Genomic DNA, 57,289 nt, shown 5'->3' on the forward strand with positions numbered 1-57,289 from the left:
AGATCCCCACGAGCACTCTCGGGTAACCTCGCCGTCGGTCACCGCCGAAGGCGCGCAGCGGCGCCTGCGGTGCCACCGCCCAATCGCCACCCGGCGAGCCGGGAACCCAGGTACCCGGGGTGAATCCGCGCGAGCGGTAGGGGCCACTTCCGCCCCGAACCCGTCAGCTAACCCGGTCGGCGGTCGACGGAAGGGAACACTGTGACGGCACCCCTACGCCGCTGGTTGACACCTGTGGTGGCCGTGATCGCCGCGCTCACCGTGCTCGCCGGGCCCGCCCCGGTGTACGCGGCGCCGACACCGAACACCCCGTCCGGGCACGAGGACGACGATCCTCCGCTGCTCAACGACCTCATCGAGACGACCAACCGCAACTACTCGGCCGCCAAGGCGAAGCTGGACAAGTCCAAGAAGCGCCAGGTGGAGCTGACCCGCGAGGTGAAGCGGGCCCAGGACGAGTTGGACGCGCTGGCGCCGCAGGTCGGCGAGATCGCGGCCCAGTCGTACCGGACCGGGCGGATCGGCGCCGTGGCCATGCTCCTGGGGAGCGACTCGCCGGACTCCTTCGTGGAGCGGGCCACCGGTCTCGACGAGCTCAACATGATCAACTCGGAGAAGCTGGCCCGGATCAACGCGGTGAAGAGCCGCGCCGAGCTCGCCAAGCTGGCGATCGACACCGAGGTACGCGAGCAGCAGAAGCAGACGGCCATCATGGCCAAGCAGAAGCGTGAGGCGGAGAAGGCCCTGGCCCTGGTCGGCGGGAAGGGCTTCACCGGCGGCCTGGTGTCGGCCACGTCCCCCGTGGCGCGGGTCGGTCCCGGCCGGGACGCCGACGGCGACTGGAAACCGGAGTCGTGCAGCGAGAACGACCCCACGACCTCCGGGTGCATCACCCCCCGCACGCTGCACGCGTACAAGGAGGTCAAGCGGGCCGGCTTCAACCGGTTCGTCGGCTGCTACCGACCGGGTGGGCCCTGGGAGCACCCGAAGGGCCGCGCCTGCGACTGGTCGCTGCAGAAGAGCGGCTTCTCGCCGTGGCACAACAACGACACGCGGATGTACGGCAACAACCTCGCCGCGTTCCTCATCCGCAACGCGGACCGGCTCGGCATCTACTACGTGATCTGGAACCGGCAGATCTGGTTCCCGGCGACCGGCTGGAAGTCGTACAGCGGGCCGTCCAACCACACCGACCACGTACACATGTCGCTGCTGTAGCGACCACGCGAGAAAGGGCCGTCCCGCAGGTCGCGGGGCGGCCCTTTTCGCGTACGCGTCGAAAGGCCGCTCAGGCGGCCGGGACCGGGCCGACGGCCGCGACCTGGTGGACGGCGCCGGCCGCGAGCCGGTACGACATGCCGACCACGGCGCACCGCCCGGCCGCGACCTCGGCGGCCAGCACGGTTGAGTTGTCCAGCAGAGCCTCGACGGTCTGTGCGATGTGGATGTCGACTATCGCGTTGATGTCGTCGTCCACGCCCTCGGCCGCCGCGCGGCGCAGGCTCGGCACCACGGCGTCCACCACCGCGCCGAGGTGCCCCGGCGGGGGCGTGCCGGTGGCGTCCGCCTCCCGCGCCGCCTGCACCGCACCGCAGGAGTCGTGCCCGAGCACGACCACCAGCGGCGTACCCAGCACGCTCACCGCGTACTCGACGCTGCCCAGCACCTCCGGGCCCGTGGTGTGCCCGGCCGTGCGGACCACGAAGAGGTCACCGAGCCCACGGTCGAAGATGATCTCGGCGGCGAGGCGCGAGTCGGAGCAGCCGACGATCACCGCGAACGGGTGCTGGCCGTCGGCGACCACGGCCCGGTGGCCGGCGTCCTGGTTGGGGTGGTGGGGAGCACCGGTCACGAAGCGGCGGTTGCCGGCGACCAGTTCCGCGAGCGCCTGTTCCGGCCTGGGCGGCACCGCGCCGGCCTCCAAGCCTGGTCTGCCCGCGCCCGGGTACACCCCGGCCGGTCCCGTTCCGCTCATCCCGCACCTCGATCCCCACACGGTCGCCCTGGGTGCCCGCGGCCACGGTCGCAGGCCGTGGTCAACGGTCACACCCGCCGCAAGGTACGTCAAGGGATACGTGATTTGGATTTCAGGTATTCCAGGACCGGTAACGATGGCGGTGGCGGTGGTGTGCGGGCAGGTTCCGGCCGGAGGCGACGGAACGGGCACGGACCGGTCGCGGGCCCTACGATGGCGGCCATGGCGACGACGGAGAGCGGGTACGGAGGCCCCCGGAACTGGACGTTCCTCACGAACCACGGACACGTGCTGCTCGCCATCGCCCGCAACCCCACCGCTCGGCTACGCGACGTGGCCGAGGAGGTCGGCGTCACCGAGCGCGCCGCGCAGGCGATCGTGAACGACCTGGAGACCGGCGGCTACCTCAGCCGTACGCGGGTGGGCCGGCGCAACCAGTACACGATCAACCCGACCGGCCGCTTCCGCCATCCCGCCGAGGCCGACCAGGAGGTCGGCGCCCTGCTGGCCCTGTTCACCGAATCTCCCCCGCGATCTTGCACTTAGTGCCCCGGCGAACGGGACATTAGCCGCAGAACAGGGGCCGAAACTGCAAGATCGCGGAGGGGGTGGCGTGGGCACGGCACTCGTGTCCGCGCCGTGGGCGCGACGGCGGTAGTCTCACGGCGTGCGCGAGAGCTTGCGGCTGGACGGGAGCGGAGCGGCCCGTCGCACCGGACGCGGCGTCCGGATGGTCCTCTGTGGAGTCGTCACCGTCCTGCTCGCCACCGTCACCGTTCCACCGTCACCGGCCGCGGCGGCCCCGACCTGCGGCCCGCAGGGCCAGGCAGCACCGACCGAGATGTCGTGGGCGCTGAAGCGGTTGGAACCCTCGTCGGTCTGGCCGCTCTCCCGCGGCTCCGGCGTGACCGTCGCCGTGGTCGACTCCGGCGTCTCGGCCACCCACCCGCTGCTCAAGGGCCAGGTGCGCGAGGGCGCCGACTTCAACAACCTGCCGTCCAACCAGGGCCAGTGCGACCTGGTGGGGCACGGCACCACCGTTGCCGGCATCATCGCCGGGCGGGCCGACACCAACGTCCCCTTCACGGGCATCGCCCCGCAGGCCCGGATCCTGCCGATCCGGGTGCTCGCCGAGCAGCGCGCGCCCGACGACGAGGCCCTGCCCGCCGAGATCGCCAAGGCCATCCGCTGGGCGGTCGACCACGGCGCCGACGTCATCAACCTGTCGCTGGTGACCCTGCCCCGGCCGGAACTGGCCGCCGCCGTCGAGTACGCCCTCAGCAAGCGGGTCGTCCTCGTGGCCGCCGCCGGCAACCTGCAGAAGGACCAGCAGAACTACATGGCCTACCCCGCCGCGTACCCGGGTGTGATCGCGGTGGCCGGGATGAACGAGCAGGGCGAGCACGTCGGCACCTCGGTCAGCGGCAACTACGTCGACATCGCGGGCCCCGGCCTCAACCTCATCGGCCCGGCGCCGGGCGGCTCGGGCTACCTCCCGCAGCCCGAGGGCGGGACGAGTTTCGCGGCCGCGTACGTCTCGGGGGTCGTGGCGCTCGTCCGCGCCGCGCACCCGGACCTCACCCCGCAGCAGATCTCCGAGCGGCTCACCAGGACGGCGGACAACCCGCCGGAGGGCCACAACGCCCAGGTCGGGTACGGGATGGTGAACCCCTACCGGGCCGTGACGACGGTGCTCGGCACCCGCAGCGGCCCGCCGCCCCCCGCCATGCCCGCGCCCACCGCGCCAGAGGACCCCCTGGACTGGCAGCGGGCCGTGGCCGTCTGGGTGGCGGTCGTCGGCGCGCTGCTCGCCGCCATGCTGCTCGCCGTGAAGCCGATCGTGACCCGGGGCCGGCGGCGCGGCTGGCGCCCCGGACGCCGGCCGTCCAACGTGGACTCTGCGGTCACGGGCTGACCCGCGGGCATCACGCTCGTCGTCGACCTGTCGGCAGGGCCGTGGAAACGGCGAGCGCCGCCCGACCGCGCAGGTCGGACGGCGCTCGGGTCGACCGGTCAGCGCAGGATGCCGGGGGTGCCGCCCTCGTCGGCGCCCCAGACGTCCTCGTCCTCCTCCAGCCAGGTGTTGCGGGCGCTCTCCTCCTCGCCGTAGCCGGCGCCGTGGCCGCCGCCCATGCCGGCGATCCCGCCGCCCCGGGCACCCGCGCCCCGCGCACCCGGACCGCCCTTGCCGCCGGCGCCGCGGCCGGCACCCGCACCGGCGCCGCCGGCCATGCCGGGCATCATGCCCGCGCCGGGACGGCCACCCATGCCACGGCCACCGCCACGGGCGCCCCCGGCGCCGGCACCGGCCATGCCACCGCCCATCATGGGCGGCATGCCGGGGCTCACGGCACGGCCCAGCGCACCACCACCCGGGATCGCCCCGGCGCCGCCGCCCAGACCACCGCCACCCAGGCCGCCACCGGAGCCGAGGCCGGAGGTGCCGAGCCCGCCCGAGCCGAGACCGGGCATCGTCCCCGTGCCACCGCCGGCGCCGGCCAGGCCGGTGCCGTAGTCGCCGGGAAGCCCACCAGTGCTCGGGTAGCCGCCGGCTCCGCCGCCGGACCCGACACCGCCCGTGCTCGGGTAGTTGTTGGACAGATCGGGGTGGGCGCCCGAGCCGATGCCCGGAGGCTTGGCGGTCTCCGGGAGCCCCTCGGGCTTCACGGTCGGCATGTCGCCGACGCCGGGAGTCTTCGGCATCTTGTCGCCGAGGTTCGGCACCGAGCCGATGTTGCCCTTGTTGCCGCCGCCGGTGTCCAGGTTGGGCACCTCGGGCGTCGTGTTGTCCTGGCCGTAGGTCGACGTCCGCCCGGGGGCCTCCATCGTCCGGTCCCGGAAGTGGCCGTTGACCTCGTCGTAGACCTTACGGGCCTCGCCCTCCTTGTCGGAGAACCAGCCGGTCACCCAGTCACCGAGCTTGCCCAGCTGCTCGACGGGCCAACTGCCCATCAGGTCGGCCTTGACCTTCGTCTCGAACATGCCGATGCCCAGGGTGATCTCGCCGTTCCGCGCGGCCAGCACGTCACCCACGCAGGCCGCCGGGATCGGCATCTCGTTCTGCGCCGACTCCAACTGCCGGGCCGCCGTCTCCAACGTGGTGACGATGCTGACCTTGCCCCGGCCCGGCTTGTCGATGTCGTCCTGGAGGTTGCCGGCCTGCTTGGCGAGGCCCTCGATGTGCGACTTGAACGCCTCGTACGCCGGGCCCTTCCAGACCGCGCCGAGGTCCTTCACGTTCTTCTCGAGGCTTTCCTTGACCTCACCGAGGTTCTTGACCAGTTCCTTCCAGCCGAGAGCGGCGCTCTGGACGTCGGCCGGCCGGCCGGCCACCAGCACCTCCCGGGCCATTTCCTCCCAGCTCTTGTCGCCCATCTCCCCGTCTCCCCGCTCTACTGGTCGCCGTTGCCACGCGCGGCGTTGGCGAAGGCCTGCTGCATCTCCTGTGCCGTCATGGCGTTGGCGCCCTCGGCGTCCTCGTAGTTGCGCTTGACCGTACGCAGGGCGTCCGCCGCGTCGTACAGGCTCTCGGAAAGGCTGCGCAACCCGCTCTCGGTGCTCGTGTAGAGCTGGCCGTGCGCCTTGGCCAGCTCACCGGCGTAGAAGAAGCCGCCGAGCGTGCCCTGGCCGGCCACACCCTGGTCGCCGCCGAGCTTGTCCTTGATCTCGACCATGTCGTAGGAGAGCCGGTGGAGGTAGTTCGCGTGCGTCTCCAGCCAGTCGATGGCGGAGTCGAGCGTGCCCGCGTCCCACTCGGTCTTCACGCCCTCCTCGCCCGAGCCGGCCACCAGGCCGCTGGGCGTCTCGGCCTGGTCGACACCGGTCTTGTCGTAGCTGATCCCCCGGATGTCCCCGGCGAAGGGCATGGTCGGGTTGATCGGCATGTTGACCGGCATCCGGACTTCCACCCGGTCGTTCTCGTCGCTCATCGCTGTCCTCCCCTGACGCGGCTGAACGCTCTGGTCACTGGCGCGGTTGCGGGTCCGTCGGCGGTGTTCCCGGCGGCGTGGGCGGCACCGGACCCGGTGGGCCCGGCTGGTGCGGCGGCCCGTACGGCGGCGCGGTCACGGGCGGGCCACCCGGTGCGGGTGGGTACGGGTGCTGGCCCGGCGCCGGCGGGTACGGATGCTGCCCCGGCGCCGCGGTCGGATAGGGCTGCGGCCCGGGCGGCGGCCGGAACCCGCCGTGCGGCGGGTGGGGCTGGTACGTCCCCGGCGGCGGGTACACGCCCGGGACGGGTTGGCCCGGCCGCTGGACGCCGGGCGGCGCCCCGGCCCGCGCCCGGCGACGGGAGCGACGGTTCACCACGAGGAGAATCACGACGACCGCCACCGCCACGAGCACGGCCAGCAGACAGAGCACGATCTGGATGCCGGCGTTGTCGGCCAGCCCGATCGACACGGCCGGCCCGTCGTCGTCCTTCCCCTCAGCCTCACCGGTCGGCGCGCCCGGGCTCGCCGACGCGCCGGCGGCTGCGGCCAGCGGGTTCGCCTGCACGGCCGGCACGGACCGGGTGAGCGCCGCCATCACGTCGACCGAGCCGAAGCCGTACTCCGGGTCGCGGCCCTTGGGGCCCCGGTCCCGTGCGGTGGCCACCAGGCGGTTCACCACGTTGGCGGCGTCCAGGTCCGGATAGCGGGCGCGGATCAGCGCGGCGATGCCGGAGACGATGGCCGACGAGTTGCTCGTGCCGTCGGAGACGAGGTAGCCGTTCGGGGAGGCGGCGGACGGTGCGGGGGCGATGATGTCCTCGCCGGGCGCGGAGATGGCCATCGCCGGGCCCGTCACGGTGCCGTCCCAGAGCCCGCCGGACCGGGTCGCGCCACCCACGGCGAGGACGCCGGGGACGCTGGCCGGCACGGGGATCTCGCGGTAGCCGCTGTCCCGGTTGCCGGTGGAGGCGACCACCACCACGTTCTTGCCCAGCGCGTACCGGACCGCTTCGACCATCTCCGGGTCGTCGCCGTGGGCGCCGAGCGACAGGTTGATTACGTCGGCACCGCTGTCCACCGCCCAGCGGACCCCGGTCGGCGCCTCCCGCAGGCCGCCGTCGCCGAGGCCGATGGGAAGGATCTTCGCCTCGGGGGCGATGCCCAGCGCGTGCATGTCGCCACCGCCCCGGCCGGCGATGATGCCGGCCATTCCGGTGCCGTGGCCGGCCTCCCGGTCCGGGTCCGTCCGGCCGTCGGCGGCGGCGCCCGCCCCGAAGCCGCGCCCGCGCAGCACCTGCCCCCGCAGGTCGGGGTGACCGGCGTCGACACCGCTGTCGATCACCGCGACGGTGACCCCGCGCCCCTTCGTGAGCCGGTGCGCCTCAGGGATCTTGAGGGCGTCGAGGTGCCACTGGAGGTCGCGTACCGTGTCGGCGGCGCGGGCCGGAGCCGGCGCCACCACGGGGCCGACACCGACCGCGGCCACCAGCGCGAACACGGCGCAGGCCGACCGGGTGACGGATCGGAGACGCTTCCGGGCAGACATGGCTTCCCCCAGGACCGGTGTGGATTCGCAACGCACCGCGGCTCCGGTCCGGTCGAACCGGACCGGAGCCGCGCGAACTCTGGATCAGCCGCGACCCGGGCGGCCGCCCCCACCCCAGACCTGGGAGTTGCTCATCTCGGTCGAGACGTAGTTCTCGCGGGCGATGCCGACCGCGCCACCGATCTCGTTGAGGATCCGGTTGATGTCCCGGACCGCCGAGTCCCACTGGGCCTGGTGCTGCTCGTAGGCGGTGCGGTCCTCACCTTCCCACTGCAGCTTGGACAGCATCTGGCGCAGCGTGTCCAGCTTCTCGTCGATGGTCCGCGAGATGCCCTGCATCTGCTGGTTGGCGCTCTCGAGGACCGCGTAGTCAACCTTGATCGTCACGAATTCCTCCTCTGCTCCTGATCGCGGGTCACGGGTTGAGAGCAGAGTGGAACTTGTCCAGCATCTGCTGCTGCTCTTCGTCGTTGACCTGGTGCGTCGTCCCCGACTTGTCGAGCAGGTCGGCGATCTCGTCCATCGCCGTCAGCAACTTCGCGGTGTCCTCGTTCCAGCGCTGCATGAGCGACTGGAAGCCCGTGGACGCCTGCCCCTTCCAGGCCATGGCCAGATCGTCGACCACGTTCCACAGCTTCTTCAGCTCGCCGTCGACCTCGCTGCGCGTGGACCGCACGTCACTCGCGGCGGTATGCAGAGTCGCAGCTTCGACCTCGAACGCCATGCTTCACACCCTTCCGTCATCCTGTGGCGGCGGATCCGCCGCGCCCTCCCCCGCGGCAAGGCGAAACACCCCACCGACGGACACTCCTGTGAAGACCGTAGCGGAACGTGTCCAGCGCGCGCAGCCCTGATCCGCCCGCGGCCGATGGACCGACCTGGATCCCGTCGATCGACGGGGACGCCGGCCACGGCCCGACCGAGGCCGCGACCTGCCCCTCAACCGCCCGCGATCGGGTCACCGCACGGTCACCAAGCGTCCACAGTGTGCGCAACACGACCTTCGTGCCGCACGTTACCAGGACAGACCGACGCGACCACGCCCCGCTACGCCGGCTCGGACCACGCGGTCTGGATCAGCTGCTGACCGTCGCGCCGCCGTACGAGCGTGCCCCGGCCGGGCGGCTGCGGGCTGGGCCGCAGCGCGCCGAAGACCGCGCCCTCCTCACGGTTGCCCGACATCAGCAGGCCCGGCGTGTCCAGTTCGCGCAGGCGTTGCAGCACGGGCTCGTAGAGCGCCCGGGCGATGCCGCCCGCCCGCCGCGTGATGATCAGGTGCAGACCGATGTCGCGGGCCTGGGGCAGCAGCTCGTGCAGGGCGCTGAGCGGGTTGTTGCCGCCCGAGGCCACGAGGTCGTAGTCGTCGACCAGGATGTACAGGTCCGGTCCCTTCCACCAGCTGCGGTCGCGCAACTGGGCGGTGGTGACGTCGGGCCCGGGCAGCCGGTTGGACAGCGCGCTGCGGATCGAGCCGAGGCCCTGCGCGAAGACCTGGTTGGACGGCGCGTAGTCGAGCAGGTGGTCCCCCTCGACCGCGCCGAGCAGGCCCCGCCGGTAGTCGGCGATCACCAGGCGCGCCTGGGCCGGCGTGTACCGCTCGGTGATGCCCCGGGCGATCAGCCGCAGCAGGTTGGTCTTGCCGCACTCCGCGTCGCCGAAGACGGTGAGGTGCGGCTCGTTGGCCAGGTCGAGGTAGACCGGTGCCAGCGCCGACTCGTTGACGCCGATCGGCAGGCCGGGCACCGACCGGTCGATGATCCGGGCCAGCTCGCCGACCGGCAACTTGCGCGGCAGCAACCGCACCTTCGGCGCCGGGCGGCCCGGCCAGTTCTCCGCGACGTGCCGGGCCAGCGCGGCCGACGCCTCGGTCAGGTCCTCGACGTCCCGCCGGCCGTCGATCCGGGAGACCGCCGCGAGGAAGTGCAGCTTCTCCCGGGTCAGACCGCGACCGGGCGACCCCACGGGGACGTTCTGCGCGGCCCGGCGGTCGATCTCCGACTCGGCCGCGTCACCGAGCCGCAGCTCCAGCTTCGTGCCGAGCAGGTCCCGCATGTTGATCCGGATCTCCGCCCAGCGCACCGCCGTGATGACCACGTGCACGCCGAAACCCAGCCCCCGGTTGGCCAGGTTGGTGATGGTCTGCTCCAGCTCCTCGTACTCCTGGCGGAGCGTGTTCCAGCCGTCCACCACGAGGAAGACGTCGCCGAACGGGTCGTCGCCGAACTCGCCCGCCGCCCGGCGGCGCCGGTAGCTGGCCATCGAGTCGATGCCGTACTGGGCGAAGCGCGCCTCGCGCTCGTCGATGACGGCCACCACCTCGGCGACCGTCCGGCGCACCGCCTCGGTGTCGCGCCGACCGGCCACACCGGACATGTGCGGCAGCCCCTCGAGGCTGCGCAGCGCGCCGCCGCCGAAGTCCAGGCAGAAGAACTGCACCTCGCGCGGGGTGTGGGTGAGCGAGAGCGACGCGAGCAGCGACCGCAGCATGGTGCTCTTGCCGCTCAGCGACGCACCCACGATGACCACGTTGCCGCCGGCGCCGGAGAGGTCGACCATCATCGGGTCGCGCCGCTGCTCGTACGGGCGGTCGACCACGCCGACCGGCACGGACAGCCGGCCCCGGCCGGCCCAGTTCGCGGTGCACAGGCCGAAGGTCGGGTGCACCGCCAGCTGCGGCAGCAGCTCGCCGAGGCCCGGCGGTTCCGACAGCGGCGGCAGCCAGACCTGGTGGGCGGGGCGGCCCCGGCCCTTGAGGCGGTCGATGAGCACGTCCAGCATGGCCACGGCCTTGCCGTCGGCCGGCTCCTCCGGCTCCGGCACCGCCTCGACCGGCACCTGCGGGATCTGCACCGGGACGAAGTTCACCCCGTACGGCACGATGCGGCGCTGCACGAGCGCCTGCGAGCGGGACGCCTGCTGACCCGGCGCCCGGTACGGCCCGGAGACGTACGCGGCCCGGAACCGCAGCATCGTGCTCGTGTCGGTCTTCAGGTAGCCGTGACCGGGCGCGTTCGGCAGCTCGTACGCGTCGGGCACGCCGAGCACGATCCGGCTCTCGACGGCCGAGAACGTCCGCAGACCGATCCGGTACGACAGGTGGGTGTCCAGGCCGCGGAGCTTGCCCTCCTCCAGCCGCTGGCTGGCCAACAGCAGGTGCACGCCGAGCGACCGGCCCAGCCGGCCGATCATCACGAAGAGGTCGATGAAGTCCGGCTTCGCGGCGAGCAGCTCGCTGAACTCGTCACAGATGATGAGCAGGCTGGGCATCGGGTCCAGCGGCTCGCCGGCCGCGCGGGCCTTCTCATACTCGAAGCGGGAGATGTAGTTGCCCGCCGCGCGCAGGACCTCCTGCCGGCGGTTCATCTCACCGGCGAGCGCGTCGCGCATGCGGTCGACCAGCGGCAGCTCGTCGGCCAGGTTGGTGATCACGGCGCTGGTGTGCGGCAGCGCCTCCAGCGAGGCGAACGTCGCGCCACCCTTGAAGTCGACGAGGACGAAGTTCAGCTCCTCGGAGGAGTGCGTGACCGCCAGCGCGCCGACCACCGTACGTAGCAGCTCGCTCTTGCCGGAACCGGTCGCGCCGATCACCAGGCCGTGCGGGCCCATGCCCTCGTGCGCGGACTCCTTGAAGTCGAGTTCGACCACGTTGCCGTCCGGGCCCACGCCGAGCGGGATGCGCAGCCGGTCCCGGTGGCTGCGCGGCCGCCAGGTCTGCTGGACGTCCACCGCCGCGGCGTCGCCGACGCCGAGCAGGTCGGGCAGCTCCATGCTGCGGGCCAGCGGCTCCTCGGTGCTGGTCTGCTGCTGGGAGAGCCGGTACGGGGCGATCTGCCGGGCCAGCCCCTCGGCGGCGCTGGCGCTGAGCCGGTCCGGCCGGCCCAGCCGCGACGAGGAGGCGCCGCGGATCAGTTCGAGGGAGCTGCCGTCGCCCGTGTCGAGGCAGAGCAGCCAGCGGCCGGCGTCGCGCGGCACCGTGCCGGAGAGGTCGATGACCGTGGCGCCGAGCAGGCCCGGGCCCATGAGCTGGCACGTCGGCGAGACCTCGCCGCCGTCGAGCACGACCACCACGTGCGCGGCCGTCGTGAGCGGCTTCGCCTCGGGGGCGAACCGGGGCCGCCCGGCCAGGTCCTCGGCGAGCGACTCCTCGGCCTCGGCGAGACTCGCGAAGACCAGCCGGCGGGCGCCGGCCGCGTCGCTGCGGGCCGGATGCTGGGCGTGCGGCAGCCACTTCACCCAGTTCCAGTTCGGCTGCCGGTCGGGCGCGGCCACGACCGCGATGACGAGGTCGTCGGGGGCGTGGAACGTGGCGAGCTGCCCGAGGGCGGCACGGGTCAGGTCGAGCACCGGCTCCCGGTCACCCCGCAGCACCACGCGGCTGAACGCGCGGATCGACAGCGCGGTGGGCAGGTCCGGAACCGTGGAGTGGGCGCGGACGAACCGGCGCAGCGCGATGGCGCTCATCGGCTCCAGGTCCTCCACCGGCTTGGTCTCCGGCGGGACGATCTCGACAGCCAGCCGCTGCGGCCCGAGGGCGATGCGGGTCTCGCCGAAGTCGTCCTCGGTGATCCGCCGCTCCCAGAGCCGGCGGGACGCGGCGATCGACCAGAGCGCGTCCGGCTCGGGGTGCCGCCACGCCATCGCGGCCCGCTGCTGCTCCGCGGCGCGCCGCGTGCGCTTGCGCATCTGGGCGAGGTAGCGCATGTAGTCGCGGCGGTCCGCGTTCAGCTCCGCCTTGTCGTTGCCGCCGTTGCTCAGCGAACCGATCGCCATCCCGAGCATCGAGACGCCGAAGAGTCCACCGGCGACGTACGTCATCATGCCGCCGCCGCGCCCGGCGTAGAGGAACGCCATCGCCCCGACGCCGCACACCATCGGCAGGATCATGAGCAGCTGCCCCATCCCGCGGGGCGTCTGCTCGGGCAGCTCGGGCGGCGATTCGAGCAGCACCTCACCCCGAGGCAACGCCGGTCCCGGCTGACGCGGAAGCCGGCGGAACACCACCGTGCTCACGGCTGTCTCCTCCCCAGAAGCGGCCCGGATGAAGTTCTGCGACGAACCAGACCCGTCGGGTGGGCATCGTACGTGGCTGCCATCGTAGGTAATCTCCCGTGAGCGTCGCGGACCCACGGGTGACGCCAGCGGCCACGGGATCGTTCGGAGAGCACGAGGAGGCCACAGTGGCGACGAAGACAGCGACCGGTGGTCTCAGCCGGATCACCATCGTGGCGCCGCGCACCCGCATGGATCTCGCCCTGCCGTCGGACGTGCCCCTCGCCGACCTGCTGCCGACGCTGCTGCGCTACGCCGGCGAGGATCTGGCCGACGAGGGCGTCCGCCACGGCGGCTGGAGCCTCGCCCGGCTCGGCGGGCAGCCGCTGGACGGCGGTCGTACGGTCGCGCAGCTCGGCGTCCGCGACGGCGAGGTGCTCTACTTCAACCCGCGCGCGGCGTCCGCTCCGGAGGTCGTCTTCGACGACGTGGTGGACGCGGTCGCCACAGCGACCAACCAGCGGCGCGGCGCCTGGCAGGTCGCCACGACCCGGTCGTTCGCGGTGCTGTTCGCGGCGGTGGCCCTCGCCGGCGGCGCGGTGGCGGCGCTGTTCACCGGGCCGCCGCAACTGCCCGCCGCGCTGGCCGCGCTGCTGGTGGCGGTGGCCCTGCTGGTGAGCGCCGCGGTGCTCTCCCGGGCCGCCGGCGACAGCCGGACGGGCGCGGCGCTCGCGATGGTCGGTCTCGCGTACGCGGCGGTCGGCGGCCTGCTGCTGCTCGCCGGTGACCGGACGCTCACCGAGCTGGCCAGCCCGCACGTCCTGCTGGCCGCCACCGCTGTCGTCCTCTTCGGCGCGGTGGCCGCGCTCGCCGTCGGCGACCGGCTGCCGCTCTTCCTCGGCGCGGTGGCGATCGGCGTCGCCACCGGCCTCGGCGCGGTGCTCTGCCTGGCGTTCGGCATCGGCGCGCCGGCCGCCGCGGCCGTGGTGGCCGCGGTCGCGTTCGGCGCCGTGCCGGCGCTGCCCATGTCGGCCTACCGGCTGGCCCGGCTTCCCGTGCCGTCCATCCCGACCGGCCCGGACGACCTCAAGACGGACACCGAGTCGGTCGACGGCCGCCGGGTGCTCCAGCTCAGCGAGCGCGCCGACGAGTTCCTCACCGGTCTGCTGTGGACGGTCTCGCTCGTGGTGCTCGGGGCGCAGGTGGTGCTCGCGCTCAACGGCCGGCTCCCCGCGGTGCTGCTCTGCCTGGCGCTGGCCCTGCTGTCGCTGCTGCGGGCCCGGCCGTTCCTCAGCCGCGCCCAGCGCACGCCGGTGCTCGTGACCGGCACCGTCGGTCTCGGCCTGGCCGCGGCGGCCACCTTCGCGGGCGGCAGCATGCCGCTGCGGCTCGGTGTGATCGTGGGCGGCCTGCTGCTGGCCGCTGTGATCAGCCTGATCTACGGCCTCACCGTGGCCGGCAAGCCGATCTCGCCGGTCTGGGGTCGCCTCCTGGACATCGTCGAGATCCTGCTGATCATCGCGCTCGTGCCGCTGGCCGTCTGGGTGCTCGGCCTCTACGGCTGGATCGTCAACCTGCGGCCCTGACCGGGCCGCTCCCGCCGACCAGCGCGCCGGCCGGGGTCGCCGCCCAGACGCCCGGCCCGTGCTGGCCGTCGAGCGGACGGGCCGGCGTGCCGCACCGCCGCGCCACGTCCCGGACCACCTGCACGAGCGCCTCGACGTGCTTGTCCATCGCGGCGACCCGCAGCAGCGGCGCGACCGTACGGCCGCCGGGCAGCACCACCGCGGCGACCGTGTGCGACGGCGCGGAGGTCGAGGTCACCGCGTCGACGAGCGCGCCGAGCGGGGCGTCCGGCCGGGCCCGGAGAGCCAGGCAACGGTGGGTCCACCCGCCGCCGCGCAGCCCGGTCCACGTCTCGGCCGGCGGGTCGGGCGTGAGGTCCAGGCCGGCGGCCGAGACCACCGCCGCGCGCAGCTCGTCGCGGCCGAGCGGCCGGTGGGCGAGGCCGGCGGCGTTCAACGCCTTGCCGAGCCGGCCGATGCCGGCGGCCAGCGTGCGGTGCACGCCGGCGGTGCCGCCACCGCGGGTCACGGCCTCCGTCCGGGCGTCGCGCACCGAGAGCCGCAGCGCCACCCACACGGTACGGTGCGCCGCGGGCGGCGCGCCCGGGGCCGGGTACCAGACCAGGGTGTGCGAGACCAGCTGGGCCAGGGTGACCGGCCCGGAGAAGTCGGCGAGCACCCGCAGGGCGCGGTCCACCACGGACGCCTCCACCGAGCCGGCCGGTGCGCCGGACCGGCCGATCAGCGCCACGGCCGCGAACCAGCCCTGCTCGTCCTGGCCGATGCCGAGGCGGGTGCCACGGTCGGTCAGCTCGATGACCGACAGCTCCGGGGCGAGCGACGCGAGCCGGGGGTCGCTGCCCCCGCCGGCGGCCAGGCTCGCCCGGGCCCGGTCACGGCGTTCCCGCAACCGCCGGCGCAGCAGCACGTCCTCGTACCACCAGCGGCCGCCCCGGCGGGCGAAGACCGCAACCAGCACGACCACCACCAGGGCGGCGACCACGCCGACCAGCCAGACGGGCCCGCCCAGCGCGGCCCACACGGCCACCGCGCACAGCTCCACCACGACCAGCTGGCCGACCATGAGCGGCCCGATCCGACCACGACGGCGCCGGTCGGCGGCCGGTACCGGCCGCTCCGGTGCCTCGGACGGGTCCGCCGCGCTGCGCGCGGGTGGCGCCTGAACCTGCGTCATCGGTGACTGTCCCTCCTGCACGGTGCCGCTTCCCGCCACGTCGGTGCGCGCCGGGCACGGGCGCTGGTCCCGGAAACCCGTCGACGGCCCCTTATCGTAGGGAAGCCCGCGACACGACCCGGACCCCTGATCGTCGCGGATCCACCCCGCCGGAGGTAAGTCATGCGGACCCGCCGCGATCAGGTGCAGGCGTACCGCTTCGTCACCCGCCGGATCGTCTCCGCGCTGCTGTCGGGCGACCCGGAGACGAACAACCTGCCGATGAGGCGCCTCGGCATGGCCGTCTTCGGCAGCGTCATCGCCGCGGCCGTGGTGCTCGGCGGTGCCGGCGCGTACGGGCAGTTGACCGGCAACACGGCCCCGCTGGAGTCGAACACGCTGGTGATCGAGCGGGAGACGGGCGCCACGTACGTCTTCTTCGACGGCCTGCTGTACCCCACGCTCAACTACGCCTCGGCGCGTCTCGTGGTGAACGAGGCCGACCCGCAGGTGCGTACGATGTCGCAGGCGTCCATCCGGGAGCGGCCGCGCGGCCAGATGGTGGGCATCGTGGGCGCCCCGGACGCCCTGCCCGACCCGAAGTCGTTGGTCGGGCTGCCCTGGTCGGTCTGCGACGTGCCCGACCCGGCCGACCCACGGCGACCCAGCACCCGCGTGGTGATCGACCGGGCGCTACCCGGCGGCACCCCCCTGGGCGACCGGGCGGTGCTCGTCACCGTCGACGGCCAGCGGCACCTGCTCACCAACGACCTGCGCCTGGAGCTGACCGGGGAGAGCCGGATCGCCGCCCTGCGGATGGCGAACGCGCCGACGCTCACGGCGGGCCAGCAGCTGTTGAACGCCGTGCCGGCCGGGCCCGCGCTGCGGGAGCCGGAGCTGGCCGGGATGGGCGAGCCTAGCGGGCACTCGGTGGCGGGCCAGATCGGTCGCGTCGGCCAGGTGTACCGGGCCGCGGGCCAGCACTACGTCCTGACCCGGGACGGGCTCGCCTCGATCGGCGAGGTCGGCGCGCTGCTGCTGCTCCGCTCGGGCGGCGACATCATCGACATCACCCCGGAGGAGGCCGGCCGCGCCGGCCTCGCCGACCGGCGGGCGGACGAGGCCGGCATGCCGCAGACGCTGCCCACGCTCTACCCGGTCCGGGAGGGGCAGACGGTGCTCTGCGCGACGTACCGGGCGAGCGCCGCGGGCGGCCCGCCGGTCACCACGCTGGAGGTGTTCGACCGGACGCCGACGGAGTTGACCGGCGTGGGTTCGTTGCCGGCCCGGCAGACGAGCCGGGACGCGGTCCGCACGGCCGACCAGGTGCTGCTGCCCGGTGGCCGGGGCGCGCTGGCGCAGGCCGCGCCGGGCGCCGGCGAGAGCGGCACCCCGGCCCCGGGCGCCACCGTCTACCTGGTGGCGCCCCAGGGCGTCCGGTACCCGCTCGCCGCCGACGCGATCGCCGCGCTGGGCTACGGCGGGGTGACCCCGCTCGCCGTGCCCGGGTCGCTGCTGGCCCTGATCCCCACCGGGCCCACGCTGGCGCGCGACGCCGCCGCCCAGGCCTACGCCGAGCCGGGTGGTTCGGCGACGGCCGGGCCGGCGCCGTCCGCACCGCGCAGTCCCACGTCGAGCGGTTCGCCGGGGCCGGGGAACGGCGGCACGTCGCCGTCGGGGTCGCCGAGCGCGGGCACCTCGGGGTCGCCGAGCGCGGGCGCGTCGGGGTCGAGCCCGTTCGCGCCCGCCGGCTGAGCGGGCAGGGGGCGGATGGTGGGTCGCCCGTGTCGCCCCCGTGGACTAACCTGAACCTGGCCAACGGTTGTCGATTAGCACTACGGGGATGTTGCCATGACCGGGCGCACGGAAGTCGATCTTCTGTCCCTTGAGGACTTCCACTCGCGGTTGGCCGACCGGCTGACCCAGGCCGAGTCGCTGCTGCGCAAGCTCAACACCGAGATGCAGTGCACGCCTCCGGCGCTGGGCACGTTCGCCGACGCGACCAGCAACGCCCGCCGATACTCCGAGATCCACCAGTCCTACGTGGAGCAGGCTCAGCGGCTCGAGCAGGCGGTGAAGGCGGCACAGAAGGCGACCAGCACGATCCTCGCCAACTACCGGACCACCGAGGCGCGCAACGCCGCCAGCGCCACCGACATCGCGTCCGTGCTCACCGGGGTCAACGAGGCTCTCGATCCGGAGGGGAAGCCGCGTGTCTGAGTACACCCAGCGCTACCAGGGCGCGAGCCACCAGGAGCTCTACGACGCCGTGATGGCGGGCAAGCCCGGGCAGATCGACGGCGTGGCCGCCCAGTGGTCGGCCCTCAAGGGCATCGTCGACGCCCTGGGCCGCGACCTGAGCGGCGACCTTGAGAAGCTCGCACACACCTGGACGGGCTCGGCCGGCCAGGAGTTCCAGCGCCGGCTCACGCTGATCGTCGACTACGCGGGCACGCTCGGCGAGGGCATGGCCGACGTCAAGCAGGCGCTCACCATGATGTCCGGCCAGCTCCGTACGGCCCAGAAGCAGGCGGAGAGCCCGGAGGAGACCGACGACCACGACCAGGCGGTCTCGGGCGCGCTCAAGGGCGCGGCGGTCTTCGGCGTGCCGGGCGCGGTGGTCGGTGGTCTGCTCGGCCACCAGCAGGACAAGGAAGAGCAGCAGAAGGCACACCAGCGCATGGTCAACGTGGTGGCCGAGCTGGCGGCGGGCTACGACCTCTCCGCCTACGGGCGGGTCGTCACGCCCCCGCCGCCCGACCCGGACACCCCGGGCACGGTGGACGGCAGCGGGCCGACCACCCGCAGCGGGCCGCACGTCGGCACGCCGACGGCGGCGCCCCACAGCACCGGCCTCGGCCCGCACACGGGCGGCGAGACGATCCGCACCCCCGGCGGGGTCGGCACCGGGCCCACCAGTGGCCACGGCGGCGACGGGTCGGGCACGACGGGCACCGACGGGAGCGTCACGGTGACCACGCCGGGCGTCACGGGCACCGGAGGCGGCACCTCCCTCGCGGGCGCCGATCCGCTGACCGGTGGGGCGGTCCCGGCCGGCACCGGCCCGAACGCTCTGGGCATCGGTGGCACCGCCGGCGCCGGCACCTCCGGCGGGGGCCTGTTCCCCGGCACGGCCGGCATCGCGGCGACGGGTGGCCTGATCGCCACCGGCGCGCTCGCCAGTTCCGCGGGCGGCAGCCCGACGCCGCCGCCCCGGTCGCCCGGTGGCACCGCCCCCGCCGACAATCGCGCGGCCAGCGGGGTGGGTCGGAGCGTGGACGGCCGGCGCGGCGAGGCGAACCGCGCGGCCACCGCGGGCCGTGGGCGCGGCCCCGTCGGAAACCGGCCCGGCGTGCTCGGCGGGCGCGGTCAGCACGACGAGGACGAGTCCGACGAGCGCCTCACCTGGCTGACCGAGGACGAGATGGTCTGGGGCGACGGCCGTGACGGCGCTCCCCCGGTGCTGGGCACGACCGACTGATCCGACGACCACCTGGCGACGGCCCATCCGGAAGCGGTTCCGGGTGGGCCGTCGTCGTCCGTCCACATCGGTCGGGTGGGCATCGTCACGTCGCTGTCGTCCGCCGCCCGGCTGCGGCCGATCGCCACGGACGATAGGTTGGTCCCGTGCTGTCCGTAGCGTCCCCCCGCCCCGTGTGGCGGGCCGCGCTGCGTTCCCTGCGTGAGCTGACCCGTCTGGCGGTCGCCGCGCTCGCGCTCACGGTGGGCCTCGGCGGCGCGACCGCCGCACCGGCCGGCGCGCACCCGGGCGCCCCTCCGCAGCTCTCCGCGAGTGCCCTGGCCACCGGGTCCGGCGCGCTCCGGCCCGACGTCGCACCGGCCGTCTCCGCCGGCGTGGACGCCTCGGCGGCCGAGCGACCCGCCCCCGCCACACACCGTCCGGTGCGACGCGGCGGCTCCGCCCCGGTCGCCGCCGGCACCGCCACGACGCCCGTCGAGGCCGTCACCCCCGCTGATCCGGGCGGTCGTACGCCGGGCCGCCGCGGCCCGCCCCTCGCCTGACCCGAGGGCCACCCCGTCCCGGTCCACCGGACCGGCCGCCCGGCTCCGACCGCCCCGGTCCCGCCCCGCCCGCCGGCCTGTCCGGCCCCCGGGTGGCCGCGCCCGGGCCGGTTCGACCGTTCCCGGTCCCGCCGTTCCCCTGGGAGCGCACGGCGACGGCTGACGAAGCCCCGCCTCCGGCCCTCACCACCGTCTCCGCCCGTCAACGGGTCAATTCGTCCATTCCCGACAACTGACCACGAGGTGCAGATGATGCAGACCGTCCTCTCCGCCGTCCTGCTCGACGTGCCCCGGGCCGCCATGATCTGGCTGGGCCTGCTCGCCGTGGTGGGCGCCACCGTCGCCGTCCTGCTGCTACGACCGGGCCGGCTCGCCACCGACGCCGCCGTGCGGATCCGGCGCGCGGCCATGCCGACCCGGCTCGAACTCGCCCGGGAGGAGCGGGAACGGACCCGGTACGCGGAGGAGGTCGCGGTGGCCGCGGAGCGGGCCACGGCGACCGCCCAACGCCGGCGGGAGGAGTGGCTGGCCGCGCAGGAGGCGGTCGAGACGGCGTGGCAGGCGTACGAGGCGGCCGAGGCGGACGTACGCCGGCTGGGCGCCGCCGCGGCGATGCCGCTGCCGCGTACCGCCCGCACGCCGGCCGAGTACGTCGACCGTGAGCGTTTCCTGCACCGGGCGGCGCTGGACGCGTACTTCCGGCGGGAACTGTCGGTGGACCAGCTGAGCGACGTCTTCGCGCACCGCAACGGCTGGGACCCGCGGCTGCACCCGGTGGAGCAGGAACTGGTGCTGCGCCGGGCCGTACGGGACAACCTGTTCGCCCGGCAGCAGGCCGCCCGGGAGCGGGAGCAGGCGGCGTGGCGGGCCGCCGAGACGGCCGCGGCGGCGGCGCGCAGCCTCCGGGACGAGGCGTTCGCGGCGACGGGCCGGCGGATCGAGGAGTCACCGTCGGTGCTGCCGCTCAGCGAGGTGGTGCGGCCGGTGGAGCAGCAGACGCGAGAGAACGTGATCGTGGCGCGCGGCCGGGCCGCCGTCCCGGCGTACTGATCGGACCGCCGGCCACGCTCACCGTCCCCGGCGACGCCCGCACCGACGCTGCCCCGGCCGCGCGGGACGAGTCCGCGCGCTGCCGGGGCGCGTCTGGCCCGCCTGGGTTAGCGTGACCGCATGTCCCGGGAAGCGTGGATCCTCGTGGTGATCGCCGGCGTCGTGCTGCTCGCCACGCTGGTCGGCGCCGTGCTGCTCGCGGTCAAGCTGGTCCGCACGCACCGCATGCTCACGGCGCTCGGCGCGAGCGGCAAGGTGGCCCTCTACGGCGCCCTGATCTACACGATCTTCCCGGTCGACCTGCTGCCCGACCCGATCTACCTGGACGACATGGGCGTCCTCACGGCGGCGCTCATCTACCTCACCCGGCTGGTCCACCGGCACCGCGCGGCGGCGCGCCGGCTTCCCGGCCAGCCGGGCACGCCCCCGCAGGCGGGGCGTACCCGCCGGCCCGTGCCATGATCGCTCCGCGACGGGAGACGGGGGACGGACATGCCGGGAACGCACGCGTGGGACGTACGTGACGAGCGGGTCGTGACGTTCTGCCGGGAACGGCACCTCGCCACGCTCACCACGCTGCGCGCGGACGGCACCCCGCACGTGGTGCCCGTCGGGGTGACCCTGGACCCCGGGGCGGCCGTGGCCCGCGTGATCACCTCCGCCGCGTCCCGCAAGGCCCGCCACGTGGCCGCCGCCGGCCCCCAGGGCGCCCCCGTGGCGGTCTGCCAGGTCGACGGCCGCCGCTGGCTCACGATCGAGGGCCGGGCGGTCGTCCGGCGGGATCCGGCCGCCGTGGCGGAGGCCGAGCGGCGGTACGCCGAGCGGTACCGCACGCCACGGCCGAACCCCGAGCGGGTCGTCATCGAGATCCACGTCACGCGGGTGCTGGGCACCCTCTAACGGTCTGTACCGCCTGACCGGTTCCGGGAACTGCGCGGCCGACCGCTGACCGAGTCGCCCGCCCCGGGCGCCGGCTTCCCGGAATCCCGCTGCCCCTCCCGCCGTTGCACCTGTTCGCGGCGCCCACACCCGGGCCACGAGCGGCGGAATGCCGGCCGACGCAGGGCAGTTACGACCCTGGTACGCCCGGCGCACGTCCGCCCGGGCGTCGCTTCTCGATTGTGCCGAGCGCCTGTCCCGGTGCTTGCGCCTCCGCGGAGGCGACAACCCCCCGATTGGAGCCCGACCGATGAACCACATCCTTCACAAGAGCGGCCTGTCCGTCGCCGGCCTGCTGGTCGCCGGCGGGTGCGCGCTGGGTCCCGCGGTGGCCGCACAGGCCGCGCCGGCCCAGACCGGCCCGACGACGTCCAACCAGGCCGACAAGGCCAACAAGGCGGACAAGGCCGACAAGGGCGCCCCGCACGACCGGCGCGCCGAGCGCCAGGTGGGCGTCGAGTACCAGGCCCAGCCGAACTTCTTCTACTGCGGCCCGGCCGCGACCCGGATCGCGCTGTCGGCGCAGGGCAAGGCGCTCTCGCAGGACGACGTCGCGGCGCTGCTGGGCACCACGGAGGCTGGCACCCCGTCCGCCCTGGACACCACGCGGGTGCTCAACGAGCTGACCGGCGGGAAGTACAAGACCACCGAGATCCGTGATTCGGTGGCCAAGCCGGAGCAGGTCGACGAGCTGCGGACGAACGTGCTGAAGGCGCTGGACGACGGCCGGCCGGTGGTGGCCAACGTCAAGGGCACCGCCGTCGACACCAACGGCAACCCGCACTCGTACGAGGGTGGGCACTACGTGACCCTCGTCGGCTACCGCGACGGCGGAGACCTGATCCAGATCGCCGACCCGGCCGACCCGACCGACGGCGAGTACTGGATGCCCGTCGGCAAGGTCGCGAACTGGATCGCGGAGCGCGGCTACTCCTCGTGAGCCGCTGATCGACCGCATCACCGGGCCGGGCCCCCTCGCTGAGGGAGCCCGGCCCGTCGTCTCGCCCGGGCCCGGCCGGAGCGGCTGCGGAGGCTGGCCCGCAGGGCGGCGCGACGCATCCGCCCCTCCGGGCCGGCGGAGAACTTCTGCCGGCTGGCCCGGTGCAACCGCTGGTACGCGGGCGGCCGGACGGCCCGCTGGCCGGCGCCCGCCGCCGTACGCACCAGGCGGTTCGCCTCCTCCGGCTCGTGCCCGATCGCGCGGAGCAGGTCGCTGGCGCCCGACCGGAGGTCCGTGACCAGTGAGTCGCCGAACGAGTCGACGCCCTCCGCCCAGGCACGACCGGCCAGTTCGCCCGCCTCCAGCGTGAGCTGCCGCGTACGGTCCGGCACATCCCCCAGCCTGCAGTCCCGGTGCATCTGCCGCACCGCGTGGGCGAGCCGCGCGAACGCGGCGGGCAGTTCGTCGGGGATGCGCTCCCGGTACTGGATCGCCGTCGACGCCCGCCGGGCCATCACCCGCACGTCCAGCACCAGTCGCTCGAAGTGCTGGATCGCGCGGGCGTACCGGTGGAACTGCGCACGGCGGTGCCACCGCGCCGGCGCCAGAGTCACCACCTCCTCGGCGCCGCTGAGCGTCTCGTTCAGCCGGCCGAGGTCCGGTTCAAGCCCGCGCAGTTTGTCCAGCGTCCGGATGGCCCGGTCGGAGTCCCGCTGCCGCAGCGAGGCGGCGATCTCGTCGGTCTGGTCGGCGAGGGCAGTGACGATCGGCGTCGCGGCCCGGTCCAGCACCCGCAACGGGTTGACAGGCAGCAGCAGGACGACGACCAGCATGCCCACGCTGCCGCCCACGAGGGCGTCGAAGATCCGTGGCAGCTCGAGCCCACGCTCCATCGGAGCCAGCGTCGAGATCAGGACGGCGGTACCACCGGCCTGACCCACGAGCGCGCCGCCGCGCCCGGCCACGATCAGCGCGATGGCGATCGCCAGGCCGACCACCAGGCCCGTCTGCCAGGGCCCGTTGCCGAGCGCGAAACGCAGCAGATCCCCGATCACGATGCCGAGTCCCACCCCGCCGAGCAGTTCGAACGTCCGCCGGGCGCGCTGGCCGATCGCCGTGGCGATGGTGGCGACCGCGGCAGCCGGGGCGAAGACGTGCGCGCCGGGCCCGAGGAAGTGCGTGGCGATGAGGGCGGCCAGCGCGGAGGCCAGTCCCGCCTGCACGGCGATCACGAGGGTGACCTCAAGCTGGCGCAGACGTACCCGGCTCGCCTCGCCACCGAGGCGGCGGGCGTGCGCCACCTGCTTCCCGCTCCGCTCGGCGGCCGCGCCGAGCGCCGAGCGGTCGGGTACGTCGGTGGGACGCTCCTCGGCCATGGCGGCGGTTACCCCACCCGGAGCGGGTGAATCGTGGTCGTCCAACGGCCCGGCCCCATTGCCTGGCATGCCGGTTCGGCCCGCGTCGGGCGATTGCCGACCCTGCCCGGTTCGCCGAGACGGGCGAGCGCCCACGAACAGGCTGCTGGCTCCCGGCACCGGCCTGGTGGACCGGATGTGTGACGCGCTCGCGGGCCGTCCCACGTCGACGGCGGAGCTGCGTGAGCAGCGGCACTGAGGCGGACGTCTCCGTCCGGACAGGACGATCCGGGCCGCCGCCGTGGCACGCGGCGGCCCGGGAGAGCTCAGCGCACCTGGTCGCCGCCGCCGGTACGCGCCTGCGCCCGGTCGACGCCCTTGTCGATCTGCTCCTCGTGCTTGCCGCCGGTGCGTCGGTCGGCCATCTCGCCGCCCTTCTCCAGCCCCTGGTCGACCTGCTTGTCGTGCTTGTCCGCGAAGTCCTTCGCCTTGTCCATGAAGTCGCCCACGTCGTCCTCCTCTGGTGTGGGTCGGTCCTTTCGCGTTCCCTGGCTCCCCGAGCGCAAACGCCGGTCGACCACGGACACGGGGTGTCGAAAGCACCTGTCCGGGTACCACCGGGCGACTCGCGAGGAGGCCCACGGTGGACGAGGACGGTACGGGGCGTTCGCCCGGTCGGGCGGCCCCGAACGGGGGCGCGAACAGCCTGCGGCACGCCTGGGCGGCCCTGCCGTGGCTGGTCCGCTCGGCCGTCCTGTGGAGCGCCTGCCTCGTGGTCATCGTGGCGGGGCTGTACGTGCTGGCGCGGATCACCGGAGTGCTCGCGCCGGTGGCCATCGCGGTGGCCGTCGCCCTCTTCCTGGCCGCGCTGCTCGACCCGGTGCTGCGGTTGCTGCGCCGGTGGCGACTGCCTCCGTCGCTCGCCGCCCTGCTCAGCATGCTGCTGCTGGTCGGCGTCCTCGCCGGGGTCCTGGTGCTGGCCTGGAACCTGACGGCGGGGCAGTTCGGCGCGCTGCGCCACGAGCTGACCCGGGGTCTCGCCAACACCCGGGAGCTCGTGACGGCCGTCCTGCCGGTGAACGACCAGCAGATCGACCGGGTGGTCGGCGAGGTCCGCAAGACCCTCGGGCGTAGCAAGTTCGACCTGGTGGCGGGGGCCCGGACGCTCACCGAGGCGTTCGGCGCCGCCCTGCTCTCGCTGGTGCTGCTCTTCTTCCTGCTCAAGGACGGCCGGTGGATGTGGGGCTGGGTGCTGACCCGCATGACCGGCCCGAACCGGGAGGTCGTGGCCGAGGCCGGCCGGGCGGGTTGGCGCACCCTCGGGGCCTACAGCCGGGGCACCCTGATGATCGCGGCGAGTGACGCGCTCGGGATCGGGCTGGCGCTGGTGCTGCTCCGGGTCCCCCTCGCGCTGCCGCTCGTGCTGATCACCTTCATCGGGGCGTTCATACCGATCATCGGCGCCACCGTCGCGGGCATCGTGGCGGTCCTGGTGGCGCTGGCCGCAAAGGGGCCGGTCACCGCGCTGCTCCTGCTGGCTGCGGTCATCGCCGTGCAGCAGCTCGAGGGAAACGTGCTCGATCCGCTGATCATGAAGCGGCAGGTCCGGCTGCATCCGGCCGTGCTCCTGATCGTGGTGGCCGCCGGAACGTTCGTGGCCGGCATCGCCGGGGCGTTCGTGTCGGTGCCGCTCGCCGCCGTCACCTGGCGGGTCGTCGACACCGTCCAGCGCCGTCGCCGCCATACCGACCCGACCGCCCCGGCGGGGTGACGGCGGGCGTCAGCTGCGGAGGTGGGTGGCGAACCAGGAGGCCGCCTCGTCCGCCACCTGGTCGAGCTTGCCCGGCTCCTCGAACAGGTGGGTGGCGCCGGGCACCACGTGCAGCTCCACCTGGCCGAGCAGGGCCCGGCGCGCCTGCTCGTTGAGCGCGATGACCTCCTCGTCGAGGCCGCCCACCAGCAGCAGTGTCGGGGCGCGCACCCCGGCCAGAGAAGGGCCCGCCAGGTCCGGCCGCCCGCCCCGGGACACCACGGCGCGCACCTGCTCCGGCCGGTACGCGGCGCTGACCAGGGCCGCGGCGGCACCGGTGCTCGCGCCGAAGAGCCCGATCGGCAGCCCCCGCGTCGACGGCTCCTCGACCAGCCAGTCGACGATCGCGGCCAGCCGGTCGGAGAGCAACCCGATGTCGAAGCGGAGTTCCGCCGTCCGGAGGTCCACCTGCTCCTCGGCCGGGGTGAGCAGGTCGACCAGCACGGTGCCCAGCGCCTGCCGGTTGAGCACGCGGGCCACCGCCGTGTTCCGGGGGCTGTGCCGGGAGCTGCCGCTGCCGTGTGCGAAGAGCACCACGCCGACCGGGTCGGTGGGGAGGACCAGGTCGGCCGCGAGCACCGCCTCCCCGACCGGAATCTTCACCTCGCTGCTCCGTACGTCCATCTCCGTGACCTCCGCCCCACCGGCCGCCGCGGCCGGCGACGGACGGCTTACCCCGGCCGGCCCGTCGCACGCGTCCGACGCGTTTGCCGCCGGTACGCCCGGGTAGGCGACACGCGACCGCAGACCGTGTCGGCGCAACCGCGCCCCGACGGATCGCGAGGATCATCATGGCCCAGCAGCGGCAGACGTCCCGGCAGCAGCAGGCGTCCCGGCGCGAGCAGAGGTCCGAGGAGGATCGCCGGCTCCGGAGCGCCGAACGGAACAAGGACTGGGCGGACGAAGTCGCCCACGCGCGTACCGCCGACGATCCGCGGACGATGGCGCCCCGCGACGCCGAGGGCCGCCCGTCCACGGGCGAGCGCTTCTGACGGCGACACCGGCACACCGGTCGGGGCGGGCGAGGGCCCGCCCCGATCGCGTGCGTCAGGCCGTCACGGCTCCCGCTCGGGCAGCCGCAGCAGGGGGGACCGCCCGGGCGGTTGCTCCGGTGCGGGGCCGGAGGGGTGTGCCGGTGGCACCGGGACGGTCACCGGCTCGTCGCAGGTGATCCGGATGGTCTCGTCGTGGTGCCGTACCTCGACGACGTCGTCGGGGTCGGCGTGCCGCAACGCGTACGTCGTCTGGTGCGGCCGGACGTCGACCCGGAGGTGCCGGCCACGCCACTGGAGCGAGAACTCCAGGCGGCTCAGGCGGCTGGACAGGCGCGGCGCGAACGACAACGTGCCCTCGTGGTCGCGGAGACCGCCGAGCCCGGCCACGAGGGCGATCCAGGCGCCGGCGAGCGAGGCCATGTGCACGCCGTCACGGGTGTTCTCGTTGAGGTCGTGCAGATCCATGAGGGCGGCCTCGCGCAGGTAGGTGTGCGCCAGCTCCGGGTGACCCACCTCGGCGGCGAGCACTGCCTGGGTGCAGGCCGACAGCGACGAGTCCCGCACCGTCCGCCGCTCGTAGTAGAGGAAGTTGCGGACCTTCTCATCGGGGGTGAACGCGTCCCCCCGCCAGTGCATGGCCAGCACCAGGTCCGCCTGCTTGACCACCTGCTTGCGGTACAGCTCGAAGTACGGGTAGTGCAGCAGGAGCGGGTACTTCTCCGCCGGGGTGTTCACGAAGTCCCACTCCTGGAGTCGGGTGAACCCCTCCACCTGCTGGTGGACGTCGATCTCCTCGTCGTACGGCATGTGCATGGCCGTCGCCGCGTCCCGCCAGCTCGCCGCCTCCTCGTCCGTGACACCCAGGCGCAGCGACTCGTCCCGGTAGCGCATCACCGCGTCGGCGGCGGTCAGCAGGTTCCGCTGCGCCATCAGGTTGGTGTAGATGTTGTCGTTCTTCACGGCGGTGTACTCGTCGGGGCCGGTCACCCCGTCGATGTGGAACCGCCCGTGCCGGTCGTGGTGGCCGATGGAACGCCACAGCCGGGCAGTCTCCACCAGCAGTTCCAGACCGATCTCCCGCTCCAGCTCGGTGTCCCCGCTCACCAGGACGTACCGGCGCAGCGCGTCGGCGATGTCCGCGGCGATGTGGAACGCCGCCGTGCCCGCTGGCCAGTAGCCGGACGACTCCGGCCCCTCGATCGTCCGCCACGGGAACGCGGCGCCCTTGAGGTTGAGCGTCTGCGCGCGCTCCCGGGCCTGGTCCAGCGTCGCGTACCGCCAGTAGAGCGCGTTACGGACCGCGCTCGGTTGCGTGTACGTGAGCACCGGCAGCACGAACATCTCGGTGTCCCAGAACGCGTGCCCGTCGTATCCCGGGCCGGTCAGGCCCTTCGCCGAGATGGGCCGCCGCTCCGCCCGGGCGCCGGCCTGGAGCACGTGGAAGAGACCGAAGCGGACGGCCTGCTGCACCTCCGGGTCGCCCTCGACCCGGACGTCGGCGGCTTCCCAAAACTCGTCGAGATAGGAGCGCTGCTCGCGGCAGAGCCCGTCCCAGCCGTCCAGCCGCGCGGCGGCCAGCGCGGCGCCGACCTGGTCGCGCAGCGCCGGCAGGGAACGCCGGCTGGACCAGCCGTACGTCAGGTACTTCACCACCCGCAGCGTCTGGCCCGGCTTCAGCACGCAGCCGATGGTGGTACGCACCCAGTCCTCGTACCCCTCGGACTCGACGCTCGCGTGCTCCGGGCCGTGCACCTCGTGTTCCATGGCGGCGGCCACGCGCAGACCGGAGACCTTCGTCCGGTGGATGAGCAGCCCGCCGTCCTCGGTGGTGAGTTCCTCCTCGGCCTGCAACGGCGACTCCAGCACCGCCGCCACCCGCGGGTCCCGGCTCTGGGCCGGCAGCGACTCGTTCGCCACCAGTTCGGACTGCACGATCAGCCGCATCGGGCCGTCGACGGCCTCGACCTCGTAGTTCACGGCGGCGACCGCGCGCTGGGTGAACGACACGAGCCGGGTGCTGCGCACCTTGACCTCGCGCCCGGCCGGCGAGCGCCAGTGCAGCTCGCGGTGCAGGGTGCCGGCGCGGAGGTCGAGGATCCGCTCGTGGGAGAGCAGCTCGCCGTAGCGCACGTCGAGCGGCTCGTCGTCCACCAGCAGCCGGATCAGCTTGCCGTTGGTCACGTTGACGATGGTCTGGCCGGACTCGGGGAAACCGAAGCCGGCCTCGGCGTACGGCAGCGGGCGCAGCTCGTAGAACGAGTTCAGGTACGTGCCCGGCAGGCCGTGCGGCTCGCCCTCGTCCAGGTTGCCCCGCAGCCCGATGTGCCCGTTGGAGAGGGCGAACACCGACTCGGACTGGGCCAGCACGTCCATGTCCAGCCGGATCTCCCGCACGTGCCAGGGATCGACCGGATAGGACCGTTCCCTGATCATGCGGCACGCCCTTCGTCCAGCAGCTCCGCCAGGTCGCGGACCACCACGTCGGCGCCGCTCGCCCGCAGCTCGTCCGCCTGGCCCACCCGGTCGACCCCGACCACGTACCCGAAGGCGCCGGCCCGGCCGGCGGCCACGCCGGAGAGCGCGTCCTCGAAGACCGCGGCCTGGGACGGGTCGACGCCCAGCAGCCGCGCCCCGGCGAGAAACGTGTCCGGGTTCGGTTTTCCGCGCAGGCCCTCGGCGCGGGCGACGAGCCCGTCCACCCGGGCCTCGATCAGCGGTTCCAGGCCGGCCGCGGCCACGACCTCCCGGCCGTTGGCGCTGGCCGTGACGACGGCTCGGCGCAGCCCGGCCGCGGCGGCCGCCTTCAGGTAGGCCACCGAGCCCGGGTAGACGTCGACACCCTGGGTGCGCAGCCGCTCCAGCAGCAGGACGTTCTTACGGTTGCCCACCCCGTTGACGGTTTCCGCGTCGGGCGGGTCGTCCGGGGAGCCCTCCGGCAGCACGATCCCCCGGGACGCCAGGAACGTCCGTACGCCGTCCGCGCGCGGTCGGCCGTCGACGTACCGGTTGTAGTCCGGGCCGGGGTCGAACGGCCGGTACGGCTGGCCGGTGGCCGCCGCGTGTTGGCGCAGGTACGCGTCGAACGTCTCGGTCCAGGCCGCATTGTGCACGCGGGCGGTCTGCGTCAGCACGCCGTCGAGGTCGAAGAGACACGCGATCACGTGAGCAGGTAGGCCCAGCACGGTACGAATCTATCCACCCGATCGGGCCGACAAACCCGTTTCCGCCCGCCCGGGCCGAGTCGGGCGTTTCCGCCCGGGGCGGTGTCACTGCGGGCGCAACGTCCAGATCACGGTCATCTCCGACGTCGGCGTCCCGTCCTCGGTGGCGATCTCGACCACGACCGGGAACTCGGGCCGCCGGCCGGCCTCCAGCTCGGCGGTCACCTCGCGCGCGGGGCGCGCGAGCCGCGCGGTGGCCAGGACCGCGCCGCGGGCCAGCTTGCGGTACGCGATGTCCGCCCGCACGGCCAGCGGCACCGCGCGGTCGAGCAGATGCCCGAAGGCGGCCAGCACGACCGCGCCGGAAGCGGTCTCGCCGAGGGTGAACATGGCGCCGGCGTGCGGGCCGGCGACGTGGTTGTGGGTGGCCGGCGAGTCGGGCAGCCGGACGACCGCCCGGACGCCACCGTCGGCCTCCGGTGCGATCTCGACGAACTCGAAGCCGAGCGTACGGGCGAACGGCACGGCCTCGAGCATCCCGGCCGCCACCTGGCGTGAGTCGATGGACATGACCAGACGCTACTCGCGGGTAACTTCCCGGGCAAGGGACGGTAAGCGTGCCCGAGGCCGACGAAGGCCGGAAGCGAAGACGATGCCGAATGCGCGCGCCGGCCAGTCCCATTCGGTGAATTGTCGGCGAACATCAGGAATCGCAGCCGTCATCCACCGCAATTCCATTGCCGAGAGGAGGGGGCGGACCCCATTCCGGAGTGCTATAGCCTGGCGCGGAACTGGAGGGACGAATGACGTCGACGCCGCTGGATCACGCTCCCAGGCTGCACATCCCCGCCCTGACCGGCTTGCGATGGTTCGCCGCACTGGCAGTTTTCCTGCACCATTCCGTACCACACGAATCGCTTCCGGGTCCCGTCGTACGGATCATGGGAGCCGGCAGCAACGGCGTCACGTTCTTTTTCCTGTTGTCCGGGTTCGTCATCGCGTTGAACTATTTCGACGCGGCGGCCCGACCGACCCTCCACGGCACCTGGAACTACCTGCTCGGCCGGCTCGCCCGGGTCTATCCGCTGTATCTGCTCGTCCTCGTCGTCGTCTGGCTGGCCCTCGACGACGCCTCCTACGTGTCCCGGTTCGTCGTCCAGGTCTTCGCCGTGCAGTCCTGGTACCCGTCCCTCTCCCTCACCTACGGGATCAACCCGCCGGCCTGGTCGATCGGCGTCGAGTTCTTCCTCTACGCCTGCTTCCCGCTCCTCGCGCTGGCGTTGCGGCCGATCGCCGGGAACGTCCGGGCGCTCCTCGCCGTGGCGGTGTCCCTCGTGGTCCTGCTCTTCGCCGCGGCGGCGCTGTTCCACCTGTTCCGCTACGGCCTGGCCGCCACCAACCCGTACAGCGCGCACCGGTGGCTCTACCGGACGCCCGTCACCCGGCTCGGTGACTTCACGATCGGCATGATCGGGGCGCTGTTGCTGCGCCACGCCCTGCGGTCCCGGCCCGCCTCGGCCGTCCCCGAACGGGTGATGTCGCCGATGCTGACCTGGCTGCCGCTCGCCGCCACGCTGCTGCTGATGGCCTGGCCGGGGCGTGCCCGTTTCTACGCGAGCTACGACGCCATGTGGGTCGTTCCCGCGGCGGTTCTCTTCTTCGGCCTCGGCCGTTACCCGCGGTCGCTGCTCAGCCGCTTCCTCAGCGCCCGGCCCCTCGTCTTCCTCGGCGAGGTGTCGTTCGCCTTCTACCTCGTGCACCGGCCACTCATGCAGGCGCTCGGGTCGGAGTCGTGGGCGGACGACGCCTTCGTCGCGTACGCCGTCAAGACGGCGCTCCTCGTCGCCGTCGTCACCGCGGTCGCGGCCGCATGCCACTTCCTGTGGGAGCGCCCTGCTCAACGATTCGTCAACCGTCGCCTGCGGGCCCGGGTACCGGCGGCGACGCCGGCGCCCGTGCCCGTGGCGTGACGTGCGCGGTCAGAGGTTGGCGATCGTGCGCAGGATCTCCGCGTAGAAGTTGCCGTCGATGCTGCGGAACAGGCTGAAGTCCTGCCCCGGGTCGCCGAAGAACGGGCGCAGGGTCCACGCGAGCTGGGTGCCCACGAACCCGAAGAGCAGGATCCAGATGTAGAGCAGGGTCATGCTCGCCGGGCGCTGACCCGGCTCGCCCCGGCGGGCCGGCGGGGTGGTCCACGGGCGGTACCCGCCCGGGTAGCCGGGCGGGAACCCGGCCGGCGGCACGCCGACCAGGGCCGGCACGGGCTGCGCGGGCACCGCTGGGGCGAGGGCTGCCGGGGCGGGAGTTGCCGGGGCGACCTCGGTGACGGTCGTGGACCCGCCCTGCGCGGCCGGCGTTCCGCCGTTCGCGGCGGCGGCCACGACCGGCGCGGCCGGCGCCGACGAGGCCGCCACGGCGGTCGGGGCCGGCGCCGCGGCCGAGGCCGGCGCGCCGGCCACGGACGCGGGCGCGGCGCTGGTCGTTCCGGCCGCCTCGGCGGGCTGCGCGGGGGCGAGCAGGCCGTGCTCGTTGAGCACCTGCATGCCGCCGGTCAGGAAGCGCAGCCCGACGATCGCCGACAGGGTCAGGATCGCCACGTTGAGCAGCTTGAAGAACCCGTAGTCGGGTGCGGTGATGCGGAAGAAGAGGCTGATCGGGGCGAACGCGAGGGCCAGCATCGCGGTGACCGTGATCGCCACCATGACCATCGCGAGCGACTGGCGCACCGACAGCCGGGCCCCGAAGACCAGGTTGAACAGGTAGAGCGTGGGCAGGCAGATGGCCAGCGTCACGAGGAAGAGCAGCGGCAGCTTGACCGCCGAGGTGAGCGCCATGAGCACGCTGTGGAACGAGCCGAGGACCGCGCCGTAGCAGGCCAGCGCGATGGCCGACGTGGCCAGCATCCCGCCGGTCAGCCCGTTCAGGTCCCGCTCGGCGACGATCTGCTGCCAGATTCCCTGGCGGTCGCGCAGGATGCGCTCGATGACGAGCTGGTTCGGACGGTCACCCGACACGGGCGCACCTCTCTCTCATGGACGGTGAAGTTCCTCGATGGTGCGCCGACCGTAGGGCACCCGGAGGGCTCATCGCCACCCCACGTCGATGCGGTCGCCCCGCTCGTCGAAGAAGTGCAGCGCGTCCATCCGCACCCGGATCGACAGCGGGTGACCGGCGGCGACCGTCGGGTACGGGGCGAGGCGTACGGCAAGCTCGGCCGGACGCCGGTGGTGTCGGCCGGGGTCGGGCAGCACGCTGGTCCGTGCCCGGCCCACCGCCGGCTCCGGGGCGTCCACCGGCTTGCCGGCCAGCCGCTGCATCACCTGGCCGAAGCGGCGCAGGCCACGCTGGCCGGCCTCCGTGGCGTCACCCCGGCTGCCCATCTCGTCGACGACGATCGCCGTCGCCCCGATGTCGAGGAACGCCAGCGACTCGTGCCCGTGGTGCTCCAGGTAGCGGATCCGGCCGTGGAGCACGTCGCCGGGGCTGTCCGGGCTCACCGGCGTGAGCGCCTCGGCCCGCATCCCGACCACGATCCGTTCGCCGTGGTAGTGCGCCACGGCCCGGCTGCGGATGTCGTCCCACGGCAGGTAGAGCGCCTGCTCGCCGAGGGTGAGCGTGACGTACCGGTCGAGGTGGACGTAGACCGACGCCTCCAGCAGGTTCATCCGCGGGCTGCCCAGGAAGGCGGCCACGTAGAGGGTGGCGGGTCGCCCGTACACCTGGGTGGGTGTGCCGACGTCCTGGAGGACGCCGCGGCGCATGATGGCGACCCGGTCGGCCATGGTGAGCGCCTCGGCCTGGTCGTGCGTGACGTAGATGGTGGTGACGCCCAGCTCGCGGGTCAGTCCGGAGATCTCCGCGCGCAGCTCGGCACGCAGGCCGCTGTCCAGGTTGGACAGCGGCTCGTCCATGAGGAACAGCCCGGGCCGGCGGACGATGGCGCGTCCCATGGCGACCCGCTGGCGCTGCCCGCCCGAGAGCTGGCTGGGCTTGCGGGCGAGCACGTCGCCGATGCCCAGCGCGCTGGCCACGTCGCTGACCCGCTCACCGCGGGGCTCCGGCTCCACCCCCGCGAGCCGCAGCGGGAAGGCGATGTTGTCACCGACCGACATGTGCGGGTAGAGCGCGAAGTCCTGGAAGACCATGGCGATCTTCCGGTCGCGTGGCGACAGGTCGTTGGCCAGCTCGCCGTCGAGCAGCACGGCTCCCTGGGTCGGGTCCTCCAGCCCGGCGACCATCCGCAGCACGGTCGACTTTCCGCAGCCGGACGGGCCCAGCAGCACCATGAACTCGCCGTCGGAGACGTCGAGGTTGACGCTGTCGACGGCGACTGTGCCGTCCTTGAAGACCTTGGTGACATCCTTGAGCGCGACGGTGGTCACCCGCCACCTCCCCCAGCTCGTCCGGCCGAACCCCGAATGACTGTGACCAGGATCATGCCGTCGGCACATCGGGTAAACGTGCCATGTTCGCTGGGTGACGGCCCTGTTACACCCCATCGAGCCCGGGCGATGCGGCCTCGCTCGTCCGTCCGTGGCCCGTGACGGAGGGTGCGCTGGCGCCGGCGCGGCCCGTCAGCAGCCCGTGCGCGGCGGGGCCGGCTCGCCGAGGAAGACCTGGCGGACCACCCGCTCGGCGGCGTGCCCGTCGTCGAGCCCGCAGAACCGGGCCCGGAACTGCTGGCGTGCCTTCGTGGCGGCCTCCGACCGGAACTCGCCGCCGGAGAACACGTCGAGCAGGTCGGGGAAGGTCATGGCGACCGCGCCCGGCGGCTCAGCCGTGACGTCGAAGTAGACGCCACGCGCCAGCCGGTACGCCTCCCAGTCCGGCGCGTAGATGACGATCGGACGGTCCAGGACCGCGTAGTCGAACATGGCCGACGAGTAGTCGGTGACCAGCACGTCGGCGGCCAGGTACAGGTCCTCCACCCGCTGGTGGGCGCTCACGTCCCGCACCCGGTCCCGGTCCACGGACGGGCGCGGGCGCCGGTCCCGGTCGTGGAAGTAGTGGCTGCGCATCAGCAGCCGGCCCGTGGGGCCGAGCGCCTCGACGAAACGGTCCGGGTCGAACGGTGGCCGGTACGTGGGCAGGTGCTCCCGGTGCGTCGGCGCGTACAGCACCACCAGCTCGGCGAGCCCGATGCCGAGTTCCGCGCGCAGCCGCCGCACCTCCTCGGGGGTGGCGGTGACCAGCCGGTCGTTGCGCGGGTAGCCGATCTCCAGCGTGGTGTACGCGGCCGGGTACGCCCGGTCCCACATCTGGGTGGAGAAGCCGTTCGAGGTGATGCTGTAGTCCCAGCGGTCCACCCGCCGCAGCAGACCCGCGAAGTCCATCCGCCCGGCGCCGATCGGGTACCGCTGCTGGTCGAGCCCCATCACCTTCACCGGGGTCCCGTGGTGGGTCTGCACGTGCACCGAGCCCGGCCGCTTACGGACGAAGTCCGGGTAGTTCACGTTGTTGACCAGCCAGCGGGCCCGGGCCAGCATCCGGTAGTAGCCCGGGGTGCCGGCCACCACGTACTCGACGCCCGGCGGCAGGCTGTCGACCCGGTCGCGCCGCACGATCCACACGCCCCGGATTTCCGGGGCGAGCCGCCGGGCGGCCTCGTAGATCGCGGCCGGGTTGCAGGAGTACCCCCGGTACCAGTACGCGGCGTAGACGGCGAGCGTCGGGTCGAGCGGGCGGTGCAGTTCGGCCCGATAGTACTCGCGCAGCAGCACGTCCCGCGCCCGTCGGGCGTTGCGGCGGGCCACCGGGGCCACCCGGCGTCGGGCGGTACGCGCCGAGCGCCGCGCCGCGTCGCGGGCCCGGTTGGCGGTGCGCAGCGCGCTGAACGTCCGCCACCGGCCGCCGGCCACCAGCCGGTGCTTGAGGCCCTCCACGCCGGGCGGGGCCGGGTAGCCGTCCGGCGGCAACCATCGGGCGTAGTCGGCGGTGATCTGCGCGAAGAACGCCGGACGCAGCTCGGGCGCGATCCGCTGCCCGTTGCCCAGCACCGTCAGGTAGTGCCAGATCATCCGCTCGAAGACCGCGGGACGCAGCTCGTCGACCCGCGGCCCCCACCGGTCCATGAGCTGGAACACCCGGTGCCACTGCGGGAAGACCTCGAAGTGCCGCTCGCCCCGGGTCCGGGTGATCGCCCCGGTGCGTCGCTGCCGGTAGTTGACGCAGACCCGGTCGAGCACGCCGATCCGGTCGGCCGCCATGAGCACCGGATAGCTGAACGGCACGTCCTCGTACCAGCCGGGTTCGAAACGCAGCCCGAGGTCGAGCAGGAACTGCCGGCGCACCACCCGGTTCCACGCGGTGTGCAGCAGCCGCATCGCCTCCGGCCGGTCCCGCAGCCGGAACGTGTCCTCCCCGGGCGGCTCCGGAAACACCTCCCGCATGGCGCTGCGGGTGGCCGTGTCGTTCCAGTGCGTCCGGACGTGGTCGACCAGCAGCACGTCGGGCCGGGTGGCCTGCAGCCGCTCGGCGACCGCCGCCAGGCAGTCCGGCGCCAGCCAGTCGTCACCGTCGACGAACCAGACGTACTCGCCGGTGGTCCGGTCCAGCCCCACGTTGCGGGCCGGACCGAGCCCGACGTTCTCGCCGAGCCGGATCGGGCGCACCCGCCGGTCACGTGCCGCGTACTCGTCGAAGATCTCGCCGCTGTCGTCCGGCGAGCAGTCGTCGACGCCGATGACCTCCAGGTCGGTGAACGGCTGGCCGAGGATCGAGTCGAGGCACTCGCGCAGGTATCCCTGCACTCGGAAGGCCGGTACGACGAAGCTGATCAGAGTCATCCGGCCGTCCCTCCGTCAGCCCGGCGCGCCGCCCCCCGTCCGCACCGGCAGCGCCGACGCCCGCGCCGCGCGGGCCGGCAGGACGACCCACGCCAGGACGACGCTCGCCACGAAAACCACGAGAAGGTACGAACCGAGTGTAGCCATCCCGATACCTGCGAACCCGACAATTGCCGCCAGGCACAGCAGCACCGAGCGCCCGTCCCAGCCGAGCGTGGCGGCGTGCAGCGGCGGCGCCGCCTGCCGCTTCTCCAGCCGGGCCGTGAGGTCGTAGTGGTGCACCGTGAGCAGGAAGACGTACCCGAAGATCAGCCAGGGTGGCACGTCCCCGACCACGCCCACCGCGATGGCGAACAGGTACTCACCGGCGCGCAACGCGGCCGGCACCAGCCAGTCCAGCGGGCCGTTGTGCGCGGCGCCCGCGCCCAGCCCGCCGAGCAGCAGCACCAGCAGCGCCACCGGCAGCAGCCACCGCAGGCCGTCGGCCGTGCCCTCGGATCGCACGGCGGCCAGCGCCAGGGCCAGGAGCGCGGCCGGCCCGAGCGCCCCGATCACCGCGAGGGTCAGCGGCCCCATGGGACGTACCACCGGCGACCGGGCGGCCAGCGGACCGTCGTCACGGTGCAGCGTGGCATCCACGGTGTCGAGCACCGGCACCCACATCCAGCGCGCCCGCAGCGTACGGAGCGCGCCCGTGTACGCGAACGCCAGCGTGCCCCAGACCAGCACCGCGATCAGGCTGACCAGCGGGTTGAACAGCGCCACGGTCAGCGCGACCAGCGCCCACCGCTCCCCGATGGGGAAGACCACCGTCCGCTTCAGCCAGTACGACAGCGAGCCCGTGTCGGCCTGCACCCGCGTCGAGGCGGCGTTCAGCCGGTCGCCGATGCCACCCCCGCCCGCGCCGGCCGGGCGGGGCCGGCGCGCCGCCTCGTCGTGCAGCACCCCGTACCAGGTGTCGGTCATGTGGCGGACCGTCTGGAGGGTCATGGCGGCGATCGCGAGCGCCCAGCCGTAGCGGTGACCGGCCTGCGTGGCGCCGTAGCCCAGGCCGGCGTAGACCACGTACTCCTTGGCCCGGTCGGCCATGGTGTCGAGCCAGCCGCCCCAGGCGCTGAAGTTCCGCGTGTACCGGGCAAGCTGCCCGTCCACGCAGTCCAGCACGAAGCCGAGGTAGAGCAGCACCGCGCCGGCCACCAGCGCCGGCCGGCCGCCACCGACGGCGAAGAGCGCGGCGGCGCCCACCGCGAACAGGATCGAGATCATGGTGACCGTGGAGGGGCCGAGCCCGAGCCGGGCCGCGACCCGGACCAGGTACGGCGACCAGGTGCTCACGCAGTAGGTCGAGAAGAAGTCGTCCCGCTCCTTCACCGACAGGCGCAGCTCGGCCCGGTCCTCGTTCACCGCGTCCACGGCCGCCTCGGCGGCGGCCAGCTCCGCGACGTCGCCGACCCGGTGCGCGACCAGCAGGCGTACACGTTGGGCGAAGACCAGCGTGCCGAGCAGCGCGAGGCCGGCGAAGAGCCGGTCCACGTCGCTCGCCGGTCCGGCCGACGTCTGTGACGCGGCCGGCGTCGCTGGCGCGGCCGGTGTCTCCGGCGTGGCCGCCGGGACCGCCGGCAGCACGGTTCCGGCCGCGACGGCGCGGGCGGCGGCGGCGAGCGACGGCAGGTCGTCGGCGCCGACCCGCAGGGCCCCGCCGAAGACACCAGTGGCGTCCCCGTTCAGCGTCTGCGCGGGACCCGCCTCGACCACCTGGCCCCGCTCCTCGCGTACCACCGTTTGGCCGGCACCGGGCGGGTCGGTGAGCACCAGCGCCACCGTGGGCCCGACCGGGCTGGTGGCGAGGTGGCGGAGCACGGCGCCGTGCGCGACCAGGTCCGCGCCGGTCACCAGCACCGGGCCGGTGGCGAGGTCGACCAGTGCGGCCAGCTCGTCGAGGTCGGCGGCGAACCGGACCTCGTCCGCGCCGGCGAGCCGGCACTGCGCGGCCAGCCGGTCGGCGAGCGTCCCGCTGGTACGGGTGGGCAGGCCCGCCGCGGCGCTGCCGCCGGCGAGCACGATCGCGAGCGTCACCGCGGGACCGCGTTGTGGTACGCGTCCAGCGCCTCGGCGATGGTGCCGTCGAGGGTCAGCCGGCCCCCGTCGAGGAACAGCCCGCGACGGCAGAACCGGGTCAGGTCCTTTTCGTTGTGTGACACCAGCACCAGAGTGCGCCCCTCCCCGAGCAGACGGTCGATCGTCGCATAACACTTCTTCCGGAACTCCGCGTCCCCGACCGCGGTCACCTCGTCCATGAGCAGGATCGGGTGCGGCAGGTGGGAGATGATCGCGAAGCCGAGCCGTACCTTCATGCCGGACGAGTAGTGGCGCACCGACGTGTCGATGGCCCGCTCCACCTGCTCGCCGGCGAACGAGACGATGTCGTCGAAGTGCCGCTTCAGGTAGCCCGGCGAGAGGCCGTGCAGGCCGCCGACGAGGTGCAGGTTCTCCCGTCCCGTGAGGTCGTTGGAGAAGCCCGCGGACAGCTCCAGCAGCGGGGCCACGTCGCCGTGGACCCGGATGCTCCCCTCGTCGGGGATCAGCACCCCGGCGATCAGCCGCAGCAGGGTGCTCTTGCCGGTGCCGTTGCGGCCGATCACGCCGACCGTCTCGCCCGGACGTACGGTGAACGACACGTCCCGCAGCGGCCAGAACTGGCCCGAGGACGCGGAGCGCCCGCCCCGGTGGATGAACAGCTCGCGCAGCCGCAGCTGGCGGCGCCGGTTGCGGACGAACCGGATGCCCAGACCCTCCGCCTCGATGATCGGGTCGGCCATCTCAGAGTTCCTTGAGCACGGCGGGTTCGAGCCGGCGGAACGACAACCACCCGACGACCAGCACGAGCACGCTCCCGGCGACGGTGGTGGCGAGCAGCCGGGCGTCGGGGAACTCGTCCGGGTACCAGATCGCGTGGTGCAGCTGGAAGATGCCGACCAGCGGGTTCACCTCGTACGCGACCTTCAGCCAGCCGGGCAGGTCGGAATCCCGCACGAGGCTCAGCGGGTAGATGATCGGCGTGGCGTAGAAGAGCACCCGGATGACGAGCCGCATCACCCGCTCGACGTCGCGCATCAGCACGTTGAACGCGGACAGCAGCAGGGACAGCCCGATGAGCAGGGTGCCCTGGACGGCCACGGCGAGCGGCAGGGCCACCAGCGACCAGCCCGGGTGGACCCGACCGTGCAGGGTGTAGGTCAACGCCACGGCCGCGAGGATCGGCAGGCCGGCCGCGTACTCGGCGAACCGCCCGGCGACGCGGCCGATCGGGAAGACCTGCCGCGGGACGTTCATCGTGGTGATGAGCCGGGACTGGCCGGTGAGCGCGTTGGTGGCCTCGCTCAGCGCCGAACTCGTCCACATCCAGGCGAAGATCCCGGTGATGAGGAACAGGGGGTACGACTGCGCCGCCTCGCCCAGGTGGCGGCCCGTGTCACGGGAGTAGAGGACGCCGAAGACGAACCAGTAGATGGCGCCCATGCCCAGCGGCTCGATCAGCGACCAGACGTACCCGAGGACGGACTGCTGGTACTTCACCGCGAGATCGCGTCTGACCAGGATGCGCAGTGAGTTGCGGTGCGACCACAACGCCGCGACGCCAGAGGTCACCGCCGCCTCCCGCCTTCAAACGGACGACAGGTTAGCAGTCGGTGAACGAAAGCTCCGAGTCGGGCGCGCTCAGCACTCGATCACGTTGACGGCCAGACCGCCGCGTGCCGTCTCCTTGTACTTGACCTTCATGTCCGCGCCGGTCTCCCGCATGGTCTTGATGACCTTGTCCAGCGAGACGGCGTGCACCCCGTCACCGCGCAGCGCGAGCCGGGCGGCCGTGATCGCCTTGATGCTAGCCACCGCGTTCCGCTCGATGCAGGGGATCTGCACCAGGCCACCGACCGGGTCGCAGGTCAGCCCCAGGTTGTGCTCCATGCCGATCTCGGCGGCGTTCTCGACCTGCGCCGGGGTGCCACCCAGCGCCTCGGCCAGCCCCGCGGCCGCCATCGAGCAGGCCGACCCCACCTCGCCCTGGCAGCCCACCTCGGCGCCGGAGATCGACGCGTTCTCCTTGAACAGCACGCCGATCGCGCCGGCCGCCAGCAGGAAGCGGACCACGCCCTCGTCGGACGCGCCCGGCACGAACCGGGTGTAGTAGTGCAGGACGGCGGGGATGATCCCGGCCGCGCCGTTGGTGGGTGCGGTGACCACCCGGCCGCCCGCGGCGTTCTCCTCGTTGACCGCCAGCGCGAACAGGGTCACCCAGTCCATCGCGCGCAGCGGGTCGGTGCTGCCCGCCTCGGCCTCCAGGCTGCGGCGCAGCTCGGCCGCCCGGCGGCGCACCTTGAGACCGCCGGGGAGCACGCCGTCCCGCTCGCAGCCCCGCTCGACGCACTCGCGCATCACCCGCCAGATCTCCAGCAGGCCGGCGCGCACCTCGGACTCGCTGCGCCAGGAGAGTTCGTTGGCGAGCATCACCTCGCTGATCGACAGCCCGGTGGCCGCGGTGACCTCGAGCAGCTCCGCTCCGGTGAGGAACGGGTGGGGCACGCGGGTGGTGTCCGGGACGATCCGGTCCGCGCCGGCCGCCGCCTCGTCGACCACGAACCCGCCGCCCACCGAGTAGTACGTACGCGTCCGCAGGACGGCGCCCGTCTCGTCGTACGCCGCGAAGGTCATCCCGTTCGGGTGGTACGGCAGCGAGCGGCGGCGGTGCAGCACCAGGTCCCGGTCGGGGTCGAAGTCGATCTCGTGCGCGTCGAGCAGCGCGATCCGGCGTTCCGCGCGGATGCGCTCGACCCGGGGCCCCACGCCGTCGGTGTCGACGGTCTCGGGCGCCTCGCCGGTCAGCCCGAGCAGCACGGCGCGGTCGCTGCCGTGGCCGTGCCCCGTGGCGCCGAGGGAGCCGAACAGCTCGGCCTGCACCCGGGCGGTGGCGGTGAGCAGCCCGTCGGCCTTGAGCCCGCCCACGAACGTACGGGCGGCCCGCATCGGCCCCACCGTGTGCGAGCTGGACGGCCCGATACCGACGCTGAAGAGGTCGAAAACACTGATCATGGCTGCTCTTCCTCGCCGTCGTCCCGTCGTACGGGTTACGGCCCCTCGTGGTCGCCCGGGTCCGGGTGACCGGTGGGCCCCCGGGGTGTGGGGTGCCCAACCGGCGAGCCTACCCGGCCAGGTCACGCACCGCCCGGCGGTCCGGTTGCCGCCCCGGGCCGCCTGATCGAGCGCGATCTTCATCGGCGGCTCCGGAGTCCCTGGCGTCGGGCGGCCGCGCACGGGTAACCACCTACGGGTACGCGGGCCGCCAATCGTCCTGCTGACCGAGGGCGTGCTGGTCACCCGTTCCTACCGTGGATGTCAGACGCGGCACGCACCGCCGCAGAGTGGGAGTACGACGATGAGTCGCAAACTGGTCCGGCCCCGCCAGGGGCGCATGCTCGCCGGTGTCTGCGCCGGCCTGGCCCAGCGGTTCGGCATGTCCGCCGGCATGGTCCGGCTGCTGTTCCTGCTGTCGCTGCTGCTGCCCGGCACCCAGGTGATCGTCTACCTGATCCTCTGGGTCCTGATGCCGAACGAGGACCGCTACCTGGCCTCCGCCCACTGACCCACCCGCCCCCGGCGCCCTCCCCCCTGGCTTTCGTTGATCAAGAGCTTTGCGTCACGAAAGCCGTCGGATCTGACGCAAAGCTCTTGATCACCCGGGCGCGCCGGCGCGGGCCGGGGGTGGGGGGAGGGGTGGGGGCGTCGGTGGGCGTCAGGGGGTTACGTAGGTGACGGTCACCTTTTCGTAGCCGAGCGAGCCGAGCAGGCCCTCCAGCATCTTGCGGGTGTTCTCCTCGGCGCGGGCGCCGAGCCCGCTGTCCCGGGCGGCCGCCGTGATCCGCTCCTCGGCCAGCCGGTAGACCTCCTGCTGCCGGTTCGGATCGCTCGCGAAGACGTCGCCCAGCCGGTTGAGCAGGCCCCGCTTCTCCGCGAAGACGTAGCTCTTCTCCAGGTCCAGGTTGGTCTCGCCGAGCTGCGGCGCGGGAAGCTTGATCTCCACCGACTTGCCGTCGGCCGACTCGACGACCGCGCCCTCGGAGATCTTCGTGAAGTCGACGTACGCCTCGACGCTGCCCGCCCCGACGAACAGGGTCCGTTCGTTGAGCAGGAACTCCGGCACGTACTTGCGGTCGGTCTGGAGGTCGACGACCACCTGGAAGTTGCCCTCGGCCGCCACGTAGCGGCTGAGGTCCTGGATCGACTTCAGCAGCGTCGGCTGGCTGCGGTCGGTGCGCTCCTCGGCGAACGGGTTACGGAAGCTGGGCCACAACCCGCTGGCCTGCACGCCGAGCAGCACGATCACGGCGAGCGCCGCCGCGCCGAGCACCCAGAGCAGACCACGCGTGGCCCCACCCGCGGGCCGTGTGCCGGACTCCGGCGGCGCTGCCGGCTCGGGCGGGACGTCGGAGCGGGCCTTGAGCGCCTCTCCGGTCGGGTAGCCCGGGAACTCCCTGGTGGGCTCGTTGCTGTCAGCGTCGCGGGCCATCGCCCTCACCGTCCTCGTCAGACACTGGCGTCTGACAATGACGGTACGTCCGCCGTACGACAGCCGCTCGGCGAGCGGCCACACACGCTGTAACCGCAGGTCAGCGCGCTGATGAGGTCACCCGAACGCGTTGATCCCGGTCAGCTTCTGCCCGATCACCAACTGGTGGATCTCGGACGTGCCCTCGTAGGTCAGCACGCTCTCCAGGTTGTTGGCGTGGCGCATCACCGGGTACTCGCCGGAGATGCCGTTGGCGCCCAGGATCGTGCGGCACTCCCGGGCGATGGCCAGCGCCTCGCGCACGTTGTTGAGCTTGCCGACGCTCACCTGTTCGGGGCGGAGCCGGCCGGCGTCGGCGAGCCGGCCCAGGTGCAGAGCCAGCAGGTAGCCCTTCTGCAACTCGACCGTCATGTCGGCGAGCTTGGCCTGGGTGAGCTGGAATCCGGCCAGCGGCCGGCCGAACTGGGTGCGGGTGCCCGCGTACGCCAGGGCGGTCTCCAGGCAGTCCCGGGCGGCGCCGAGCGCGCCCCACACGATGCCGTGCCGGGCCTCGGTGAGGCAGCTCAGCGGCGCCTTGAGGCCGACCGCGTCGGGCAGCAGCGCGTCCGCCGGCAGACGGACGTCGTCGAGCACGATCTCCCCAGTCACGGACGCCCGCAGCGACATCTTGTGCCGGATCTCCCGGGCGCTCACGCCGGGCGTGTCCATCGGTACGGCGAAGCCGCGCACCCCGTCCTCGGTGCGCGCCCAGATCACCCCGACGTCGGCGACCGGTGCATTGGTGATCCACATCTTGCCGCCGGTGAGCACCCAGTCGTCGCCGTCGCGGCGGGCGCGGGTGGCCATCGAGGCGGGGTCGGAGCCGTGGTCCGGCTCGGTCAGCCCGAAGCACCCGATCGCCTCGCCGGTGGCCATCGACGGAAGCCAGCGCTGCTTCTGCTCCTCGCTGCCGTAGCGCCAGATGGCGTACATGGCCAGGGAACCCTGCACCGAGACCAGCGACCGCAGCCCCGAGTCGCCGGCCTCCAGTTCCAGGCAGGCCAGCCCGTACGCGACGGCCGAGGCGCCGGCGCAGCCGTAGCCCGTCAGGTGCATGCCGAGCAGGCCGAGCTTGCCGAACTCACGGGCCAGTTCGCGGGCGGGCACCTGGCCGTCCTCGTACCACCCGGCGACGTGCGGCCGTACCCGGTCGTCGACCAGCTGGCGCACGACGGCGCGGATCTGCCGTTCCTCCTCGCTGAGCGCGGAGTCCAGGTCGAGCAGGTCGAGCGGTGCGGAGGGGCGCGGGCTCATGGCAGTCACCCTAACGAAGGCTCAGCCGGGCGCGCTCACTCCACCGCCTCGGAGAGCACGAGCACCCGGGCGTGGATCTGGTTGCGCTGCTGCAACGCCGCCCGCAGCGCCCGGTGCAGGCCGTCCTCCAGGTAGAGGCCGCCGTTCCACTGCACCACGTGCGGGAAGAGGTCGCCGTAGAAGGTCGAATCCTCGGCGAGGAGTTTGTCGAGCGCCAGCTCGCGCTTGGTGGTGATCAACTGGTCCAGGCGCAGCGGCCGAGGCGGGATCTCCGCCCACTGCTTGAGCGTCAGGTTGTGCTCCGGATAGGGACGCCCGTCCCGGACCGCTCTGAAGATCACGACGGCACGCTCCCCTCCCCGTGGCCGGGCCGACCGACGGCACCGTGCCGGGTCGCGGCGTGGCACCGCACGGCGCGGCACCGATGACCGTGCCAGCCTAGCCGCCTGTCGCACACCGCGTTCTGCTCCCTGATGTCAGTTTCGCTACCCCTCGCCCGATCTTCAACGCGCGGAACCGGCGTGGCGTTCAACTCCACCGGCCGCGCCGGACCACCTCGTCGACCGGGCGGCGCCCGCGCCGCAGCGACGGTGACCGATGGTCGGCCGCACGGTAACCCACGGTGATCGCACCCACGGGTTCGAACTCCTCCGGTACGCCGAACGCCTCCCGGTACGCCCTCAGCCGCTGCGGGGGGATGCCGAAGAAGCAGGCGCCGAGCCCTTCGTCCACGGCGGTGAGCAGCATCAGCAGGGCGGCGAAGCCGGTGTCCACGTACCAGTAGGGCACCGGCCAGCGCTCGGTGGACCGGTCCGCCCACCCCTTGTCCGGCTCGGCGTACCGGTCGAGGTACGCCGACCGGTTGGCGTGCGGGACGACGATCAGGGGCGCGCGGCGCATGCCGGCGAGCCACCGCTCCCGGCCGCCGCCGCCCGGCGTGGCCGCCGCCCAGAACCGGTCCCGGTCGGCGGCCTCCTCCAGCACGAGGAAACCCCAGCCCTGCGCGAAGCCGGCGGAAGGCGCGCGGACCGCGTGGTCGAGCAGCCGCCGCACCACGTCGGGCGGGACGGGCCGGTCCGGGTCGTAGTTGCGGACCATGCGCCGTCGCCGGACGACCTCGGCGAACTCCATGCGGCTCCCCTCGCCGGTCAGGCGCCGGGCCGGACGCCCCAGACGCCCCGCCAGGTCGCGCCGGGCTCCAGCATGATGAGGTCCCGGCCGGAGCGGAACGCGTCGGGCGGGCAGGTCATGGGCTCGACCGCGACCGAACGGCGGTGCCGGTCGCCGGTGAGCGTGTCCCCGGTGAAGACCTGCCACCAACCGAACTCCCGGTCGGCCCAGATGGTCACGCCCGCCGAGCCGTCCGGGCCCGCGAGGCTCACGGCCGAGCCGCCGTCGGCGTCGCGGACCACCTCGCCGAACGACAGGTCGAGCACGGCGTCCCCGATGCGCCGCGGCTCCGTGAAGTCGTACTCGGTGCCCGCCACCTCGGTCGCCGCGATCGGCAGCAGCCGGTTGTCCAGCACCATCCGGGTCCGGCCGGGCACCCGCATCGACAGGTCGTCGACCCGCAACCCGGGCACCAACAGGTACGGGTGCACGGAGAAGCCGAACGGGGCCGGCTCGTCACTGACGTTGCGCACCTCGTGCTCGGCACGCAGGCCGTCCGGCCCGACGCTCCAGCGGCTGCGCAGGTGCAGCGACCACGGGTAGCCGGGCTGCGGGGGCAGCACGTAGCCGAGCGTCACCGCGTCCGCCGACTGCTCCAGCAGCTGCCAGTGCACCCAGTTGACCAGGCCGTGGATCGCCACGTGCCGCTCCGGCTCGGTGAGCGGCAGCTGGTGCGTCCGGTCGCCGACGGTGTACCGGCCGTCCCGGATCCGGTTCGGCCACGGCGCGAGCACCTGACCGGCGCAGCCGGGGCAGAGCTCGTCCTCGGCGTACCCGTCGAGCTGGTCGACGCCGTCGTACGCGTACGTCCGCACCCCGCCGCCCACCTCGACGATGACGGCCTCGTGGCCGGCGGCGGAGATGGTCCACTGGGCGCCCGAGGGGGGACGGTGGTGAGGGGTGTGCATGGGAGCGACCCTAATCCGTCACTCCCGGTCACCACCCGACGCCGTCGTGGCCCGACCGCCGTCGGCCGCCGCGGCGGCCGGTTCGCCGTCCCCGCCCTTCGCCCGGTCCGGCCCGGCCGGGGTGGCCGCGCGGTAGCGGAGCAGCGCCGGGAAGGCGACCGCCAGCACCACCACGAGCACCGCGGAGGCCACACCGCCGGCCACCCAGGCCACCCCGCCGCCGAAGGCGGCCGCCGTCGCGCCGGCCCGCAGGTCGCCGAGGCGCGGGCCGCCCGCGACCACCACGGTGTTCACGCCCTGGAGCCGGCCGCGCATCCGGTCCGGCGCGTACACGAGCAGCATGGTCTGCCGCAGCACGGCGCTCACCAGGTCGGCCGCGCCGGCCACGCCGAGCAGCAGCACCATGAGCCAGAGCTGGTGGGCGAACCCGGCCGCCGCGATGGCCACGCCCCAGCCCACCACGGCGAGCACCAGCCCGAGCCCCTGACGGCGCAACCGGCCGATCCAGCCGGAGGTGAGCCCGCCGAGCATCGAGCCGATGGCGATGGCGGCGTACAGCCAGCCGACCGCCCCGGCGCCGTCGAACCGCTCGTGGGCGATCTCGGGGAAGAGCGCGCGCGGCATCGCGAGGATCATCGCGATCAGGTCGACGCCGAACGAGAGCAGCAGCACCGGGGTGGTCGCCAGGTAGCGGAACCCGTCCACCACGCTCGCGAGCCCCGCTCTGCGCGGCGTGCCGTCGCCCTCCGGGTCCGGCTCCGGCGGCAGCGAGGGCAGCCGCAGGGTGGCCCACAGGGAGACCGTGAACAGCACGGCGTCCACGGCGTACGCGATGGGCAGGCCGACGTCGGTGTTCCACGACGCGAAGATCAGGCCGGCGGCCAGCGGGCCGACCACCGAGGCGGCCGTGAACGTGGTGTAGTTGAGCGTGCTCGCGGCCGGCACCAGGTGCTTCGGCACGAGCTTCGGCAGGATCGCGCTGCGGGCCGGCGAGGTGATCGCGAACGCGACCGACTGCAGGGCCACCAGCACGAGCAGCAGCACCGGGCTGCCCACCCGCAGCAGCGCCTGCGCGAGCAGCCCGAGCGTGGACGCCCAGAGCAGCACGGACCCGCCGAGCAGCACGGCCCGCCGGTCCCGGGCGTCGGCGACGGCGCCGCCCCAGAGCCCGAACACCAGCAGCGGCAGGAACCCGGCCACACCGAGCAGGCCGACCCAGAACGAGTCCCGGGTCAGCGCATACATCTCCACGGGCACGGCGACCGCAGTGAACTGGAACCCGAACGTCGCGATGCCGTTGCCGAGCCAGATCCGCCGGTAGTCGGTGACCCGCAGCGGCCGCAGGTCGATGGCCCAGCGGCGCGCACCGCGCGACCGGGCCTGCTGCGCCGCCGTCACGGCGCGAGCCGTTCGACGGTCCAGTCGCCGGCACCGGTACGCCGGAACCGCAGCCGGTCGTGCAGCCGGCCGGCCCGGCCCTGCCAGAACTCGACGGTCTCGGGGCGGACGCGCAGCCCGCCCCAGTGCGGCGGCGCGGGGATCGGCTCCTCGCCGGCGAACCGCTCCGCCACCTCCCGGTAGCGCTCCTCGAGCGTGGCCCGGTCGGGGACGACCTGGGACTGCGGGCTCGCCCACGCGCCCAGCTGGGACGCGCGCGGCCGCGTCGCGAAGTACGCCTCGGTCTCCGGCCGCGGCAGCGGCTCGACGGTGCCGGCCACCACCACCTGGCGCTGCATGGGGAACCAGGGGAAGACCAGGCTGGCGTACGGGTTGGCGGCCACCTCGGTGCCCTTGCGCGAGGCATGGTTGGTGAAGAAGACGAAACCGTCCGGGTCGTAGCCCTTCAGCAGCACGGTGCGCCCGCTGGGCCGGCCCGCGACGTCGGCGGTCCCGACGACCATCGCATTCGGCTCGGGCAGCCCGAAGGCCACCGCGTCGGCGAACCAGCGGGCGAACTGGGTGTGCCAGTCGCCGGCCAGCTCGGCCTCGGAAAGGCCCCGGTCCGCGGCGTACTCGTTACGCATCGCGGCCGGGGCTGGTGTGTCGCCCGTCACGTTCCCACTCCTTCTCACCGGGCCGGCACGCGCCGCGCGCGGCTGGCCAGCCCGTCCCGCCCCAGTCTTGCCCAGCGCGTGACGGGATGCGCGGCCGGGGATGTCGCGTGCGGCACAGTCGTCGCGGGTCGCGTACTCGGTTACTCAGCAGGCAAGATGTTCCGAACACATCCCTGAGGGTCGCCTAAGGTGCTCGACCGGCTGGGCCGGGTTGAGGCTGACCGGGCGCACCGGACCAGAAGCCAGGAGAGCGACATGGCCGACTTCAAACCGGGACTGGAGGGCGTCGTAGCCTTCGAGACCGAGATCGCCGAACCGGACCGCGAGGGCGGTGCGCTGCGGTACCGCGGGGTGGACATCGAGGATCTCATCGGCCAGGTCTCCTTCGGCAACGTGTGGGCGCTGCTGGTCGACGGCCGGTTCGGGCCGGGTCTGCCGCCCGCGGAGCCGTTCCCGGTGCCGGTGCACTCCGGCGACATCCGCGTCGACGTGCAGTCCGCGGTCGCGATGCTCGCCCCGTACTGGGGGCTCAACCAGCTTCTGGACATCTCCGACGAGCAGGCCCGCGAGGACCTGGCCCGGGTCTCGGTGACCGCGCTCTCGTTCGTGGCGCAGTCCGCCCGTGGCCTGGGCCTTCCGGCGGTGCCGCAGAAGGAGATCGACAAGGCGTCCACCATCGTCGAGCGGTTCATGAAGCGCTGGCGGGGTGAGCCGGACCCGCGGCACGTCAAGGCCGTCGACGCGTACTTCATCTCGGCCGCCGAGCACGGCCTGAACGCCTCCACGTTCACCGCCCGGATCGTGGCCTCCACCGGCGCGGACGCCGCGGCCTGCATCTCCTCCGGCATCGGCGCGCTCTCCGGGCCGCTGCACGGCGGCGCGCCGTCGCGGGTGCTGAACATGCTGGAGTCCGTCGAGCGCAGCGGCGACGCCGAGGGGTACGTCAAGGGCGTCCTCGACCGCGGCGAGCGGCTCATGGGCTTCGGGCACCGGGTCTACCGGGCCGAGGACCCGCGCGCCCGGGTGCTCCGCCGCACCGCCAAGGAGCTGGGCGCTCCCCGCTTCGAGGTGGCCGAGGCGCTGGAGAAGGCCGCTCTGGAGGAGCTGCACAACCGCAAGCCGGACCGGGTGCTCGCCACGAACGTCGAGTTCTGGTCGGCCGTGGTGCTCGACTTCGCCGAGGTGCCGGCGCACATGTTCACGTCGATGTTCACCTGCGCCCGGATGGGCGGGTGGAGCGCGCACATCCTGGAGCAGAAGCGGCTCCAGCGGCTCGTCCGGCCGTCGGCCCGCTACGTCGGCCCCGGCCCGCGCAAGCCGCAGGAGGTCGAGGGCTGGGACGCCATCCCGCACGGCGTCTAATCCCGTCGTCGAAGGGCCCCCGCCGCGCCGATCCGGTCGCGGCGGGGGCCCTTTGCCGTCAGCGGGGTCGGGCGGCTGTGGCGTACGCCTCAGCGCCGGTCCTGGGACCGGAGGCGGGTGGGACGGCGGGAGATGGAAGGATGAGGTTTCGGCAGTGCCGCCGGACCAGGCTCGGATCCCGGCCGGCGCGCGCCCGCGCCCGCCGAGGAGTCCGCGCCCGCCAGCTCACCCGGGCCCCGGCCCACGCGGAAGGATCTTGAACACCGTGGCTGACGCACCGACCATCCGGATTCCCGACGAGATCAAGCCCGCCGACGGCCGGTTCGGCTGCGGCCCGTCCAAGGTCCGTCCGGCGGCGGTGTCCGCCCTCGCCGACGTGGCCACCAGCTACCTCGGCACCTCCCACCGCCAGAAGACGGTCCGCGACCAGGTGGCCCGGCTGCGGCGCGGGATCGCCGAGTTCTTCTCGCTGCCCGAGGGCTACGAGGTGGTGCTGGGCAACGGCGGCACGACGGCCTTCTGGGAGGTCGCCACGTTCGGCCTGGTCCGCGACCGGGCCCAGTTCGCGAGCTTCGGCGAGTTCGGCGCGAAGTTCGCCAAGGCGGTCAAGGACGCGCCGTTCCTCGGCGAGCCGACCATCCGCAAGTCGGAGGCCGGCAGCGCCCCCGGCCTGGTGGCCGAGGCGGGCGTGGACGTCTACGCCACCCCCCACAACGAGACCTCCACCGGCGTGGCGGTGCCGATCTCCCGCGTCCCGGGCGCCGACGAGGGCTCGCTGCTGCTGGTGGACGCCACCTCGGGCGCGGGCGGCCTGGACGTCGACGTCGCCGAGACCGACGTCTACTACTTCGCCCCGCAGAAGTGCTTCGGCTCCGACGGCGGGCTCTGGCTGGCCCTCATGTCCCCGGCGGCGCTGGAGCGCGCCACCGAGGTCAAGGCGTCCGGCCGCTACATCCCGGCGTTCCTGGATCTGGTCACGGCCATCGACAACTCGCGGCTGGAGCAGACCTACAACACGCCGGCGCTGGCCACCATCTTCCTGGCCGCCGAGCAGACCGACTGGATGAACGCGCAGGGCGGCCTGGCCTGGGCCGCCAAGCGGACGGCCGAGAGCGCCGCCATCGTGTACGGCTGGGCCGAGCGTTCCGCCGTGGCCACGCCGTACGTGGCCGACCCGGCGCTGCGGTCCAACGTGGTCGCCACCGTCGACTTCGTCGACGGGGTGGACGCCTCGGCCGTCGCCAAGGCGCTGCGCGCGAACGGCATCGTGGACACCGAGCCCTACCGCAAGCTGGGCCGCAACCAGCTCCGGGTCGCGCTCTTCCCGGCCGTCGAGCCGGCCGACGTCGAGGCGCTGACCGCGTCCATCGACTACGTGGTGGAGCGGCTCTAGCCGGGGATCACGGTGGGTGGCCGAAGCCCCGCGCGGCAGCCACCCACCGTGACCATCGCCGCTGCTCATGCACGACATGCGGGTGTCGCATCCCCCACCTCGGGGCAGATGAGCGTACGGTGGTCCGAGACGCCCGGGTGGCTGGCTCGTGGCGTGCGGCCAACGAAGCGGGACGGAGGCAACGCAATGCGCCCAGTACGCTTCGTCGCCCTCTCCGAGGACGGCCAGGCCCTGGTGCTCGCCGACGAGGTGGGGCGGCTTCTCGCGCTGCCCATCGACGAACGCATCGCCGGCGCGCTGCACGCCGAGCCGGGCGCCCCGCCGCTCGCGGTAGCGCCGGCCGCCGCCGACCCGGTCCCGTCCCTGTCCCCGCGCGACATCCAGGCCCGCATCCGCTCCGGTGAGTCCGCTGAGGACGTCGCCCGGATCGCCGGCGTGCCGGTCGACCGGGTGCTGCGCTACGCCGGCCCGGTGCTTCAGGAGCGGGCCATGCTCGCCCAGCACGCGCGGCGCACCCGGCTCAAGGGCGCGGAGAAGCCGACCCCGCTCGCCGAGGTGGTCAACGGCCGGCTGGCCCAGCACGGGATCGACACCGAGAAGATCTCCTGGGACGCGTTCCGGCGCGACGACGGCACCTGGCGGATCATCGCCACCTGGCCGTCGGGCAAGGCCACCGCGCAGGCGGTCTGGGATCTCGACAAGACCCGGCAGACGGTCACGCCGCACGACGACATGGCGCAGTACCTGTGCGCCGAGCGGCCCACGCCGATCCTCGGCCAGGAGCCGGCGCCGGAGCGGGGCGGCCACGCCCTGCCCGGTCCGTCGCGTGGTGAGCCGAGCCGTGGCGGGCACGGCCTGCCGTCCCCGGCCGACCACCCGCGTCCGGGCCGCGACCCGATCCGGGCCGGGCGCGACGCCCTGCTCGCCTCCCTCGACCGGCCGCTCGGCGGTTCGTCGGGCCGGGGTCTGGAGCCGCGCACGCCGGCGGCGCTGGCCGGCTCCGACGCGCCCCGGCAGCGGGCCGTCGGCGGCGGTGCCGCGGCGCTGCTCGGCGGCGGTCCCGGTTCGGCCTTCGACGACGACTCGGACGCGCCCAAGGAGGTGCCGGCCGTGCCGTCGCTGGCGGTGCTCCGGCCCCGGCGCACCGGCCCGGCCGCCGCCGCGGCCGCCGGGAGCGAGTCCACGGACGCCACCGGCAAACCGCGCAAGCGCCTGCCGAGTTGGGACGACGTCCTCTTCGGCAGCGGCCCGGCGGCCCGCGAGTCCTCGTAGGCCCGCGTCGGGCGGGCGGCGGTTCCGCCACCCGCCCGGCGTGAGGCACTCGAAGTCGCGCAGTGGCAGGCTCGGGTTCATGGAGTACACGAATCTTGGCCGCACCGGCCTCTCGGTCAGTCGTCTCTGCCTCGGCACGATGAACTTCGGTCCGCAGACCAGCGAGCCGGACAGCTTCGCGATCATGGATCGCGCGCTGGAGCACGGGATCAACTTCTTCGACACCGCCAATGTGTACGGGTGGAAGGTCGGCGAGGGGGTCACCGAGCAGATCATCGGCCGCTGGTTCGCGCAGGGCGGCGGCCGGCGGGACAAGGTCGTGCTGGCCACCAAGGTCTACGGCAAGATGGGCGACTGGCCCAACGAGCAGGGTCTCTCCGCGCGGCACATCATCCGGGCCTGCGAGGCGTCGCTGCGCCGGCTGCAGACCGACACCATCGACCTCTACCAGATGCACCACATCTCCCGGGCGACGCCGTGGGAGGAGATCTGGCAGGCCATGGAGACGCTGGTCGCGCAGGGCAAGGTGCTCTACGTCGGGTCGTCCAACTTCGCCGGTTGGCACATCTCGGTGGCGCAGGAGGCCGCGGCCCGGCGCAACTTCCTCGGCCTCGTCTCCGAGCAGTGCATCTACAACCTCATGACCCGGCACGTCGAGCTGGAGGTGGTCCCCGCCGCACAGCACCACGGGCTGGGGATCATCCCGTGGTCGCCGCTGCACGGCGGCCTGCTCGCCGGTCTGCTGCGCAAGATGGCCGAGGGCCAGGCGGCGCGCGGCACCAGCGGCCGCTCCGCCGACGCGCTGGCCGAGCACCGGCCGACCATCGAGGCGTACGAGAAGCTCTGCGCCGACCTGGGGCACGACCCGGCGGATGTGGCGCTGGGCTGGCTGCTGTCCCGCCCGGGGGTGACCGCGCCGATCATCGGCCCGCGTACCGTCGAGCAGCTGGACCGCTCGCTCGGCGCCCTCGACGTACGGCTCGACGAGGAGACGCTGGCCCGGCTGGACGAGCTGTTCCCGCCGGTCGGCAACGGCGGCCCGGGCCCGGAGGCGTGGGCCTGGTGACGGCGACGGCCGCCGGCGGGCGCCGGCGGCCGGTCGGCGCCCGTACCGGTCAGATCGGCCAGGCGGCGATCCGGTCGTAGCGTGGCCGGGGGCCGAGGTGGCTGCGTACCAGCAGCAGCTCGGTCGCCGGCCACTCCGGGCCCAGGTAACCGTCCAGGGCGACCCGGTCCGCCTCGATGTCCACGCGGTCCATCCGGTCGCCGGGCCGGGCGACGGTGAGGTGCGCGCGGAACGGTTTGTCGTCGTGCGGCAGGCGCGCGGCCCGCAGCCGGGAGCGGACGAGCCGGGCCAGGACGGCCAGCGCCTCGGCCTCGCCCCGCACGTCCACCCACAGCACGGTGAAACGACCGCGCCCGAAGCGGCCGCCGCCGCCGAGCCGCAGCCGGGGCGACTCCTCCCGGCCGTCGCGGAACCACTGGGCGGCGAGCCCGAGGGCGCTCTCCACCTCGATCAGCCGGTCCGCCTCGACCTCACCGAGGAAGGCGAGGGTGAGGTGGACGTGCGCCGGGTCGGCGAGCCGGATGTTCGTGCCGGCCGCGGCCGCAGCGCCGATGCGCAGGCGGGCGATCTGGTCGGTCAGGTCGGCGACCGCGTCCTCCGGCGGGCAGACCGCCACGAAGAGCCGCACCCGCGTACGCCCTCAGCGGTGCTGCTGGCGGCGGCCGGTGCGGGCGGCCGGCAGCGTGAGGCCGGCGGCGTGCAGCAGCCCCTCCACCCGCACCCGCTCGATCTCCTGGTCGACGCCGTCCAACTCGGTCAGATGCTCGGTGATGCCGAGGGCCCGGCAGGCCATCCGCAGCCGGTCGTCGTACGCCTGGACCACCGCGCCGTGCCAGACGGCGGACCGCCCGGTCCCGCCGAGCCGCTGGCTGCCCAGCCGGCGCAGGTCGGCGGCGAGCTGTTCCAACGGTCGCCGGTCCGTACGGTCGAACTCCGACAGGTCGATGTCGCGGGTCAACGCGTCGGCCTCGATGGCCTTGTCGAGCCGGGCGATGGTGCGCCGCTCCCGGCGGCGGTCACGCCACTCGGCGTAGCCGCAGGCCACCCGATCCATGATCTCGTCGGCACAGAAGACGAGGGCCAGCAGCACGGGCAGGCTGGCCACGGCGACGAACGCCAGGGCCAGCAGCAGCGCGCGTCCGACTCCCACGCATCGACGCTAAGCCCCACCGTTCCGGTCCGCCACCGGATTGGCCGCATCCGCGTCATCCGCGCAACCGGGCGCTTGCGGGTGGCCGTCGTGAACGCGTCGAAAAGGCCCCGGACGGTGGTCCGGGGCCTTTTCGGTGTCGCTCAGCTCTCGATCTGGGTGACGTAGAAGCGGGGCATCGGAAGCACCCGGAACCGGAGCCGGGCGCCCGAACGGCGCAGTTGCCAGGTCAGCGCCAGCAGTGCCGTGGTCAGCGAGATGAGCCCACCGATCCAGATGGCGGCGCCCGCGCCGAAGGTCTCCGCGACCCAGCCGATCACCGGAGCGCCCACCGGGTTGGTGCCCAGGAAGACCAGCACCCACAGGGCCATCACGCGGCCCCGGAATGCCGCGTCCACGCCCAGCTGGACCCGCTGGTTGGCGGCCTGGGCGAAGAACACCATGAAGAACCCGGTCGGCACGAGCAGCGCCACCACGAGCCAGTACGTCGGCGCGAGACCGACCAGGGTGCCGAACGTGGCGCAGGCGACGGCGGCGCCGAGCACCAGCCAGACCGACGGCCGGCTGCGCCGCCCGGTGCCGGAGAGCGCCCCGCCGAGCGCGCCGACCGCGAGCGCGGTGCTGAACAGGCCGAACGACGCGGCGCCGGTGTTGAACCCGGTCTTCGCCAGCGCGGCGAGGGTGAGCTGGAAGTTGAACAGCGACATGCCGATCACCGACATGACGACCATGGGCAGCAGCAGGTCGGACCGGCGCCACACGTAGCGCAGCCCGTCGATCACCCGGGCCTCGGCCCGCTCGTCGCGCGGGAGCAGGGCCTCGCGGTGCAGCTCGGACGTCCGCATCCGGACCACGTTGACCAGGGGCGCGATCGAGCTGACCGCGGTGAAGAGGAAGACCGGGCCGACGTCGAACGCGGCGATGGCGAGACCGGCGATGGCCGGGCCGATGATCCGCGCGGAGTTGAACACGGCGGCGTTGAGCGAGAGCGCGTTCGGCAGCAGCGACACGCCGACCAGCTCGGAGACGAACGCCTGCCGGACCGGCGTCTCGACGGCGTTGGCGACGCCGAGCAGGAGGGCGAACGCGAAGACGTGCCAGAGCTGCACCAGGCCGGTGAGGACCAGGATGCTCATGCCGAGCGCGAGCGCGGTCCAGACGGAGTTCGCGATGAAGAGCAGGATCCGCTTGTCGTACCGGTCGGCGAGGCGGCCGGAGAGGAGCGTGAGCAGCAGGACGGGAGTGAACTGGAGTGCGGTGACCACGCCGAGCGCGGTGGCGGAGTTGCCGGAGAGGTCGAGGACGAGCCAGTCCTGGGCGATGTACATCATCCAGACGCCGAGCAGCTTGATGAGCTGCCCGGTGGCGAAGAGCCGGTAATTGCGGACCTGTAGGGACTGGAACATCCTGCTCAACTTGGCCTGCACTCTGTGTTGCGCCCCCTCGAGTCGTACGCGTCATCGACGATGGACGGCGCGGACCCGGTGGCCCAGGCGAGTGAGTCAGGCGCGAGCCAGCTGCTGGAAGAGCTCGGCGGCTCTCCGCAACGTCTCCCGATCTGCCTCGGTGAGCTCGGCAAGCCGGCTGGCCAGCCACTCGTTACGGGCGCGCTCGAACTGTTCGAGCACCGCCCGTCCCCCCTCGGTGGGCGCGAGGATGACCTGGCGGCCGTCGGTCGGATGGGGTGTGCGCTGCACGAGGCCGCGCTCCTCCAACTTCGCGACGATCCTGGTCATCGTCGGCGGCTGCACCCGCTCAATGTCAGACAGTTCCCGGGGTGTCAACGCGCCCGCCAGCTTGAGGCTGGTGAGCGCGGAGAGCTGGGTGACCGTCAGGTCGCCGACCGGGCGCGCCTGACGGACCCGCCGGTTGAGTCGGGTGATCGCATCACGCAACTGGGGAGCCAGCTGCGCCGGTGGCACGCGTTTCGCCGTCACCGTCCGCTCCGTCACGATAGTTAGCTTAACTAATGAGCATGGCTAACGACATCTGATATGACCAGGCTCACGAGGACTACGCCCTGCCACGTGGCCGGGTGTCCGGTTCCACCGGCACCCGGCCACGTGGTCGGCGTCACAACACCAGGGACTCGACCGGCCCGCGCAGGAAGTACACGACGAAGAGGACGGCCACGCCGTACAGCAGCGGGTGGACCTCCCGCGCCTTGCCCTTGGCGAGCTTCAACAGGACGTACGTGATGACGCCCGCGCCGATGCCGTTCGAGATCGAGTACGTGAACGGCATGAGCACGATGGTGAGGAACGCCGGGATGGCGATCTCGTAGTCGGACCAGTCGATGGTCCGGACCCCCATCATCATGAGGAAGCCCACCACGACCAGGGCCGTGGACGCCGCCTCGAACGGCACGACGACCACCAGCGGTGCCAGGAACATGGCCAGCAGGAACAGCGCGCCGGTGACCAGGTTGGCCGCGCCGGTCCGGGCGCCCTCCGCCACACCGGCGGCGCTCTCGATGTACGAGGTGTTGCTGGAGGTGCTCGCCGCACCGCCGGCCGCCGCCGCGATCGAGTCGACCAGCAGGATCTCCTTGGCCCGCGGCGGGGTGCCCCGCTCGTCGAGCATGCCGCCCTCCTGGCCGACCGCGACCATCGTGCCCATCGTGTCGAAGAAGTCCGTGATCAGCAGCGTGAAGACGAACATGATCACGACGAGCCAGCCGGCGCGACCCCACGAGTCGAGCACGTTGAAGTTGCCCAGCAGCGACAGGTCCGGCACGTCCACCACCGTCTTCGGCAGCTCCGGAACGTTCAGCGACCAGCCCGACGGGTTGGGCTGGCCGTTCACCACGGACGGCCCGAC

General features: G+C 73.4%; 52 protein-coding genes, 1 pseudogene and 1 riboswitch (1 of these 54 cut by a window edge). Of the genes and pseudogenes, 20 read left to right on the forward strand and 33 right to left on the reverse strand.

The annotated features are described in order from the left end of the window. Positions 1-66: 66 nt before the first annotated feature. Positions 67-197: riboswitch (cyclic di-AMP (ydaO/yuaA leader) on the forward strand. A 4-nt stretch (positions 198-201) separates the two neighbouring features. Then, the gene (locus tag D7193_RS08845; protein WP_120778780.1) at positions 202-1,218 is read left to right on the forward strand and encodes a coiled-coil domain-containing protein; all 1,017 of its coding nucleotides are present in this window, start codon (positions 202-204) and stop codon (positions 1,216-1,218) included. Between the two features lie 70 nt (positions 1,219-1,288). Here D7193_RS08845 and D7193_RS08850 read toward each other — a convergent pair whose 3' ends face one another. Continuing rightward, the gene (locus tag D7193_RS08850) at positions 1,289-1,975 is read right to left on the reverse strand and encodes a carbonic anhydrase (RefSeq protein ID WP_120778781.1); all 687 of its coding nucleotides are present in this window, start codon (positions 1,973-1,975) and stop codon (positions 1,289-1,291) included. A gap of 213 nt (positions 1,976-2,188) precedes the next feature. Between D7193_RS08850 and D7193_RS08855 the strand changes: the two genes are divergently transcribed. Together D7193_RS08855 and mycP are read left to right on the forward strand one after the other, a co-directional pair. Beyond that, positions 2,189-2,521, forward strand: a complete 333-nt coding sequence (locus D7193_RS08855; protein ID WP_120778782.1) for a helix-turn-helix transcriptional regulator — start codon at positions 2,189-2,191, stop codon at positions 2,519-2,521. 121 nt (positions 2,522-2,642) lie between these two features. Further along, the gene (gene mycP, locus D7193_RS08860; RefSeq protein WP_241562857.1) at positions 2,643-3,890 is read left to right on the forward strand and encodes a type VII secretion-associated serine protease mycosin; all 1,248 of its coding nucleotides are present in this window, start codon (positions 2,643-2,645) and stop codon (positions 3,888-3,890) included. A gap of 98 nt (positions 3,891-3,988) precedes the next feature. Here mycP and D7193_RS08865 read toward each other — a convergent pair whose 3' ends face one another. The 6 genes from D7193_RS08865 to eccCa form a co-directional block, all read right to left on the reverse strand. Further along, complete coding sequence (locus tag D7193_RS08865; protein ID WP_120778784.1) at positions 3,989-5,350, reverse strand: WXG100 family type VII secretion target; 1,362 nt, start codon at positions 5,348-5,350, stop codon at positions 3,989-3,991. A gap of 17 nt (positions 5,351-5,367) precedes the next feature. Next, positions 5,368-5,904, reverse strand: a complete 537-nt coding sequence (locus D7193_RS08870; protein ID WP_120778785.1) for a hypothetical protein — start codon at positions 5,902-5,904, stop codon at positions 5,368-5,370. A 34-nt stretch (positions 5,905-5,938) separates the two neighbouring features. Next, a complete protein-coding gene (locus tag D7193_RS08875) occupies positions 5,939-7,453 on the reverse strand; it encodes a S8 family serine peptidase (protein ID WP_120778786.1) in 1,515 nt (504 codons plus the stop codon). Between the two features lie 84 nt (positions 7,454-7,537). Further along, complete coding sequence (locus D7193_RS08880; protein ID WP_120778787.1) at positions 7,538-7,840, reverse strand: WXG100 family type VII secretion target; 303 nt, start codon at positions 7,838-7,840, stop codon at positions 7,538-7,540. A gap of 28 nt (positions 7,841-7,868) precedes the next feature. Next, the gene (locus D7193_RS08885) at positions 7,869-8,177 is read right to left on the reverse strand and encodes a WXG100 family type VII secretion target (RefSeq protein WP_120778788.1); all 309 of its coding nucleotides are present in this window, start codon (positions 8,175-8,177) and stop codon (positions 7,869-7,871) included. Between the two features lie 323 nt (positions 8,178-8,500). Next, positions 8,501-12,463: a type VII secretion protein EccCa gene (eccCa, locus tag D7193_RS08890; protein WP_120778789.1), complete on the reverse strand. Its 3,963-nt coding sequence runs from the start codon at positions 12,461-12,463 to the stop codon at positions 8,501-8,503. Between the two features lie 167 nt (positions 12,464-12,630). Between eccCa and eccD the strand changes: the two genes are divergently transcribed. Continuing rightward, entirely contained in the window at positions 12,631-14,028 is a 1,398-nt protein-coding gene (gene eccD / locus D7193_RS08895) for a type VII secretion integral membrane protein EccD (protein WP_120778790.1), read from the forward strand. Here eccD and D7193_RS08900 read toward each other — a convergent pair. Next, positions 14,012-15,202 carry a type VII secretion protein EccE gene (locus tag D7193_RS08900; RefSeq protein ID WP_120778791.1) on the reverse strand — a complete coding sequence of 397 codons (1,191 nt, stop codon included), beginning with the start codon at positions 15,200-15,202 and terminating at the stop codon, positions 14,012-14,014. The two genes, eccD and D7193_RS08900, sit on opposite strands and share 17 nt — an antisense overlap. Before the next feature lie 162 nt (positions 15,203-15,364). On the opposite strand from D7193_RS08900, the gene eccB reads away from it, so the two are divergent. The 8 genes from eccB to D7193_RS08940 all read left to right on the forward strand — a co-directional run bounded on the left by eccB (position 15,365) and on the right by D7193_RS08940 (position 22,133). Next, a complete protein-coding gene (gene eccB, locus D7193_RS08905; RefSeq protein WP_120778792.1) occupies positions 15,365-16,936 on the forward strand; it encodes a type VII secretion protein EccB in 1,572 nt (523 codons plus the stop codon). Between the two features lie 96 nt (positions 16,937-17,032). After that, a complete protein-coding gene (locus D7193_RS08910) occupies positions 17,033-17,401 on the forward strand; it encodes a hypothetical protein (RefSeq protein ID WP_120778793.1) in 369 nt (122 codons plus the stop codon). Beyond that, positions 17,394-18,662 (forward strand): WXG100 family type VII secretion target, encoded by a 1,269-nt coding sequence (locus D7193_RS08915; protein ID WP_120778794.1) that lies wholly within the window; start codon positions 17,394-17,396, stop codon positions 18,660-18,662. The genes D7193_RS08910 and D7193_RS08915 overlap by 8 nt, the downstream gene beginning before the upstream one ends. A gap of 146 nt (positions 18,663-18,808) precedes the next feature. After that, positions 18,809-19,204, forward strand: a complete 396-nt coding sequence (locus D7193_RS08920; RefSeq protein ID WP_147434345.1) for a hypothetical protein — start codon at positions 18,809-18,811, stop codon at positions 19,202-19,204. A gap of 252 nt (positions 19,205-19,456) precedes the next feature. Beyond that, entirely contained in the window at positions 19,457-20,254 is a 798-nt protein-coding gene (locus D7193_RS08925) for a hypothetical protein (protein WP_120779365.1), read from the forward strand. Between the two features lie 120 nt (positions 20,255-20,374). Further along, complete coding sequence (locus D7193_RS08930; RefSeq protein ID WP_120778796.1) at positions 20,375-20,716, forward strand: DUF1232 domain-containing protein; 342 nt, start codon at positions 20,375-20,377, stop codon at positions 20,714-20,716. A gap of 30 nt (positions 20,717-20,746) precedes the next feature. Then, the gene (locus D7193_RS08935; RefSeq protein WP_120778797.1) at positions 20,747-21,154 is read left to right on the forward strand and encodes a pyridoxamine 5'-phosphate oxidase family protein; all 408 of its coding nucleotides are present in this window, start codon (positions 20,747-20,749) and stop codon (positions 21,152-21,154) included. 289 nt (positions 21,155-21,443) lie between these two features. Then, positions 21,444-22,133, forward strand: coding sequence for a C39 family peptidase (locus tag D7193_RS08940; RefSeq protein WP_120778798.1), 690 nt, complete (start codon positions 21,444-21,446; stop codon positions 22,131-22,133). Positions 22,134-22,150: 17 nt separating this feature from the next. Here the strand turns inward: D7193_RS08940 and D7193_RS08945 are convergent, their stop codons facing one another. Next, a complete protein-coding gene (locus D7193_RS08945; RefSeq protein WP_120778799.1) occupies positions 22,151-23,509 on the reverse strand; it encodes an FUSC family protein in 1,359 nt (452 codons plus the stop codon). A gap of 305 nt (positions 23,510-23,814) precedes the next feature. Then, entirely contained in the window at positions 23,815-23,985 is a 171-nt protein-coding gene (locus D7193_RS08950; protein WP_377456420.1) for an antitoxin, read from the reverse strand. A gap of 146 nt (positions 23,986-24,131) precedes the next feature. On the opposite strand from D7193_RS08950, the gene D7193_RS08955 reads away from it, so the two are divergent. Then, positions 24,132-25,259, forward strand: a complete 1,128-nt coding sequence (locus tag D7193_RS08955; RefSeq protein ID WP_241562858.1) for an AI-2E family transporter — start codon at positions 24,132-24,134, stop codon at positions 25,257-25,259. Between the two features lie 9 nt (positions 25,260-25,268). Here the strand turns inward: D7193_RS08955 and D7193_RS08960 are convergent, their stop codons facing one another. After that, positions 25,269-25,922: a dienelactone hydrolase family protein gene (locus tag D7193_RS08960; protein ID WP_120778801.1), complete on the reverse strand. Its 654-nt coding sequence runs from the start codon at positions 25,920-25,922 to the stop codon at positions 25,269-25,271. A 167-nt stretch (positions 25,923-26,089) separates the two neighbouring features. Here D7193_RS08960 and D7193_RS08965 point away from each other — a divergent pair, with 167 nt between their 5' ends. Next, positions 26,090-26,290: a hypothetical protein gene (locus D7193_RS08965; RefSeq protein ID WP_120778802.1), complete on the forward strand. Its 201-nt coding sequence runs from the start codon at positions 26,090-26,092 to the stop codon at positions 26,288-26,290. Between the two features lie 63 nt (positions 26,291-26,353). On the opposite strand, the gene D7193_RS08970 is transcribed toward D7193_RS08965, so the two are convergent. The 3 genes from D7193_RS08970 to D7193_RS08980 all read right to left on the reverse strand — a co-directional run bounded on the left by D7193_RS08970 (position 26,354) and on the right by D7193_RS08980 (position 30,024). Further along, positions 26,354-28,726 carry a glycoside hydrolase family 65 protein gene (locus D7193_RS08970; RefSeq protein ID WP_120778803.1) on the reverse strand — a complete coding sequence of 791 codons (2,373 nt, stop codon included), beginning with the start codon at positions 28,724-28,726 and terminating at the stop codon, positions 26,354-26,356. Next, entirely contained in the window at positions 28,723-29,475 is a 753-nt protein-coding gene (locus tag D7193_RS08975) for a beta-phosphoglucomutase family hydrolase (protein ID WP_120778804.1), read from the reverse strand. Before D7193_RS08975 ends, D7193_RS08970 begins: the two co-directional genes overlap by 4 nt. Positions 29,476-29,559: 84 nt before the next feature. Then, complete coding sequence (locus D7193_RS08980; protein WP_120778805.1) at positions 29,560-30,024, reverse strand: DUF4442 domain-containing protein; 465 nt, start codon at positions 30,022-30,024, stop codon at positions 29,560-29,562. A 233-nt stretch (positions 30,025-30,257) separates the two neighbouring features. Between D7193_RS08980 and D7193_RS08985 the strand changes: the two genes are divergently transcribed. After that, positions 30,258-31,424 (forward strand): acyltransferase family protein, encoded by a 1,167-nt coding sequence (locus D7193_RS08985; RefSeq protein ID WP_120778806.1) that lies wholly within the window; start codon positions 30,258-30,260, stop codon positions 31,422-31,424. 9 nt (positions 31,425-31,433) lie between these two features. Here the strand turns inward: D7193_RS08985 and D7193_RS08990 are convergent, their stop codons facing one another. From D7193_RS08990 to D7193_RS09020, 7 genes are all read right to left on the reverse strand, one after another. After that, positions 31,434-32,468 carry a hypothetical protein gene (locus tag D7193_RS08990; RefSeq protein WP_120778807.1) on the reverse strand — a complete coding sequence of 345 codons (1,035 nt, stop codon included), beginning with the start codon at positions 32,466-32,468 and terminating at the stop codon, positions 31,434-31,436. Between the two features lie 69 nt (positions 32,469-32,537). Continuing rightward, a complete protein-coding gene (locus D7193_RS08995; protein WP_120778808.1) occupies positions 32,538-33,836 on the reverse strand; it encodes an ABC transporter ATP-binding protein in 1,299 nt (432 codons plus the stop codon). A 192-nt stretch (positions 33,837-34,028) separates the two neighbouring features. Next, entirely contained in the window at positions 34,029-36,239 is a 2,211-nt protein-coding gene (locus D7193_RS09000) for a bifunctional glycosyltransferase/CDP-glycerol:glycerophosphate glycerophosphotransferase (RefSeq protein WP_120778809.1), read from the reverse strand. A gap of 15 nt (positions 36,240-36,254) precedes the next feature. Beyond that, on the reverse strand, positions 36,255-38,315 hold the full coding sequence (locus D7193_RS09005; protein WP_120778810.1) for a DUF5941 domain-containing protein: 2,061 nt from the start codon (positions 38,313-38,315) through the stop codon (positions 36,255-36,257). After that, positions 38,312-39,058, reverse strand: coding sequence for an ABC transporter ATP-binding protein (locus D7193_RS09010; RefSeq protein WP_120778811.1), 747 nt, complete (start codon positions 39,056-39,058; stop codon positions 38,312-38,314). Before D7193_RS09010 ends, D7193_RS09005 begins: the two co-directional genes overlap by 4 nt. A 1-nt stretch (position 39,059) precedes the next feature. After that, positions 39,060-39,887, reverse strand: a complete 828-nt coding sequence (locus tag D7193_RS09015; RefSeq protein ID WP_120778812.1) for an ABC transporter permease — start codon at positions 39,885-39,887, stop codon at positions 39,060-39,062. A gap of 69 nt (positions 39,888-39,956) precedes the next feature. Beyond that, positions 39,957-41,327 carry an L-serine ammonia-lyase gene (locus D7193_RS09020; RefSeq protein ID WP_120778813.1) on the reverse strand — a complete coding sequence of 457 codons (1,371 nt, stop codon included), beginning with the start codon at positions 41,325-41,327 and terminating at the stop codon, positions 39,957-39,959. Between the two features lie 343 nt (positions 41,328-41,670). On the opposite strand from D7193_RS09020, the gene D7193_RS09025 reads away from it, so the two are divergent. Beyond that, entirely contained in the window at positions 41,671-41,877 is a 207-nt protein-coding gene (locus D7193_RS09025) for a PspC domain-containing protein (protein WP_120778814.1), read from the forward strand. Positions 41,878-42,027: 150 nt separating this feature from the next. Here D7193_RS09025 and D7193_RS09030 read toward each other — a convergent pair whose 3' ends face one another. The 7 genes and pseudogenes from D7193_RS09030 to pdxH form a co-directional block, all read right to left on the reverse strand. Continuing rightward, complete coding sequence (locus D7193_RS09030; RefSeq protein WP_120778815.1) at positions 42,028-42,801, reverse strand: DUF4230 domain-containing protein; 774 nt, start codon at positions 42,799-42,801, stop codon at positions 42,028-42,030. Positions 42,802-42,918: 117 nt separating this feature from the next. Then, positions 42,919-44,094, reverse strand: coding sequence for an acyl-CoA dehydrogenase family protein (locus tag D7193_RS09035; RefSeq protein WP_120778816.1), 1,176 nt, complete (start codon positions 44,092-44,094; stop codon positions 42,919-42,921). Between the two features lie 35 nt (positions 44,095-44,129). Continuing rightward, entirely contained in the window at positions 44,130-44,435 is a 306-nt protein-coding gene (locus D7193_RS09040) for a type II toxin-antitoxin system VapB family antitoxin (protein WP_091593012.1), read from the reverse strand. 187 nt (positions 44,436-44,622) lie between these two features. Then, complete coding sequence (locus D7193_RS09045; protein WP_120778817.1) at positions 44,623-45,225, reverse strand: nitroreductase family protein; 603 nt, start codon at positions 45,223-45,225, stop codon at positions 44,623-44,625. A 17-nt stretch (positions 45,226-45,242) separates the two neighbouring features. Further along, a complete protein-coding gene (locus D7193_RS09050) occupies positions 45,243-46,172 on the reverse strand; it encodes an aldose 1-epimerase family protein (protein ID WP_120778818.1) in 930 nt (309 codons plus the stop codon). A 99-nt stretch (positions 46,173-46,271) separates the two neighbouring features. Continuing rightward, positions 46,272-47,570: pseudogene (locus tag D7193_RS09055) on the reverse strand (MFS transporter); the annotation flags it as partial. After that, complete coding sequence (gene pdxH / locus D7193_RS09060) at positions 47,567-48,196, reverse strand: pyridoxamine 5'-phosphate oxidase (protein WP_174242603.1); 630 nt, start codon at positions 48,194-48,196, stop codon at positions 47,567-47,569. The pseudogene D7193_RS09055 and the gene pdxH, both read right to left, overlap by 4 nt. Before the next feature lie 285 nt (positions 48,197-48,481). Between pdxH and D7193_RS09065 the strand changes: the two genes are divergently transcribed. The 4 genes from D7193_RS09065 (at position 48,482) to D7193_RS09080 (ending at position 53,319) form a co-directional block, all read left to right on the forward strand. After that, positions 48,482-49,588, forward strand: coding sequence for a citrate synthase 2 (locus D7193_RS09065; protein ID WP_120778821.1), 1,107 nt, complete (start codon positions 48,482-48,484; stop codon positions 49,586-49,588). A gap of 265 nt (positions 49,589-49,853) precedes the next feature. Further along, positions 49,854-50,981: a phosphoserine transaminase gene (serC, locus tag D7193_RS09070; RefSeq protein WP_120779367.1), complete on the forward strand. Its 1,128-nt coding sequence runs from the start codon at positions 49,854-49,856 to the stop codon at positions 50,979-50,981. Positions 50,982-51,167: 186 nt separating this feature from the next. Next, positions 51,168-52,253, forward strand: coding sequence for a septation protein SepH (sepH, locus tag D7193_RS09075; RefSeq protein ID WP_120778822.1), 1,086 nt, complete (start codon positions 51,168-51,170; stop codon positions 52,251-52,253). 79 nt (positions 52,254-52,332) lie between these two features. Further along, positions 52,333-53,319, forward strand: a complete 987-nt coding sequence (locus D7193_RS09080) for an aldo/keto reductase (protein WP_120778823.1) — start codon at positions 52,333-52,335, stop codon at positions 53,317-53,319. Between the two features lie 49 nt (positions 53,320-53,368). On the opposite strand, the gene thpR is transcribed toward D7193_RS09080, so the two are convergent. The 5 genes from thpR to D7193_RS09105 all read right to left on the reverse strand — a co-directional run. Continuing rightward, positions 53,369-53,947 carry an RNA 2',3'-cyclic phosphodiesterase gene (gene thpR / locus D7193_RS09085; protein WP_120778824.1) on the reverse strand — a complete coding sequence of 193 codons (579 nt, stop codon included), beginning with the start codon at positions 53,945-53,947 and terminating at the stop codon, positions 53,369-53,371. Between the two features lie 12 nt (positions 53,948-53,959). Beyond that, positions 53,960-54,469 (reverse strand): hypothetical protein, encoded by a 510-nt coding sequence (locus D7193_RS09090; protein WP_120778825.1) that lies wholly within the window; start codon positions 54,467-54,469, stop codon positions 53,960-53,962. Positions 54,470-54,612: 143 nt separating this feature from the next. Continuing rightward, positions 54,613-55,896, reverse strand: coding sequence for an MFS transporter (locus tag D7193_RS09095; RefSeq protein WP_120778826.1), 1,284 nt, complete (start codon positions 55,894-55,896; stop codon positions 54,613-54,615). 75 nt (positions 55,897-55,971) lie between these two features. After that, on the reverse strand, positions 55,972-56,421 hold the full coding sequence (locus tag D7193_RS09100) for a MarR family winged helix-turn-helix transcriptional regulator (protein WP_174242566.1): 450 nt from the start codon (positions 56,419-56,421) through the stop codon (positions 55,972-55,974). Between the two features lie 121 nt (positions 56,422-56,542). Next, positions 56,543-57,289, reverse strand: partial view of an NCS2 family permease gene (locus D7193_RS09105; RefSeq protein ID WP_120779369.1) — the 3' portion only. The gene runs 732 nt beyond the window's last position; the window shows 747 of its 1,479 coding nt (coding positions 733-1,479); the start codon falls outside the window, past its right edge — the gene reads right to left on this strand; its stop codon occupies positions 56,543-56,545.

It is taken from the genome of Micromonospora costi (genome assembly GCF_003626655.1).
Lineage (GTDB): Bacteria > Actinomycetota > Actinomycetes > Mycobacteriales > Micromonosporaceae > Micromonospora > Micromonospora costi.

Bases quoted from the DNA above. Each gene is read 5' to 3' on its own strand.
- D7193_RS08910 (WP_120778793.1), top strand. From the start codon at position 17,033: ATGACCGGGCGCACGGAAGTCGATCTTCTGTCCCTTGAGGACTTCCAC.
- D7193_RS08900 (WP_120778791.1), bottom strand. From the start codon at position 15,202: ATGACGCAGGTTCAGGCGCCACCCGCGCGCAGCGCGGCGGACCCGTCC.
- eccB (WP_120778792.1), top strand. From the start codon at position 15,365: ATGCGGACCCGCCGCGATCAGGTGCAGGCGTACCGCTTCGTCACCCGC.
- D7193_RS09010 (WP_120778811.1), bottom strand. From the start codon at position 39,058: ATGGCCGACCCGATCATCGAGGCGGAGGGTCTGGGCATCCGGTTCGTC.
- D7193_RS08950 (WP_377456420.1), bottom strand. From the start codon at position 23,985: ATGGACAAGGCGAAGGACTTCGCGGACAAGCACGACAAGCAGGTCGAC.
- D7193_RS08970 (WP_120778803.1), bottom strand. From the start codon at position 28,726: ATGATCAGGGAACGGTCCTATCCGGTCGATCCCTGGCACGTGCGGGAG.
- D7193_RS08940 (WP_120778798.1), top strand. From the start codon at position 21,444: ATGAACCACATCCTTCACAAGAGCGGCCTGTCCGTCGCCGGCCTGCTG.
- D7193_RS08855 (WP_120778782.1), top strand. From the start codon at position 2,189: ATGGCGGCCATGGCGACGACGGAGAGCGGGTACGGAGGCCCCCGGAAC.
- D7193_RS08945 (WP_120778799.1), bottom strand. From the start codon at position 23,509: ATGGCCGAGGAGCGTCCCACCGACGTACCCGACCGCTCGGCGCTCGGC.
- D7193_RS08985 (WP_120778806.1), top strand. From the start codon at position 30,258: ATGACGTCGACGCCGCTGGATCACGCTCCCAGGCTGCACATCCCCGCC.
- D7193_RS09050 (WP_120778818.1), bottom strand. From the start codon at position 46,172: ATGCACACCCCTCACCACCGTCCCCCCTCGGGCGCCCAGTGGACCATC.
- D7193_RS08865 (WP_120778784.1), bottom strand. From the start codon at position 5,350: ATGGGCGACAAGAGCTGGGAGGAAATGGCCCGGGAGGTGCTGGTGGCC.
- pdxH (WP_174242603.1), bottom strand. From the start codon at position 48,196: ATGCGTAACGAGTACGCCGCGGACCGGGGCCTTTCCGAGGCCGAGCTG.
- D7193_RS08875 (WP_120778786.1), bottom strand. From the start codon at position 7,453: ATGTCTGCCCGGAAGCGTCTCCGATCCGTCACCCGGTCGGCCTGCGCC.
- D7193_RS09045 (WP_120778817.1), bottom strand. From the start codon at position 45,225: ATGGAGTTCGCCGAGGTCGTCCGGCGACGGCGCATGGTCCGCAACTAC.
- D7193_RS08925 (WP_120779365.1), top strand. From the start codon at position 19,457: ATGCAGACCGTCCTCTCCGCCGTCCTGCTCGACGTGCCCCGGGCCGCC.
- D7193_RS08980 (WP_120778805.1), bottom strand. From the start codon at position 30,024: ATGTCCATCGACTCACGCCAGGTGGCGGCCGGGATGCTCGAGGCCGTG.
- D7193_RS08930 (WP_120778796.1), top strand. From the start codon at position 20,375: ATGTCCCGGGAAGCGTGGATCCTCGTGGTGATCGCCGGCGTCGTGCTG.
- D7193_RS08870 (WP_120778785.1), bottom strand. From the start codon at position 5,904: ATGAGCGACGAGAACGACCGGGTGGAAGTCCGGATGCCGGTCAACATG.
- D7193_RS08850 (WP_120778781.1), bottom strand. From the start codon at position 1,975: ATGAGCGGAACGGGACCGGCCGGGGTGTACCCGGGCGCGGGCAGACCA.
- D7193_RS08960 (WP_120778801.1), bottom strand. From the start codon at position 25,922: ATGGACGTACGGAGCAGCGAGGTGAAGATTCCGGTCGGGGAGGCGGTG.
- D7193_RS09080 (WP_120778823.1), top strand. From the start codon at position 52,333: ATGGAGTACACGAATCTTGGCCGCACCGGCCTCTCGGTCAGTCGTCTC.
- D7193_RS08965 (WP_120778802.1), top strand. From the start codon at position 26,090: ATGGCCCAGCAGCGGCAGACGTCCCGGCAGCAGCAGGCGTCCCGGCGC.
- D7193_RS09030 (WP_120778815.1), bottom strand. From the start codon at position 42,801: ATGGCCCGCGACGCTGACAGCAACGAGCCCACCAGGGAGTTCCCGGGC.
- D7193_RS09065 (WP_120778821.1), top strand. From the start codon at position 48,482: ATGGCCGACTTCAAACCGGGACTGGAGGGCGTCGTAGCCTTCGAGACC.
- D7193_RS09020 (WP_120778813.1), bottom strand. From the start codon at position 41,327: ATGATCAGTGTTTTCGACCTCTTCAGCGTCGGTATCGGGCCGTCCAGC.
- D7193_RS08935 (WP_120778797.1), top strand. From the start codon at position 20,747: ATGCCGGGAACGCACGCGTGGGACGTACGTGACGAGCGGGTCGTGACG.
- D7193_RS08885 (WP_120778788.1), bottom strand. From the start codon at position 8,177: ATGGCGTTCGAGGTCGAAGCTGCGACTCTGCATACCGCCGCGAGTGAC.
- sepH (WP_120778822.1), top strand. From the start codon at position 51,168: ATGCGCCCAGTACGCTTCGTCGCCCTCTCCGAGGACGGCCAGGCCCTG.
- D7193_RS09000 (WP_120778809.1), bottom strand. From the start codon at position 36,239: ATGACTCTGATCAGCTTCGTCGTACCGGCCTTCCGAGTGCAGGGATAC.
- D7193_RS09025 (WP_120778814.1), top strand. From the start codon at position 41,671: ATGAGTCGCAAACTGGTCCGGCCCCGCCAGGGGCGCATGCTCGCCGGT.
- D7193_RS09035 (WP_120778816.1), bottom strand. From the start codon at position 44,094: ATGAGCCCGCGCCCCTCCGCACCGCTCGACCTGCTCGACCTGGACTCC.